Annotated in this window: 55 protein-coding genes and 1 pseudogene (1 of these 56 cut by a window edge); 29 read left to right on the top strand and 27 right to left on the bottom strand. The window is 71.0% G+C overall.

Annotation, left to right across the window (positions count from 1 at the left end):
• Positions 1-231 precede the first annotated feature (231 nt).
• Both OG782_RS21405 and OG782_RS21400 read left to right on the top strand, forming a co-directional pair.
• A complete protein-coding gene (locus OG782_RS21405) occupies positions 232-1185 on the top strand; it encodes a MarR family transcriptional regulator (protein ID WP_406453330.1) in 954 nt (317 codons plus the stop codon).
• Between the two features lie 82 nt (positions 1186-1267).
• The gene (locus OG782_RS21400) at positions 1268-2065 is read left to right on the top strand and encodes a DsbA family protein (protein WP_406453328.1); all 798 of its coding nucleotides are present in this window, start codon (positions 1268-1270) and stop codon (positions 2063-2065) included.
• 117 nt (positions 2066-2182) lie between these two features.
• Here the strand turns inward: OG782_RS21400 and OG782_RS21395 are convergent, their stop codons facing one another.
• Both OG782_RS21395 and OG782_RS21390 read right to left on the bottom strand, forming a co-directional pair.
• Entirely contained in the window at positions 2183-2686 is a 504-nt protein-coding gene (locus tag OG782_RS21395; RefSeq protein ID WP_406453326.1) for a GNAT family N-acetyltransferase, read from the bottom strand.
• Positions 2687-2737: 51 nt separating this feature from the next.
• Positions 2738-3280: a GNAT family N-acetyltransferase gene (locus OG782_RS21390; RefSeq protein ID WP_406453324.1), complete on the bottom strand. Its 543-nt coding sequence runs from the start codon at positions 3278-3280 to the stop codon at positions 2738-2740.
• A gap of 153 nt (positions 3281-3433) precedes the next feature.
• On the opposite strand from OG782_RS21390, the gene OG782_RS21385 reads away from it, so the two are divergent.
• Complete coding sequence (locus OG782_RS21385; RefSeq protein ID WP_406453322.1) at positions 3434-4714, top strand: ATP/GTP-binding protein; 1281 nt, start codon at positions 3434-3436, stop codon at positions 4712-4714.
• Positions 4698-5318: an RloB family protein gene (locus tag OG782_RS21380; RefSeq protein ID WP_406453320.1), complete on the top strand. Its 621-nt coding sequence runs from the start codon at positions 4698-4700 to the stop codon at positions 5316-5318. The genes OG782_RS21385 and OG782_RS21380 overlap by 17 nt, the downstream gene beginning before the upstream one ends.
• Positions 5319-5328: 10 nt before the next feature.
• Here the strand turns inward: OG782_RS21380 and OG782_RS21375 are convergent, their stop codons facing one another.
• The 10 genes from OG782_RS21375 to OG782_RS21330 form a co-directional block, all read right to left on the bottom strand.
• Positions 5329-5907, bottom strand: coding sequence for a TetR/AcrR family transcriptional regulator (locus OG782_RS21375; protein WP_406453318.1), 579 nt, complete (start codon positions 5905-5907; stop codon positions 5329-5331).
• Complete coding sequence (locus tag OG782_RS21370) at positions 5895-6629, bottom strand: enoyl-CoA hydratase family protein (protein WP_406453316.1); 735 nt, start codon at positions 6627-6629, stop codon at positions 5895-5897. The genes OG782_RS21375 and OG782_RS21370 overlap by 13 nt, the downstream gene beginning before the upstream one ends.
• The gene (locus tag OG782_RS21365; RefSeq protein ID WP_406453314.1) at positions 6626-8263 is read right to left on the bottom strand and encodes a 4-coumarate--CoA ligase family protein; all 1638 of its coding nucleotides are present in this window, start codon (positions 8261-8263) and stop codon (positions 6626-6628) included. The genes OG782_RS21370 and OG782_RS21365 overlap by 4 nt, the downstream gene beginning before the upstream one ends.
• Before the next feature lie 373 nt (positions 8264-8636).
• Complete coding sequence (locus tag OG782_RS21360; RefSeq protein ID WP_406453312.1) at positions 8637-9797, bottom strand: acyl-CoA dehydrogenase family protein; 1161 nt, start codon at positions 9795-9797, stop codon at positions 8637-8639.
• Complete coding sequence (locus OG782_RS21355) at positions 9794-11746, bottom strand: acetyl/propionyl/methylcrotonyl-CoA carboxylase subunit alpha (protein ID WP_406453310.1); 1953 nt, start codon at positions 11744-11746, stop codon at positions 9794-9796. The genes OG782_RS21360 and OG782_RS21355 overlap by 4 nt, the downstream gene beginning before the upstream one ends.
• An 11-nt stretch (positions 11747-11757) precedes the next feature.
• Positions 11758-13356: an acyl-CoA carboxylase subunit beta gene (locus tag OG782_RS21350; protein WP_406453308.1), complete on the bottom strand. Its 1599-nt coding sequence runs from the start codon at positions 13354-13356 to the stop codon at positions 11758-11760.
• Positions 13353-15065: an acyclic terpene utilization AtuA family protein gene (locus OG782_RS21345; protein WP_406453306.1), complete on the bottom strand. Its 1713-nt coding sequence runs from the start codon at positions 15063-15065 to the stop codon at positions 13353-13355. Before OG782_RS21345 ends, OG782_RS21350 begins: the two co-directional genes overlap by 4 nt.
• Positions 15062-15856 (bottom strand): TIGR03084 family metal-binding protein, encoded by a 795-nt coding sequence (locus OG782_RS21340; protein WP_406453304.1) that lies wholly within the window; start codon positions 15854-15856, stop codon positions 15062-15064. The genes OG782_RS21345 and OG782_RS21340 overlap by 4 nt, the downstream gene beginning before the upstream one ends.
• Positions 15857-15994: 138 nt before the next feature.
• A complete protein-coding gene (locus tag OG782_RS21335; RefSeq protein WP_406453302.1) occupies positions 15995-16585 on the bottom strand; it encodes a DinB family protein in 591 nt (196 codons plus the stop codon).
• 15 nt (positions 16586-16600) lie between these two features.
• Positions 16601-17563: an EamA family transporter gene (locus OG782_RS21330; RefSeq protein WP_406453300.1), complete on the bottom strand. Its 963-nt coding sequence runs from the start codon at positions 17561-17563 to the stop codon at positions 16601-16603.
• A gap of 215 nt (positions 17564-17778) precedes the next feature.
• Here OG782_RS21330 and OG782_RS21325 point away from each other — a divergent pair, with 215 nt between their 5' ends.
• Entirely contained in the window at positions 17779-18687 is a 909-nt protein-coding gene (locus OG782_RS21325; protein ID WP_406459184.1) for a LysR family transcriptional regulator, read from the top strand.
• A gap of 73 nt (positions 18688-18760) precedes the next feature.
• Positions 18761-19927: a serine hydrolase domain-containing protein gene (locus OG782_RS21320; RefSeq protein ID WP_406453298.1), complete on the top strand. Its 1167-nt coding sequence runs from the start codon at positions 18761-18763 to the stop codon at positions 19925-19927.
• 86 nt (positions 19928-20013) lie between these two features.
• On the opposite strand, the gene OG782_RS21315 is transcribed toward OG782_RS21320, so the two are convergent.
• Positions 20014-22944 (bottom strand): FAD-binding and (Fe-S)-binding domain-containing protein, encoded by a 2931-nt coding sequence (locus tag OG782_RS21315; RefSeq protein WP_406453296.1) that lies wholly within the window; start codon positions 22942-22944, stop codon positions 20014-20016.
• A gap of 267 nt (positions 22945-23211) precedes the next feature.
• Between OG782_RS21315 and OG782_RS21310 the strand changes: the two genes are divergently transcribed.
• From OG782_RS21310 to OG782_RS21270, 9 genes and pseudogenes are all read left to right on the top strand, one after another.
• Positions 23212-24723: a sensor histidine kinase gene (locus OG782_RS21310; protein ID WP_406453294.1), complete on the top strand. Its 1512-nt coding sequence runs from the start codon at positions 23212-23214 to the stop codon at positions 24721-24723.
• Entirely contained in the window at positions 24720-25166 is a 447-nt protein-coding gene (locus tag OG782_RS21305) for a roadblock/LC7 domain-containing protein (protein ID WP_406453292.1), read from the top strand. The genes OG782_RS21310 and OG782_RS21305 overlap by 4 nt, the downstream gene beginning before the upstream one ends.
• Complete coding sequence (locus OG782_RS21300) at positions 25163-25528, top strand: DUF742 domain-containing protein (protein ID WP_406453290.1); 366 nt, start codon at positions 25163-25165, stop codon at positions 25526-25528. Before OG782_RS21305 ends, OG782_RS21300 begins: the two co-directional genes overlap by 4 nt.
• Complete coding sequence (locus OG782_RS21295; protein ID WP_406453288.1) at positions 25509-26174, top strand: GTP-binding protein; 666 nt, start codon at positions 25509-25511, stop codon at positions 26172-26174. The genes OG782_RS21300 and OG782_RS21295 overlap by 20 nt, the downstream gene beginning before the upstream one ends.
• Positions 26171-27424: a cytochrome P450 gene (locus OG782_RS21290; protein WP_406453286.1), complete on the top strand. Its 1254-nt coding sequence runs from the start codon at positions 26171-26173 to the stop codon at positions 27422-27424. Before OG782_RS21295 ends, OG782_RS21290 begins: the two co-directional genes overlap by 4 nt.
• Positions 27421-28668 (top strand): cytochrome P450, encoded by a 1248-nt coding sequence (locus tag OG782_RS21285; protein WP_406453284.1) that lies wholly within the window; start codon positions 27421-27423, stop codon positions 28666-28668. The genes OG782_RS21290 and OG782_RS21285 overlap by 4 nt, the downstream gene beginning before the upstream one ends.
• A gap of 125 nt (positions 28669-28793) precedes the next feature.
• A complete protein-coding gene (gene serC, locus OG782_RS21280; protein ID WP_406453282.1) occupies positions 28794-29912 on the top strand; it encodes a phosphoserine transaminase in 1119 nt (372 codons plus the stop codon).
• 157 nt (positions 29913-30069) lie between these two features.
• The gene (locus tag OG782_RS21275; protein WP_406453280.1) at positions 30070-30684 is read left to right on the top strand and encodes a Uma2 family endonuclease; all 615 of its coding nucleotides are present in this window, start codon (positions 30070-30072) and stop codon (positions 30682-30684) included.
• A gap of 24 nt (positions 30685-30708) precedes the next feature.
• A pseudogene (locus OG782_RS21270) lies at positions 30709-30981 on the top strand (DUF664 domain-containing protein); the annotation flags it as partial.
• Positions 30982-30996: 15 nt separating this feature from the next.
• On the opposite strand, the gene OG782_RS21265 reads toward OG782_RS21270, so the two are convergent.
• A complete protein-coding gene (locus OG782_RS21265) occupies positions 30997-31518 on the bottom strand; it encodes a GNAT family N-acetyltransferase (protein ID WP_406453278.1) in 522 nt (173 codons plus the stop codon).
• A gap of 37 nt (positions 31519-31555) precedes the next feature.
• Positions 31556-32560, bottom strand: a complete 1005-nt coding sequence (locus OG782_RS21260) for a WD40 repeat domain-containing protein (RefSeq protein ID WP_406453276.1) — start codon at positions 32558-32560, stop codon at positions 31556-31558.
• A 58-nt stretch (positions 32561-32618) separates the two neighbouring features.
• Here OG782_RS21260 and OG782_RS21255 point away from each other — a divergent pair, with 58 nt between their 5' ends.
• Positions 32619-33389 (top strand): GDSL-type esterase/lipase family protein, encoded by a 771-nt coding sequence (locus OG782_RS21255; protein WP_406453274.1) that lies wholly within the window; start codon positions 32619-32621, stop codon positions 33387-33389.
• Here the strand turns inward: OG782_RS21255 and OG782_RS21250 are convergent.
• From OG782_RS21250 to OG782_RS21235, 4 genes are all read right to left on the bottom strand, one after another.
• Positions 33325-33918, bottom strand: a complete 594-nt coding sequence (locus OG782_RS21250) for a helix-turn-helix domain-containing protein (RefSeq protein WP_406453272.1) — start codon at positions 33916-33918, stop codon at positions 33325-33327. The genes OG782_RS21255 and OG782_RS21250 overlap by 65 nt on opposite strands.
• A gap of 80 nt (positions 33919-33998) precedes the next feature.
• Positions 33999-34658, bottom strand: a complete 660-nt coding sequence (locus OG782_RS21245) for a TetR/AcrR family transcriptional regulator (protein WP_406453270.1) — start codon at positions 34656-34658, stop codon at positions 33999-34001.
• Between the two features lie 96 nt (positions 34659-34754).
• On the bottom strand, positions 34755-35831 hold the full coding sequence (locus OG782_RS21240) for a hypothetical protein (protein WP_406453268.1): 1077 nt from the start codon (positions 35829-35831) through the stop codon (positions 34755-34757).
• 110 nt (positions 35832-35941) lie between these two features.
• A complete protein-coding gene (locus OG782_RS21235) occupies positions 35942-36367 on the bottom strand; it encodes a hypothetical protein (RefSeq protein ID WP_406453266.1) in 426 nt (141 codons plus the stop codon).
• 117 nt (positions 36368-36484) lie between these two features.
• Between OG782_RS21235 and OG782_RS21230 the strand changes: the two genes are divergently transcribed.
• From OG782_RS21230 to OG782_RS21210, 5 genes are read left to right on the top strand one after another with little or no spacing between them, the layout of a single operon-like run.
• Complete coding sequence (locus tag OG782_RS21230; RefSeq protein ID WP_406459182.1) at positions 36485-37261, top strand: helix-turn-helix domain-containing protein; 777 nt, start codon at positions 36485-36487, stop codon at positions 37259-37261.
• Complete coding sequence (locus tag OG782_RS21225) at positions 37258-37437, top strand: DUF397 domain-containing protein (RefSeq protein ID WP_406453264.1); 180 nt, start codon at positions 37258-37260, stop codon at positions 37435-37437. Before OG782_RS21230 ends, OG782_RS21225 begins: the two co-directional genes overlap by 4 nt.
• Positions 37438-37441: 4 nt before the next feature.
• On the top strand, positions 37442-38056 hold the full coding sequence (locus OG782_RS21220; protein WP_406453262.1) for a hypothetical protein: 615 nt from the start codon (positions 37442-37444) through the stop codon (positions 38054-38056).
• Positions 38057-38111: 55 nt separating this feature from the next.
• Entirely contained in the window at positions 38112-39356 is a 1245-nt protein-coding gene (locus OG782_RS21215; RefSeq protein WP_406453260.1) for a hypothetical protein, read from the top strand.
• Positions 39340-40110 carry a hypothetical protein gene (locus OG782_RS21210; RefSeq protein ID WP_406453258.1) on the top strand — a complete coding sequence of 257 codons (771 nt, stop codon included), beginning with the start codon at positions 39340-39342 and terminating at the stop codon, positions 40108-40110. Before OG782_RS21215 ends, OG782_RS21210 begins: the two co-directional genes overlap by 17 nt.
• A 72-nt stretch (positions 40111-40182) precedes the next feature.
• On the opposite strand, the gene OG782_RS21205 is transcribed toward OG782_RS21210, so the two are convergent.
• The 3 genes from OG782_RS21205 to OG782_RS21195 form a co-directional block, all read right to left on the bottom strand.
• Positions 40183-43629, bottom strand: coding sequence for a GDSL-type esterase/lipase family protein (locus OG782_RS21205; RefSeq protein ID WP_406453256.1), 3447 nt, complete (start codon positions 43627-43629; stop codon positions 40183-40185).
• Between the two features lie 255 nt (positions 43630-43884).
• Complete coding sequence (locus OG782_RS21200; protein WP_406453254.1) at positions 43885-44286, bottom strand: DUF6281 family protein; 402 nt, start codon at positions 44284-44286, stop codon at positions 43885-43887.
• A gap of 107 nt (positions 44287-44393) precedes the next feature.
• Entirely contained in the window at positions 44394-45452 is a 1059-nt protein-coding gene (locus tag OG782_RS21195) for an endonuclease/exonuclease/phosphatase family protein (protein WP_406453252.1), read from the bottom strand.
• Positions 45453-45651: 199 nt separating this feature from the next.
• On the opposite strand from OG782_RS21195, the gene OG782_RS21190 reads away from it, so the two are divergent.
• Positions 45652-46221: a GNAT family N-acetyltransferase gene (locus OG782_RS21190; RefSeq protein WP_406453250.1), complete on the top strand. Its 570-nt coding sequence runs from the start codon at positions 45652-45654 to the stop codon at positions 46219-46221.
• A 115-nt stretch (positions 46222-46336) separates the two neighbouring features.
• Here the strand turns inward: OG782_RS21190 and OG782_RS21185 are convergent, their stop codons facing one another.
• Positions 46337-46828 carry a hypothetical protein gene (locus tag OG782_RS21185; protein ID WP_406453248.1) on the bottom strand — a complete coding sequence of 164 codons (492 nt, stop codon included), beginning with the start codon at positions 46826-46828 and terminating at the stop codon, positions 46337-46339.
• A gap of 127 nt (positions 46829-46955) precedes the next feature.
• Here OG782_RS21185 and OG782_RS21180 point away from each other — a divergent pair, with 127 nt between their 5' ends.
• The 6 genes from OG782_RS21180 to OG782_RS21155 all read left to right on the top strand — a co-directional run bounded on the left by OG782_RS21180 (position 46956) and on the right by OG782_RS21155 (position 52262).
• A complete protein-coding gene (locus OG782_RS21180; RefSeq protein ID WP_406453246.1) occupies positions 46956-47612 on the top strand; it encodes a hypothetical protein in 657 nt (218 codons plus the stop codon).
• A gap of 11 nt (positions 47613-47623) precedes the next feature.
• The gene (gene pip, locus OG782_RS21175) at positions 47624-48601 is read left to right on the top strand and encodes a prolyl aminopeptidase (protein ID WP_406453244.1); all 978 of its coding nucleotides are present in this window, start codon (positions 47624-47626) and stop codon (positions 48599-48601) included.
• Positions 48602-48697: 96 nt separating this feature from the next.
• Entirely contained in the window at positions 48698-48871 is a 174-nt protein-coding gene (locus tag OG782_RS21170; protein WP_406453242.1) for a hypothetical protein, read from the top strand.
• A complete protein-coding gene (locus OG782_RS21165) occupies positions 48868-49026 on the top strand; it encodes a hypothetical protein (protein ID WP_406453240.1) in 159 nt (52 codons plus the stop codon). The genes OG782_RS21170 and OG782_RS21165 overlap by 4 nt, the downstream gene beginning before the upstream one ends.
• 412 nt (positions 49027-49438) lie before the next feature.
• Positions 49439-50416, top strand: a complete 978-nt coding sequence (locus OG782_RS21160; protein WP_406453238.1) for a peptidoglycan-binding protein — start codon at positions 49439-49441, stop codon at positions 50414-50416.
• A 133-nt stretch (positions 50417-50549) separates the two neighbouring features.
• On the top strand, positions 50550-52262 hold the full coding sequence (locus OG782_RS21155) for a serine/threonine-protein kinase (RefSeq protein WP_406453236.1): 1713 nt from the start codon (positions 50550-50552) through the stop codon (positions 52260-52262).
• 37 nt (positions 52263-52299) lie between these two features.
• Here the strand turns inward: OG782_RS21155 and OG782_RS21150 are convergent, their stop codons facing one another.
• Positions 52300-53298, bottom strand: a complete 999-nt coding sequence (locus tag OG782_RS21150) for an aldo/keto reductase (protein WP_406453234.1) — start codon at positions 53296-53298, stop codon at positions 52300-52302.
• A gap of 295 nt (positions 53299-53593) precedes the next feature.
• The gene (gene thpR / locus OG782_RS21145; RefSeq protein ID WP_406453232.1) at positions 53594-54154 is read right to left on the bottom strand and encodes an RNA 2',3'-cyclic phosphodiesterase; all 561 of its coding nucleotides are present in this window, start codon (positions 54152-54154) and stop codon (positions 53594-53596) included.
• Positions 54155-54178: 24 nt separating this feature from the next.
• Between thpR and OG782_RS21140 the strand changes: the two genes are divergently transcribed.
• On the top strand, positions 54179-54634 hold the full coding sequence (locus OG782_RS21140; protein ID WP_406453230.1) for a Uma2 family endonuclease: 456 nt from the start codon (positions 54179-54181) through the stop codon (positions 54632-54634).
• Here OG782_RS21140 and OG782_RS21135 read toward each other — a convergent pair.
• Both OG782_RS21135 and OG782_RS21130 read right to left on the bottom strand, forming a co-directional pair.
• Positions 54561-55895 carry an MFS transporter gene (locus OG782_RS21135; RefSeq protein WP_406453228.1) on the bottom strand — a complete coding sequence of 445 codons (1335 nt, stop codon included), beginning with the start codon at positions 55893-55895 and terminating at the stop codon, positions 54561-54563. The genes OG782_RS21140 and OG782_RS21135 overlap by 74 nt on opposite strands.
• Before the next feature lie 96 nt (positions 55896-55991).
• Positions 55992-56080 carry the 3' end of a MarR family winged helix-turn-helix transcriptional regulator gene (locus OG782_RS21130; RefSeq protein WP_406453226.1) on the bottom strand. It continues 352 nt past the right edge of the window, so only the last 89 of its 441 coding nucleotides appear in the window; its start codon lies off the right edge, out of view — the gene reads right to left on this strand; it ends in the stop codon at positions 55992-55994.

Genomic DNA, 56080 nt, shown 5'->3' with positions numbered 1-56080 from the left:
GCGAGCCCCGAGATCCGAGCGCCTTCTTTTAACCGGCCACTGAATACAGGGGGTTGGTACAACCTCCCCGCCCTCCCCGACCCGTAACGGCGAGCAAGTATGACTAATGGTGACGGCTTGCGACAGAGCGTCGCGAGTGTCTACGGTGCGAGAACGAAGCGACCCCGACCGGTGTAGAAAGCACCGAGCCGGGGTCTGACCCAAGATCGAACGAAACAGGAACCCGATCTCGTGGCTGTTCAGAACCTTAGTCCCGCCCTGCCCGCGTCCGCAGTGTCGGCCCCGTACCCGATGGCCCAGCCCGGATACGGCAAGCGTTCCGCACCGGACCAACTCCCCTCCCAACCCGATGACTTCGCTCTGCTGCCCTTGCGCGAGCGGTACATCGCCGGGTTCATCGACCACCTTCCCGAAGGCGCGTCAATGAGCGTGAAGTGCCTCGCGAAACAGATCCCGTTGTACGGCCAGCAGGCCATCGCCTCCGCGCTGACCGCCCTGTCCGTGGCCGGGCACCTGCGGCGCGTCCGCTGCGCGATCGGCGCCGGCGACGAGACGCGATGGGTGTTCCGCACCTTCTGGTCCCGTACCGCCCGCGACAACGAATGGTGGGCGAACCGCCTGACATCGGGAACGCCCGCTCCGGTACGGACAACCGTGCCCACCCCCGTAACGGAGCCCACACCGCCTGCTGCCGTGTCCCCGCAGCGCACCGCGGCGGCGCCCGCGCCGGAGGTTTCCTCGCCCGCGTACCTGGCCCTGGCCCGACTGGGCCGCCTCGACCCGCGGCTCACGCTCTCCGCCGACGACTGCACGGCCCTCGCAGAGCTCGCCGAGCGGTGGTTCGCACGCGGCGTGAACGCCGAGTACCTGACCGGCGCGCTCACCGCCGGACTTCCCGCCCGGGTCGACTCGCCCGTCGGCTTCGTCCGCCGCCGCCTCATGGACAAACTCCCGCCCGCCATGCCCACCGCGCCCACACCGCCCCCGGCCGGAGCCACCGTCACGCACGCGATGATGGAATGCACCGACTGCGGCGCCCCCGGCCCCGCCGAAGCCCTCCCCGACGGCCTCTGCCGCCCCTGCCGCCGGCCGAATCCCCGCACCGGGCCCGCGCCCGAGCCCCCGGCCGAACGGGACGTCACCGCACTCGTCGCCGGACTCCGCGACCTGCTCAAAGCGCCCTGAGGTTCCCTCGGACAATCCCCGATGCGAGTGCCCCACCAGAGGCGTAGAGTCCGCCTGTTCACAGGGGAGGGACAGGAATCCGATGAAGATCAACAGAACGGTGCGGGCAGCTGTCACGGCAGGTCTCGTAGGCGCCTTCGCTGGATGCGCACCGGGCGGGCCCGAGGCGACGGAAGCCCGTCCGGCAGCACGGACCGGGACGGCCCACTACGCGTCCGCCGAGCGACTGCCCGAACGGTCGGCCCCGGACGGTACGACGATCGTGGTCGGGAATCCCTCAGCCCGCTCGACGGTGCACGTGTACGAGGATCCACGGTGTCCCGTCGTCGAGGAGTACGAGCGGACGGGCGCCGAAGGCCTCCGGAAGCTGCTGCTCAAGGGGGAGATCAAGGCCGAGTACACCTTCGCTTCCTTCAAGGACGACCGGCTCGGCGGCGACGGCTCGAAGCGAGCCGTGAACGCGCTGCGCGCCGCACTGGAGAAGGGGAAGTTCGTTGAGTACCACGCCGTGCTCTTCGAGAGCCAGACTGCCGTCGAGGGCAGCGGCGGGTTCACCACCGAGCGTCTTCTGAAGCTGGCCGGGGACGTTCCGGGGCTTCGCGGCGAGGCCTTCGATCTGGCTGTCAGGACGATGAAGTACAGCTCTTTCGTCACCGCCTCCCAGCAGGTCTACCAGCAGACCGGCGAAGATCCGATCGGGCCTGGCACACCCACGATCGTCGTCAACGGCCACAGCATCGACGGCGGTCTGTACGGTGCCAACTTCGACGAGGAACTGTTCGGCATGCTGGTGACAGACCTCCACGAGCACCCCTATACGTGGGACACGGAGTACAAGCCTCTCAAGGAGACGTTGAAAGACGCTGCCATCGAGTCCTGAAACGGGCGGGAGAGGGCGGGAGCGGGCGGCGCCAGAACCTACGAGCGGTCTCGTGATCGGCCCCATCGACCGTGATGCCGTCCGCTCCAGATCGAGCTCAAGGCTGACCGGCCCACATCACGGCAACGAGCGCTTGAGCCAGACCACTTCGCCGCTCTCCTCCATGGAGACGTGGTCCCGCTCGAACCCGAGCTTCTCGAGGACGCGGAACGACGGTGTGTTACCCGCGTCGACGGTCGCCCCGAGCCGCTCCCGCCCGGTAGCCGCAGCGGCGTCGAGCACCGCGCGGGCCGCCTCGGTGGCGTAGCCGTGGCCGTGTACCCGCTGGAACAGCTCGTACGCGATCTCGGGCTCCTCCAGGGTGGAGCGGCCGATGATCAGTCCGCAGTAGCCGATGAAGTCACCCTCATCGCGGCGCTCGATGGGCAGCAGGGCGATCCCTGTCGTCTCCGTCGCGGTGAGCAGCTTCGCGATGAGCGACCGGGTGTACTCGAACGTGCTTGTCCCCTCGCCGCGTTCGGCGCGAAGGGCACGCAGCTCGGCAGTGTCCGACTCGGCCCACGGCCGCAGTATCAGCCGCTCGGTCTCCAGGTGGAACGACATCGTCCCGTACGTGGTCATGCCCCGCCCCTGCCCCCCACGGACTTTCCCGAATCATGCGCCCCGTTCGCGTCAGGGACGGTTGAGCCCCCATGTCTGCAGGACGTACGGCCGCCCCTTCTCCTCGCCCTCGATCAGCGGCACGTCGAGCAGGCTGAAACCGGTGGCGGTGGCCACCGCGACGCTGGCGGAGTTCTCGGCCTCCAGCTCCAGGATCACGCTCTCCACGTCCAGCTCCTCGAAGGCGTACGCCGCCATCACCCGCACCGCCCGCGCGGCCAGCGCCTGGCCGCGGTGGGCCGGGCCGACCGCGTAACCGAGCTCCGTGCCCTCGGGGGCGCGCCGCAGCATCACCTCGCCGAGCGGGGCGCCGCCGTCGGTGGTGATGGCGAGCATGATGGTCGTGCCCTGAGCCCGCAGCTGCCGGGCCTTGTCCAGCCGGGCGCGGGCGGCCGCTTCGTCGAAGGGGGAGACGAGCGGTGTCCAGTACGCGGTGTCCGGGTGGTCGAACAGATCCGGCATCGCGGCCACGTCCCCCTCGGTCCAGTCACGCAGGACGAGGCCCTCCCCCGTCAGCTCGATACGGTCGGGAAAGGGTGACGTGGTGCTGCTCATGGTGCGGGGCCTCCCTGGCCTGTGTTCTGGACGGGAAAAGCGTATCCGGGGCACGCGTGAACTGGATGAAATCAGTCGGGAGCGGTTGCCAGACCCCTCATCGCGCGATTCACTTGCTCACATAAGCCTGAAATCACCGAGGGGAGGTCGCACGTGCTGCTGAACTTTCGAGTGGCCAATCATCGTTCGATCCGCGAGGAACAAGAACTCCAGCTCCACCCCGCGTACGACGCGGACCGCCCTCCGGGTACGGACTGGGCCGCGGTCCCCGTGGTGGGCCTCTTCGGCGCCAACGCCGCCGGCAAGTCGAACCTTGTCGGCGCGCTGGAGTACATGGCCCGGATGGTTCTGAATTCGCATCGCGACGCGGAGCCCGGCGACGGCATCACCCGCAGCGTGTTCCGCCTGGATGCCGCAGCAGCCGACGAGCCCTCCTGGTATGTGGTGGACCTCCTGCTGGATGAGGTCCGCTACACGTACGGCTTCAGCGTCGATGACGAGCGCGTGGTCGACGAATGGCTGTACAGCTACCCGCTCGGTAAGAAGCGCAGGATCTTCGAGCGCCCTGACGGGGATGTCCATCCAGGCGATTCGCAGGCCAGGCGTGAACTCGAACTGGTCGAGAACATCACCGAGCCCAATGTGCTGTTCCTGACCATGGCCGCGCGTTCCAAGCAGGAGGACTTCCGCCCGGTCTACGACTGGTTCGCGACGGGTCTGAGGTTCGGCGGGGGCCGCGCACGGCCCCCGCTGGGAGCCCCCGCGGTCCAGGTGCCGGACGTTGCCGAACTCTTGGCGCTCCTGCGCTCGGCAGACCTGGGGATCGAGGAGTACGGCACCGAGCGTCAGGTCATGGACGAGGACGCCCTGCGCCGGCTGTACGGCGGACGGGTGCCCCAGCGCGAACTCGCCAGGCTGGAGGAGAGAGGGCCACGCGAGTTCGTGCGCCCGTGGTTCGGCCACCGCGGGCGGTCAGGCGTGGTCCGCATGGAACTCCACGAGGAGTCCGCAGGCACCAGAGCGCTACTGGAACAGGCCCCGCGATTCCTGTCCGTACTGCAGCGAGGGGGCACGTTCATCGTCGACGAGATCGACTCCAGTCTTCACCCGCTGCTCACCACCCGGCTCATCAGGCTCTTCCAGGACCCGGAGACGAATCCGCGCGCCGCGCAACTGATCTTCACCTCCCACGATGCCAGCCTGCTCGGCCGCGTGGACGGCGAGGACATTCTCAAGCGGGACCAGGTGTGGTTCGTGGAGAAGGAGCGACACGGGGAGACCCGCCTGATCGCCCTGTCGGAGTTCAAGCCCCGCACCGGCGAGAACCACGAGCGCCGCTATCTGGGCGGCAGCTACGGCGGGGTGCCGTTCATCGACGAGAGCTTCACCAAGGCACTGGCAGCCCGGGGGGACGAGCATGGCGAGACAGCCTAAGCCGGGCGGCCGCAAGCGCCCGTCCTTCGAGTCCCGGCTCGAAAGGAGAACGGGACTCCGTGCCGCCCGGCTGCGATTACTGGTCGTATGCGGCGCTGAAGTGACCGAGCACGCGTACGTGCAAGGACTCAAGAACGCTGCCCGGAATCCGGCCGTATCGGTCAAGATCGTCAAGCATCCCAAGGCTCCGTCCCAAGTCGTCGCGCATGCGGCGAAGCTGTTTGCAGCGGCCAAGGACGAGTACGACGAGGTGTGGTGCGTCCTGGACGTCGACGAGTTCACCGACCTCGATCAAGCCTTGCGCGAAGCCGAGCTCAACGGCATCGGCGTCGCACTGTCGAACCCGTGCTTCGAGGTGTGGCTGCTGCTGCACTTCACCGATCACCGCAGGCACGCGCGCTCGTACGACCAACTCGTGCCGATCCTGAACAAGCACACCCCGGGCGGCTACTCCAAGACGGGACTCGTCTTCCGCCACTACGAAGACGGCTGGCGCGAGGCGGTCCGCCGCGCGAAGAAGCTGGCTCCGGAGGGCAAGGAGCGGGAAGTGAACCCGTCCACAGGTATGTGGAGACTGGCACTCGCCATCGGTGGCCCGGCGTAAGCGCCGCCCCTCACCCCAGCGCCCCGTCGATCATCGCCGCCCACTGCGCCACGACCCTCCCCCGGCGCACCGTGTCGTCGGTGAGGACGTTGGCCAGGCCCAGGCCGCGGGCCATGTCGAGGAGGCCCTGGACCGTTTCCCGTACGCCGGGTACGGACTCGTCGGCGCGGAGCAGGGTGACGGCTATGCGGTGGGTCTCGCGGCCGACGCGGGCTTCGAGTTCGGTGACGCGGGGGCGGAGCTGTTCCTCGTTGGAGGCGGCGACCCAGAGTTGGAGCGCGGCGCGGAAGAGCGGGCCGGTGTAGAGGTCGACGAGGGCGGCGACGACTGCGGCGCGGTCCTGGTCGGGGACGGCGCGCAGGGCGGCGGAGCGTTCTTCGGAGACGTACTCGACGGCTGCGGTGAACAGGTCCTCGCGGGTCGGGAAGTGGTGCTGGGCGGCGCCGCGGGAGACGCCTGCGCGTTCGGCGACGACGGAGACCGTGGAGCCCGCCCAGCCGTGATCGGCCAGGCAGGCCACCGCGGCTTCCAGCAGCCGTTGGCGGGTGGCGCGGCTGCGGTCCTGCTTGGGTGGGGTCAGAGCCGCCATGCGGGGTCCCGTCGTTCGAGGAAGGCCGTCATCCCCTCCCGGGCCTCGGCGGAGGCGAAGAGTGCCGCGGAACGGGCGATGAGGTCTTCGGCGTACTGGTCGAAACTCTCCAGCACACTAGCCGTGACCAGCTCCTTCGACGCGGCCAGCCCCTGGGGGGAGGCCCTGCGCAGTCCGTCGAGTACCGGTACGAGCGCCTTGTCCACGTCGTCGGCGGCGATGCTCACGAAGCCGGTTCTGGCGGCTTCCGTGGCGTCGAAGCGTTCCCCGGTGAGGTAGTAGCGGGATGCCGCGCGGGGGTCCAGGCGGGGCAGCAGGGGCAGGGAGATGACGGCGGGGGCGAGGCCGAGGCGGGATTCGGTGAGGGCGAAGGAGGAGTCGGGGCCCGCCGCCGAGATGTCGCAGGCGGCGAGGAGGCCGAGGCCGCCGGCCCGGACGTGGCCGGTGACCCGGGCGACGACCGGTTTGGGGAGCGTGATGATCCGCCGCATGAGGGAGACGAAGGCGTGCGGGTCGGCCGGTGCCCTCAGGTCGGCGCCCGCGCAGAACGTGTTGCCGGTGTGGGTGAGGACCACCGCCCGTACGGTTTCGTCCGCCGCGCAGGCGTCGAGGGCCTCGGCCAGCCCGGCGACGAGCCCTGCGCTCAGGGCGTTCCGGTTGGCCGGGGAGTCGAGCGTGAGGGTGGTGATGCCCCGGTCGTGGGTGGGGGCGGCGAGCGTCATGCGGTCTTCTCCTCGGAATGCGGGCCATGCGGGCCATGCGGGCCGGACTTCTCGCGGTCGCGCAGTTCGCGGCGCAGGATCTTGCCGGAGGCGGCGCGCGGTACGGCGTCGATGAATTCGACGCGCCGGACCTTCTTGTACGGGGCGACGCGTTCGGCGACCCACGCCATGACGTCGTCGGCGGTCAGGTCCTCGGGGGCGACGGACGGGCCGCGGACCAGGCAGGCCTTGGGCACCTCGTTGCCGTCCGCGTCGTGCACGCCGATGACGGCGGCGTCGGCTATCGCCTCGTGGCCGAGCAGCAGCGCCTCCAGTTCGGCGGGGGCGACCTGGTAGCCCTTGTACTTGATGAGTTCCTTGGCCCGGTCGACGACGAACAGCCAGCCGTCCTCGTCGACGCGGCCGATGTCGCCGGTGTGCAGCCAGCCGTCGCCGTCGATCATCGCGGCGGTGGCGTCGGGGCGGCCCAGGTATCCCTTCATGACCTGGGGTCCGCGGATCAGGATCTCGCCGTCGGTGCCGGTCCCGGCGTCCTCGCCCGGGGCGTCGAGGGCGACGATGCGCATCTCGGTGCTGGGCAGCAGGGTGCCGACGGCTCCGGGCGGCGGGTTCTCGGCGGCGAGCGGGACGACATGGGTGCCGGGCGAGAGTTCCGTCATCCCGTAGGCCTGGCGCACCGGAGGCAGTCCGAGGCGGCGGGAGCAGGCGGCCGCGAGTTCCGCGTCGAGCGGGGCGGCGGAGCTGACGATGTACTCCAGCGAGGACAGGTCGTAGCGGTCGACGACCGGGTGCTTGGCGAGGGCCAGCACGATCGGCGGGGCCACGTACAGGCCGTTGATGCGGTGCGTCTCGATCGCGGCGAGGAACTGGGCGAGGTCGAAGCGCGGCAGGACGACGACGGTGGCGCCGGTGCGCAGGGGTGCGTTCATCAGGGCGGTGAGCCCGTAGATGTGGAAGAAGGGCAGGACGGCCAGGATGCGGTGGCCGGTACCCATGGGGATGAAGGGGCTGAGCTGCTCCAGGTTGGTGGCCATGGAGCGATGGGTGAGCATGACGCCCTTGGGGACGCCGGTGGTGCCGGAGGAGTACGGGAGGGCGGCGATGTCCTGCGCGGGGTCGAAGGTGACCACCGGTTCGGGGGCGGTCGTCGACACCATGTCGAGGATGGAAGTGTGTCCGTCCGCCTGGTCGCAGACGAAGATCTCCTGGATTCCGCCGACGAGTTCGGCCGCCCGGCGTGCCGTGGCCAGGAGCGGGGAGACGGTGACGATCCAGCGGGCGGCGCAGTCGCGGAGCTGCTTGGCGAACTCCTCGGCCGTGGCCAGCGGGTGCACCGTGGTGACGGTGGCGCCGGCCCGGGTGGCGGCGTAGAAGACGGCCGGGTAGGCGATGGTGTTGGGGCTGTGCAGGGCGAGGACGTCGCCCTTGGCCAGCCCGGCGGCGGCGAGCCCTGCGGCGATCCTGCGGTGGAAGGCGTCGAGCTGCCGGTAGGTGAGCCGGCTGGTGTCGTCCGTTCCGTCGATCAGGGCGACGTTGTCGCCGAACTCCGCGGTGGCACGGCCCAGGACCGCGTCGTGGATGGCCGTGTCGAGTGGCTGGACGTCGGGGTAGTCGCTCCGGAACACGTGCACCATGGCGGGAGGTCCCTTCGATGCGGACTGGCGAGGGCGAGGCGGCGGGTGGAGCCGGTCCCGTACGGCGCGTGGAGACGTGGCGGGTGAAGACCTGGCGTACGGAGACGTGGCGTGTGAGGACTTGGTGCGCCGAGACGTGGCGGGTGAGAACCCGTTGTGCCGAGACGTGGCGGGTGAGAACCCGTTGTGCCGAGACGTGGCGGGTGAGAACCCGTTGTGCCGAGACGTGGCGGGTGAGGACTTGTTGAGCCGAGACGTGGCGGGTGAGGACCCGTTGTGCCGAGACGTGGCGTGCGGTGCCGTGGCCGGGGCCGCCCCCCTGAATCGCGGAGGGGCGGGCCCTGCACGGTGTGGAGAGACAGAATGTCGTCTGTCAGTACGACTTGGGGAGACCCAGGGACTGATGGGATACGTAGTTCAGGATCATTTCCCGGCTGACCGGCGCGATCCTGGCCACCCGGGACGCGGTGATCAGGGAGCCGAGACCGTACTCGCGGGTGAGGCCGTTGCCGCCGAGGGTGTGCACGGCCTGGTCGACGGCCCGGACGCAGGCCTCTCCGGCGGCGTACTTCGCCATGTTCGCGGCCTCGCCCGCGCCGATGTCGTCGCCGTCGTCGTAGAGCCGGGCGGCCTTCTGCATCATCAGCCGGGCCAGTTCGAGCTCGATGTGGGCCTGGGCGAGGGGGTGGGCGATGGCCTGGTGGGCGCCGATGGGTTCCTTCCACACCTGGCGGGTCTTCGCGTACTCGACCGCGCGGCCGAGGGCGTAGCGGCCCATGCCGATGCCGAAGGCGGCGGTCATGATGCGTTCGGGGTTCAGTCCGGCGAAGAGCTGGAGGAGCCCGGCGTCCTCGTCGCCCACGAGCGCGTCGGCGGGCAGGTGTACGTCGTCCAGGACGAGTTCGAACTGCTTCTCCGGGGCCTGGAGTTCCATGTCGATCTGCGACCGCTGGAAGCCGGGGGCCTCGCGCGGGACGATGAACAGGCAGGGCTTCAGCTTGCCGGACCTGGCGTCCTCGGTGCGGCCGACGATGAGGGTGGCGTCGGCGATGTCGACGCCGGAGACGAAGACCTTGCGCCCGGTGAGGATCCATCCCTCGCCGTCGCGGCGCGCGGTGGTGGTGATCCGGTGGGAGTTGGAGCCTGCGTCGGGTTCGGTGATACCGAAGGCCATGGTGAGGCTGCCGTCGGCGAGGCCGGGCAGCCACTGCCGCTTCTGGGCCTCGGTGCCGAAGCGGGCTATGACGGTGCCGCAGATGGCGGGCGAGACGACCATCATCAGCAGCGGTGAACCTGCGGCCCCCAACTCCTCCAGCACGATGGAGAGTTCGGCCATTCCGCTGCCTCCGCCGCCGTACTCCTCGGGGAGGTTCACGCCGAGGTAGCCGAGCTTCGCGGCCTCGGCCCACAGCTCACGGGGGTGGGCGCCGTCACGGACGACGGAGGTCATGTAGTCGCGCCCGAATCGCTTTCCGAGGGCGGCGACGGCTGCGCGCAGGGCCTGGTGCTCTTCGGTTTCGAGGACGGTGCTCATGCGTTCGGTTCCTCCTGTGCGTCAGTGACGACGGCGAGCAGGGCGCCGACCTCCACCTGGAGGCCGGGTGCGGCGTGCAGGGCGGTGAGCGTGCCGGAGGCGGGGGCGAGGATGCGGTGTTCCATCTTCATCGCCTCCAGCCAGATCAGCGGCTGCCCGGCCTCGACGGCGGACCCGGGCGCGAGGCCGTCCGCGAGGCGTACGACGGTGCCGGGCATCGGGGCGAGCAGGGAGCCGGGTTCGGTGCGTTCGGTGGGATCGGTGAAGCGGGGCAGGGCGGTGAAGGTGTACGGACCGGCGGCGGTGTCCACGTAGAGCCGGCCGTCGTGGCCGAGGACGTCGAAGTGCCGTGTGACGCCGCCGGATTCGAGGGTGACGCGGCCGCGGTGCGCGGAGACGACACGTACGCCCTCGGTGTCGGCGGCCACGCCGTCGCGGGTGGTGCGGTAGGTGATCTCGTACTCGCGGCCGTCCGGTTCGCTGCGGTAGCGCCTGAGCCGGGGCTGCGAGGGCAGGTTGCGCCAGGCGCCGAAGCGGGCGACGCCCGCGGTGGGGGCGGTGGCGTTACGGGTCGCCTCGGCGAGGGCGGCGGCGGTGGCGGCCAGCCGTACGGCCGCCTCGCCGGGTGCGGCGGTCAGCTCCGCGAGGTGCCGGTCGTAGAAGCCGGTGTCGAGGCGGGCGGCCATGAAGTCGGGGTGGCGCAGGGAGCGTACGAGCAGCTCGCGGTTGGTGACCGGGCCGTGGATGCGGGCGCGTTCCAGGGCGCGGGCGAGGAGGCGTACGGCTTCGGTGCGGGTGGGGGCGTGGGCGATGACCTTGGCGAGCATCGGGTCGTAGTGCACGCCGATGGTGTCGCCGCCGGTGTATCCGGTGTCCACGCGCAGTCCGGGCTCGTCCGGCACATCGAGTGTGAGCAGTGCTCCGGTCTGTGGCTGCCAGTCACGGGCGGGGTCCTCGGCGTAGAGCCGGGCCTCGACGGCGTGCCCGGCGGGCTGCTGCGGTTCGGGGGACGGCAGGGGTTCGCCCTCCGCGATCCGCACCTGAAGCGCCACGAGGTCGACGCCGAACACCGCTTCGGTGACGGGGTGTTCGACCTGGAGGCGGGTGTTCATCTCCAGGAAGTACGGCCGGCCGTCGGCGGTGACCAGGAATTCGACGGTGCCGGCGCCCCGGTAGCCGACGGCCCGCGCGGCGGCGGTGGCGGCATCGCGCAGCCGGTCGCGGAGCGCGTCGTCGAGGCCGGGCGCGGGGGCCTCCTCGATGACCTTCTGGTGGCGGCGCTGGAGTGAGCAGTCACGGGTGCCGAGCGCCCAGACGCCGTCATGTTCGTCGGCCATGATCTGGACCTCGACGTGCCGGCCGCGCTCCACGTACGGCTCGGCGAACACCTCGCCGTCCCCGAAGGCGGACAGCGCCTCGGCCGCCGCGGCCGTCAACTCGCCCGGCAGCTCGCTCAGTTCCCTGACGATCCGCATCCCGCGGCCGCCGCCGCCCGCCGCCGCCTTGAGCAGCAGCGGCAGGTCGTCGGCGGTCGCGGCCGCCGGGTCCACGGGGGCGAGCAGCGGAACCCCGGCGGCGGCCATCAGTTCCTTGGCCCGGGTCTTGGACGCCATGAGCTCGATGGCCTTGACCGGCGGACCGACCCAGGTGAGCCCCGCGTCCTGCACGGCTGCGGCGAAGCCCGCGTTCTCGGAGAGGAAGCCGTACCCGGGGTGGACGGCGTCGGCGCCCGCCGCGAGGGCGGCCGCGACGACGAGGTCGCCGCGCAGATACGTGTCGGCGGGCGCGGCCCCCGGCAGCCGTACGGCGGTGTCTGCCTCCCGTACGTGCAGGGCGTCGGCGTCCGCGTCGGAGTACACGGCGACGGTGGCGATGCCGAGCGCGCGGCAGGTGCGGAAGATCCGGCAGGCGATCTCGCCCCGGTTGGCGACAAGGAGGGTGCTGATCATGTCGGTTCCTCTCACATCCGGAAGACGCCGAAGCCGCCGCGGGCGCCCTCGACCGGTGCGGTGTGGATGGCGGACAGGCACATCCCGAGGACGGTCCTGGTGTCGCGCGGGTCGATGACCCCGTCGTCGTACAGCCGCCCGGACAGGAACATCGGCAGGGACTCGGCCTCGATCTGCTGCTCGACCATGGCGCGCAGTCCGGCGTCCGCCTCGTCGTCGTACGGGCGTCCCTTCGCGGCCGCCGACGCGCGGGCGACGATGGAGAGCACCCCGGCCAGCTGCTGGGGCCCCATGACGGCGGACTTGCTGCTGGGCCAGGCGAACAGGAAGCGCGGGTCGTAGGCCCTGCCGCACATGCCGTAGTGCCCGGCGCCGTAGGAGGCGCCCATCAGGACGGACAGGTGCGGGACCTTGGAGTTCGAGACCGCGTTGATCATCATCGCGCCGTGCTTGATGATGCCGCCCTGCTCGTACTCCTTGCCGACCATGTAGCCCGTGGTGTTGTGGAGGAAGAGCAGCGGGATGTCGCGCTGGTTGGCGAGCTGGATGAACTGGGCGGCCTTCTGCGACTCCTCGCTGAACAGCACGCCCTGCGCGTTGGCGAGGATGCCGACCGGGTAGCCGTGCAGCCGCGCCCAGCCGGTGACCAGGCTCGTCCCGTACAGCGGTTTGAAAGCGTCGAAGTCCGAGCCGTCGACCAGCCGGGCGATGACCTCGCGCGGGTCGAAGGGCACCTTGAGGTCGCCGGGCACGATGCCGATGAGCTCGTCCTCGTCGTACTTCGGCGGCTCGGCCGGGCCCGGATCGGGGTGCGCCTTGCGCCAGTTGAGGCGGGCGACGATCCTGCGGGCCTGACGCAGCGCGTCCTGCTCGTCGACGGCGAAGTGGTCGGCGAGGCCGGAGCTGCGGGCGTGCATCTCGGCGCCGCCGAGCGATTCGTCGTCGCTCTCCTCGCCGGTGGCCATCTTCACCAGGGGAGGGCCGCCGAGGAAGACCTTGGACTGTTCCTTGATCATGACGGTGTGGTCGGACATGCCGGGGACGTACGCGCCGCCGGCGGTGGAGTTGCCGAAGACGACGGCCACGGTCGGGATGCCGGCGGCGGACAGCCGGGTGATGTCACGGAAGAGCGCCCCGCCCGGGATGAAGATCTCCTTCTGGGACGGCAGATCGGCCCCTCCCGACTCCACCAGGCTGATGCATGGCAGCCGGTTGGCGAAGGCGATCTCGTTGGCCCGCAGGGCCTTCTTCAGCGTCCAGGGGTTGGAGGCGCCGCCGCGTACGGTCGGGTCGTTGGCGGTGATCAGGCACTCGACGCCCTCCACCACCCCGATCCCGGTGACGAGCGAGGCGCCGACGGCGTAATCGCTGCCCCAGGCGGCGAGCGGTGACAGCTCCAGGAACGGGCTGTCCTCGTCGATCAGCAGCTCGATCCGCTCCCGGGCGAGCAGCTTGCCGCGCTTGCGGTGCCGTTCGACGTACTTCTCGCCGCCACCGCCCAGCGCGCCGGTGTGCGCGGCGTCCAGCTCGGCGAGCTTGTCGAGCATGGCGGCGCGGTGGGCGGCGTATTCGGGGCTCGCGGTGTCGAGCCCGGTGGGCAGGACGGTCATGCGTGCACCTCCGGTGCGTCGGCGCTGTCCAGCAGGACCACGGGTATCTCCAGCCGGCGGGAGCGCAGCCACTCCCCCACGGCCTTGGCCTGCGGGTCGAATCGGTGCTGGGCGGCGACCCCTTCGCCGAGCAGCCCGTGGACGGTGAAGTTCAGGGCGCGCAGGTGGGGCAGGACCTGGCGTACGACGGTGAGCGGGCCGGTCTCCGGGAGGAGTTCACGGAAGCGCTCGACGGTCAGCTCGTGGGCCAGCCACCGCCACGCCTCGTCGCTCCGCACCCACACCCCGACGTTGGCGTCCCCGCCCTTGTCGCCGCTGCGGGCACCGGCGACGAGCCCGAGGGGCGCGGTCCGGGTGGGTCCGGCAGGCAGCGGCTCGGGCAGCGCGGGCTGTCCGGTGTCCTCCAGGACCTGCGTCCGGGCCGGCGGCTCCTGCGCCTCGCGCCGCCCGTCGGGGAGCACGGCCACATGCGTCACGTCCCCGGCCGGTACGTACCGCGCCTCGAACACCCCGTAGGGCGCGCCCTTTCCGGGCGGGGCGGTGACGTGGAAACCCGGGTAGCTGCCCAGCGCCAGCTCGATCGCGGCGCCGGACAGGGCGCGCCCGACGGCTTCCGGCTCCTGGTCGCGGACGACGAGCCGCAGCAGGGCGCTCGCGGTCTCCTCGGTGGCGGCGTCGGCCCGGTCGGTACGGGCGAGCTCCCACCGCACCTCGTCCGGCTGCCGCCCGGCGCGCGCGAAGGCGTCCGCGAACTGGTCCCGCACGAGCCGCGCCTTGGCCTCGATGTCGAGCCCGGTGAGGACGAAGACGACTTCGTTGCGCCATCCGCCGAGCCGGGTGAGTCCGGCCTTGAGGGTGGGCGGCGGGGCCTCGCCGCGCACCCCGGAGATCCGGACCCGGTCAGGGCCGTCGGAGGACAGTCGTACGGTGTCGAGCCGGGCGGTGACGTCGGGGCCCGCGTACCGGGCGGAGCCGGTCTCGTACAGCAGCTGGGCGGTGACCGTGCCGATGTCGACGACGCCGCCGGTGCCGTCGTGCTTGGTGATGACGGACGTGCCGTCGGCATGGATCTCGGCGACGGGGAAACCGGGGCGGCGCAGGTCGTGGCCGCGGAAGAAGGAGTAGTTCCCGCCGGTGGCCTGCGTGCCGCACTCCAGGACGTGCCCGGCGACCACGGCTCCGGCGAGCGCGTCGTGGTCCTCGGGGCCCCAGCCGAAGCGGGCGGCGGCGGGTCCGGTGACGAGGGCGGCGTCGGTGACACGGCCGGTGACGACGACATCGGCGCCGGCCCGCAGGCAGGCGGCGATGCCCGCCCCGCCGAGGTAGGCGTTGGCCGTGAGGTATCCGTCGGGGACGGGGAGGCTGTCGCCCTCGACATGGGCGACGCGAACCGGCACGCCCGCCTTCCCGGCCAGCTCGCGTACGGCGTCGGCCAGTCCGGCCGGGTTGAGCCCGCCGGCGTTGGCGACGATCTTCACCCCGCGCTCGTGGGCGAGCCCGAGCCCCTCCTCCAGCTGGCGCAGGAAGGTGGTGGCGTAGCCGCGCGCGGGGTCCTTGAGCCGGCTGCGGCCGAGGATGAGCATGGTGAGCTCGGCGAGGTAGTCGCCGGTGAGGACGTCGAGCGGGCCGCCGGTGAGCATCTCGCGCATGGCGTCGAAGCGGTCGCCGTAGAACCCGGAGGCGTTGCCTATCCGCAGCGGCGGGGTCACCGGTCCGCCTTGCCGGGGCGTCCCGGTCCCGCGGGCCCGGCGAAGGCCTGTGCGATGGAGAGCCAGGTGTCGGCGTCGGCCCCCTCCGCCCGTACGGCGACGTCGTCGCGGTGGACGCGCTGGGTGACGAGCAGGCAGAAGTCGTGCAGCGGCCCGGTGACGCGCTGGGCGGCACCCTCGGGACCGAAGGCGATCAGCTCACCGCCCGGCCCGTCCAGTTCCACCCGGAACTCCTCCGCGGGCGCCTGGATGCCCCGGACGAGGAAGGCGTAGTCCCGCGCCCGGACCCCGATCCGTGCGACGTGCCGCAGACGGGCGGTGGGTGCGCGGGTGACCCCGAGGGCGTCGGCGACGTCCTGCCCGTGCGCCCAGGTCTCCATGAGCCGCCCGGTCGCCATGGAGGCCACGCTCATCGGCGGCCCGTACCAGGGGAACCGGGTCCCGGCGGGCGCCGCCCGCAGGGCTTCCTGGAGCCGCTCCCGGCCGGCGCGCCAGCGGACGAGCAGCGCGTCCGGTGCGTACGCCGCGACGACGTCCTCGGCGGCCCGGTCGACGAAGCCCTCGGGGTCCTCCATCGCCTTCGCGACCTCGTCGCCGAACCGCCCGGGGTCGGTGACGGAGAGCAGCGCGACCTCGTCGGTCCAGCTCAGATGGGCCACCTGATGGGCGACGCTCCACCCTTCGGCCGGAGTCGCCCCCGCCCACTGCTTCTCGCTCGACCCGGCGACGAGCAGGTCGAGTTCCTCGCTCTCGCTGCGCAGGTCGTCGAGCACGGCTGAGGCATCGGACACGGTGCGCTCCCCTCGGGGCGTGGCGGTGTGTCCCGGAGCCTGCCAGGGGGACAGAAAACAATCAAGCATGCTTGCATGATTTTTGACGCGCATTGTTCCCACCGGAAGTTCGCGGTGGGAACGGGGTGCGGGCGGGGGCTATGCGTCCCCGGTCGCCGCCTCCTTCATCCTGAGCGTCGTGCTGGAGCCGTCCAGCGCCTCGCGGATGATGTCGGCGTGGCCGCTGTGGTGGGCGATCTCGCGGAAGATGTGCCACAGGACGTGGCGTACGGTCCACACAACGGGCTCCGGGGGCGACCACGGGTACTCCGGCAGGGTGACCTCACGGTCGAGGTCGGCCTCCTCGCGCACCGTACGGTCGAACGCGGCGGCCGCGGTGTGGAAGGCCTCCAGCAGCTCGGGCAGCTTCTCCGCGTCGGTCATCCGCTGGCCGTCGGGGTCGAGGTCGGCCCAGTCGACCTTGGCCGGGGCGGTGCCCTCGATCACGTCCAGCCAGCCGCGCTGTACGAGCCCGAGGTGCTTCAGGAGACCGCCGAGCGTCAGCTCGCTGACGGTGGTGCGGGCGCGCGCCTGGGTGTCGTCGAGATCCGCGACGGTGTAGAGAAAGTTGGTGCGCTGATCGGTCACGAGCGCGAGCAGATCGTCACGTTCCGGCATGTGTTCCTCCAGGTCGGATATCGCGATCACCCTAGGTTCGAAGACCTGGCCCCGCAGCCGGAACGGGTTCATCCGCCGGGCCGCTCCTCACCGCTTCCGGGCGCCCCGCACCTGGCTGCGCACCGCGCCCATGCTGGCCCCGATGACCAGGGCGATGGCCAGGGCGTCCGTCGTGGACAGGGCCTGGTCGAGGATGAGGAAGCCCGCCGTGGCCGCGATCGCGGGTTCCAGGCTCATCAGGATCGCGAAGGTGTGCGCGGGCATCCGGCGCAGCGCCATGAGTTCGAGGGTGTACGGCAGGACGGAGCTCAGCAGCGCGACGGCCGCGCCCAGCCCGAGCGTCGCCGGGACCAGGAGCTTGGAGCCCGCCTCCATGACGCCGAGCGGCAGGGTGAGGAGGGCGGCCACGACCATCGCCAGGGCCAGCCCGTCGGCCTGCGGGAAGCGACGGCCGGTGCGGGCGCTGAAGACGATGTACGCGGCCCACATGACACCCGCGCCGAGCGCGTAGGCGGCGCCCACCGGATCGAGCCGGTCGAAGCCCCCGCCGCTGAGCAGCAGGACCCCGCCCAGCGCGAGGGCGGCCCAGACCACGTTGACCAGCCGGCGCGAGGCGAACACCGACAGGGCGAGCGGGCCCAGCACCTCCAGGGTGACGGCGGCCCCGAGCGGGATGCGGTCGGCGGCCTGGTAGAAGAGCGTGTTCATCCCGGCCATCGCGACACCGAAGGCCACCACCGTGCCCCAGTCCGCGCGCGAGTGGCCGCGCAGCTTCGGGCGGCAGACGGCGAGCAGGACGAGCGCGGCGACGGCGAGGCGCAGTGTGACGACACCGAGGGCGCCGGCCTTCGGCATCAGCAGCACCGCGACCGCCGAACCGAACTGGACGGAGAGCCCGCCCGCGACCACCAGGGCGATCGGGGCGAGCGCCGCCCGCCGCCCGCCGGCGCGAGTCCGGTCACCCGCCGCGCCCTGCTCACCGAGGGCGGTGACCGCCTCCGGTACGGCGACGGCTGCGGCCTGCTCTGCGGCGGTGCCCTGGTTGTTCACCTGTGGCCTGACTTCCTGAGGTTCGGGTCGACAGGCAGTGCAACGCAATGCACTACCCCATGGAACACACTGCACTCATCCAGCACAGTCCATCCCTTTACCGTAGAGACCCGCGCGCGGCACGTGAAATGCCGATTGGGCTCCCGTTATGCTTCCCGCGCATGAGCACAGGACAGGGCGCGGGCAGGGACTCGGGCAAGGACATGGGCCGGGGCATGGACCGGGGCATGGACCGGGCTCCGGGCCGGAACACCGGCCGCGGGGTCGAGGTCCGCCATCTGCGCGCCTTCCTCGCCGTCGCGGACGAGTCCAGCATCACCCGGGCCGCCTCCCGGCTCCGGATCACCCAGCCCGCCGTGTCCCGGACCCTGGCCGCCCTGGAGCAGCACCTCGGCGTCCTGCTCGTCGACCGCTCCACCCACCACCTCGCCCTCACCGCCGAGGGCGTCGCCTTCCGCGACAAGGCGGCCGCCGCGGTCGCCGCGTTCGACGAGGCGCTGGACTCCGGCGGGCTGCGCCGGTGGCCGCTGCGGCTCGGGCACGCCTGGTCCGCGTTCGGCCCGTACACCACACCGCTGCTCCGCACCTGGCAGGAGCGGTATCCGCAGACCCCGCTGGAACTCCTGCGGATCGACGACCGCACCGCCGGGCTGACCCGGGGCGAGGTCGATGCCGCGCTGCTGCGCGGCCCCGTCGACACACCCGGGCTCGTCACGGAGGTGCTGTACGAGGAGGAGCGGGTCGCGGCCGTGGCGGCGGACAGTCCGCTCGCCGCCCGCACCACGCTCCGGCTCGCCGACCTGGCGAGCGGCACCGTCGTCCTGAACACCGTCTCCGGCACCACCGCCCTCGACCTGTGGCCGCCGTCCACCCGGCCCGCCGCCACCCTGACCGTGGCCAACACCGACGACTGGCTGACCGCCATCGCGGCGGGCCGGGGCGCGGGGATCTCGGCCGCCTCGACCGCGGGCATGCACCCGCACACCGGTGTCGCCTACCGCCCGCTCACCGATGCCCCGCCCGTCCCGGTGCTCCTCGCCCGCCGCGACGCACCCGGCCATCCGGCACTGGCCGATCTCGCCGCGCTGGCCCGCGAGATCGTGGCGCAGGACCCTCCCGAATGAGGGAATTTCGCCGTACGGAGGCGCAGTTGAGGTCCTGTGAGAACGACTGAGAGGCACGCAACGAGGGGGACCCATGACGGACCACAGCTCCACGAACGTCACCGTGCACGGCACCGTCGCCGCGGGCTACGAGCCGGTGCGGGAGGAGTTCGCCGCCGTACTGGCCGAGGAGCCCAATGAACCGGGCTCGCAGCTCACCGTCCACCGGGACGGCCGGCAGGTCGTCGACCTCTGGGCCGGCGAGGGCATGGACGGCGACTCACTGCCCGCCGTCTACTCCTCCACCAAGGGCGCGGCCCACCTCGTCGTCGCCCTGCTCGTGCAGGACGGGACGCTCGGCCTGGACCGTACGGTCGCCTCGTACTGGCCGGAGTTCGCGGCCGAGGGCAAGGGTGGCGTGACACTGCGGGAACTGCTGGGCCACCGCTCCGGAGTGATCGGCGTCGAGGGCGGCTTCACCGAGGAGGAACTGGCCGACGACCGGGTGCTCGCGGCCCGGCTGGCGGGACAGGCCCCGTTCTGGGAGCCGGGCAAGGAGTACGGGTACCACGCGCTGGTCATCGGCGCGCTCACCGGTGAGGTGGTGCGGCGGGCCACCGGGCGTTCGATCCAGGAGCTCTTCGAGGAGCGTGTCCGCGCCCCGTACGGCCTGGACCTCTACCTGGGCCAGCCCGCCGGGCTGGAGCCGCGCTACGTCGCCATCCGGCCCATGAACCCGACGCCGGAGCAGGCGGCGGAGATCGCCGCACGCCCCTTCGACCCGAAGGGACTGTCCGCGGTGGCCTTCAACGCCCCTACGGACATGGTCGCGTGGATCAACAAGCCGTTCGTTCGGGCGCTCGGCCCGGCCTCGGCGGGCGGGGTCGGTTCGGCGCGCGCACTGGCCGGGATGTACGCCGCCACGCTCTCGGAGTTCGCGGGCCGGCCCGCACTGCTCAAGCCGGAGACCCGCGCCGAATTCGCCCGCCTCGGCCTCGCCGGCACCGACCGGGTGACCCTGGAGACGGACCACTTCGGCCTCGGCTTCGAACGGCCGCACACGGCCTACCCGTCGCTGGGCGAGGACGCGTACGGCCACTGCGGCGCGGCGGGCTCACAGGCGTTCGCGGACCCGGCGAGCGGGATCGCATACGGGTACACGCGGCGCCGCTTCGCCTACCCGGGCGGGGCGGCCCCGGAGAACGAGCGCCTGGTCGCGGCGGTGGTGAAGGCGGCGCAGTCGAGCCCCGCCGGCCCCTGACGAGTGGGGCGAGATCAAGCCCCTCAGGCGATTGAGGAGCGGGGCCGACGCCAAACCCCTCTGGCCGCAGCCGAGCAGGGGCCGAATCAAGCCCCTCCGGCGATTGAGGAGCGGGGGTCCGGGGGCAGCGCCCCCGGCTCCAGCCCCTGGGCCAGCACCTCCGCGAGGTGCCGCGCCCGCACCCCGCCCACCTGACCCAGCTGCGTCCGGCACGAGAACCCGTCCGCCAGGATCTCCGCGCCCGGAGGCGCGTCCCGTACCGCCGGCAGCAGCGCATCCTCCGCGCACGCCACCGACACCTCCCAGTGCCCGCGCTCGAAGCCGAAGTTGCCCGCCAGGCCGCAACAGCCGCCCGCCAACTCACCGTCCAGCCCAGCCCGTTCACGCAGCCGGCGCTCCGCCCCGTCGCCCAGGACCGCGTGCTGGTGGCAGTGCGTCTGGCCGGTGACGGGGCGGTCCAGGCGGGGCGGGGCCCAGTCGGGGGCGTACTCCTCCAGGTACTGCGCCAGCGTACGGACGGAGGCGGCCAGTTCGGCCGCACGCGGGTCGTCGGCCAGGAGCTCCGGGAGGTCCGTGCGGAGCGTCGCCGCGCAGCTCGGTTCGAGGACGACCAGGGGGTCGCCGAGGATGCCGCCCAGCCGGTCCAGGGTGCGGCGCATCACCTTGCGGGCGCGGTCCAGCTGGCCGGTCGAGACGTAGGTGAGGCCGCAGCACAGTCCGCGGCCGGCCGGGATCACCCGGCGGCCCGTCGCCTCCAGGACCCGCACCGCCGCCCGGCCCACTTCGGGCGAGAGGTGCTCGGTGAACGTGTCGGGCCAGACCAGGGCCACCTGATCGTTGGAGAGGATGAACGTCCCCTTGCCCCAACGCCGGTTCAGCCACCGGGTGAACGTCTCCCGCGCCAGGACCGGGATTCCGCGTTCCGGTGCGATGCCCGCCAGCCGCTTCGCCAGGGCGGCGAGCGGCCGCACCCGGGCCGACGCGTTCAGCGCGCCCGCGAAGGGGGATGCCAGGCGCAGCCACAGCGGCAGCCATCCCATCGCGTAGTGGGCGGCCGGGCGCAGCCGCCGCCGGTAGTGGTGGTGCAGGAACTCCGCCTTGTACGTGGCCATGTCGACGCCCGCCGGGCAGTCGCTGCGGCAGCCCTTGCAGGACAGGCACAGGTCGAGCGCGTCCCGCACCTCCGTCGAGCGCCAGCCGTCCGTGATCACCCCGCCCGCGGTTCCGGCCAGCATCTCGTGGAGCAGCCGGGCCCGGCCGCGCGTGGAATGGGCCTCCTCGCCCGTCGCGCGGAAGGACGGGCACATCACGGACGGGCCCGGCACCTCCGTCGTACGGCATTTGGCGACGCCGACGCATCTGCGTACCGCCGCCGAGAAGTCGCCGCCGTCGTGCGGGTATCCGAAGGCCACATCGACGGGTTTCCGCGGCAGGACGTCGAAGCGGAGGTTCTCGTCGAGGCGGGCCGGGCGGGCGAGGATGCCCGGGTTCATGCCGCCGTCGGGGTCCCACAGGTCCTTGAACCGGCCGAAGAGGGCGACGAGTTCGTCCCCGTACATCCGGGGCAGCAGTTCGGCGCGTGCCTGGCCGTCGCCGTGCTCGCCCGACAGCGAGCCGCCGTGGGCGACGACGAGCGAGGCCAGCTCCTCGGAGAAGCGGCGGAAGCGGGCCACGCCCGCGCCGCTGAGCAGGTCGAAGTCGATACGGACGTGGATGCAGCCGTCGCCGAAGTGCCCGTACGGCGTGCCGCGCAGGCCGTGTTCGGCGAGCAGGGCGCGGAAGTCGCGGAGGTAGGGGCCGAGCCGGGCGGGCGGTACGGCGCAGTCCTCCCAGCCGGGCCAGGCCTCGCTGCCGTCCGGCAGCCGGGTGGCGGTGCCGGCCGCGTCCTCCCGGATCCGCCACAGGGCCCGCTGCCCGGCCCGGTCGGTGACGACGGCGGCGTCCACGGCGTCCGGGGACGCGGCGCGCACGATCCGTTCGGCGTGGGCCCGCGCCTCGGCCGGGGTGGCGCCGCCCGTCTCGGCGAAGAGCCAGGCGGCGCCGCGCGGCAGCCCGGCCGGTTCGCGTACGAGGTCGGCGGCCATGCCCTCGACGGTCAGCGGGTGGTGCGGGAGGAGGCCGGGGGCGGCCTCGGCGGCGGCGGACTCGTCGGCGTAGCCGAGGACGGCGAGCGCGCGGGCGGCGGGCGCCTCGACGAGCCGCAGCGTCGCCTCCGTCACCACGCCGAGTGTGCCCTCGCTGCCGCAGAACGCGCGGGCGGGGTCGGGGCCGCGTTCGGGCAGCAGGGCGTCCATGGCGTAGCCGGAGATGCGGCGCGGGAGTCCGGGGAATCCGGTGCGCAGGAGGGCGAGGTGGGCGGCGACGAGTTCATGGAGTCCGGCGGGGCCCTCCGCGCCCCGGGCCAGGCGCAGGGTGTCGCCGCCGTAGCGGGCGACGGTCAGGGCGTGGACGTTGTCGGCGGTGGTGCCCCAGGCGACGGAGTGCGAGCCGCAGGAGTTGTTGCCGATCATGCCGCCGATCGTGCAGCGGCTGTGGGTGGAGGGGTCCGGGCCGAAGGTGAGCCCGTGCGGGGCGGCGGCGGCCCGCAGGTCGTCCAGGACGACGCCCGGCTGGACGACGGCCGTCCGGGAGCCGGGGTCCAGTTCGGTGATCGAGCGCAGATGGCGGGTGAGGTCGAGGACGATCCCGGTGCCGGTGGCCTGGCCGGCGATGGACGTACCGCCGCCGCGCGGCACCACGGGCACCCCGTGCGCACGGCAGACGGCGAGCGCGGCGGCGATGTCGTCGGCGTCGCGCGGGGCGACGACGCCGAGGGGAACCCGGCGGTAGTTGGAGGCGTCCATCGTCGTCAGCGCCCGTGCGGTGGCGTCGAACGCGACCTCACCGCGCACGGCGGACCGCAGTGCGCGCTCGAGCGCGGCGCGGACGGTGTCGTCCGGGGCGTTCTCGGCGTCCCCGGCGTCGCGGGGGGCGGTGCTCGGACTGCGGGGGGCGGTGCTCGGGTCACGGGAGGCCATCGGAACAGAATGCCGCCGGTCGCCCCGTACGGCCGTCCGGCGCCGCGCGATTCTGCCGAATGCGGCAATACGTCGGATTCGATCAGACCCTCGAATGCAAACGCACCAAAGACCACCACAAGTTATTCCCATACAGAACGTCAATTCTCATATAGTGACCAAGACTTGTCTGGGAATCATGTGCTCCACTTGTCGCAATTTGATCCCCGCAGTCCCTACTGGCCCGAACCGTCCCGTCCGTCACCGTCCGCCCACCAAGGACTCCGATTGCGCCCCTCAACCCGGCCGACCGCACTGGCCCTGCTGGTCACGGCGGCCCTCACCGGATCCCTGTGCGCGTGGGCGACCGCCGCCGCCCCCGACTCGGCCAGGACCGCAGTGGCGTGGGGGGCGAGCGCCGCCGCCGTGCTGTTCTGTGCCGCCGTCGCCACCGCCGTCCACGCCCGTGGAGCGGTACGCCGGCTGCGGGAGATGAACGCCGCCGAGAGCGGCCGCTTCACCGCGGAGACCTCACGCATGGTGTCGGCGTCCGCCGCCGAGGCTCAGCGGTTCACCGCCGAAACGGCCCGTATCAAGGCTGCCGCGGCCACCGAGACGGCCAGGATCACCGCGGAGGCCCTGGCCGATTCCGGGCGCCTGACCGCCGAGAACGCCCGGCTCAAGGCCCGGGTGTCCCGCAGCGAGACGGAGCGGTCGGCCGCCATCGCCTCCTGCGCCAACGCCGCCGGCCGGATGCAGGCCCTGGCCACGAGCATGCTCGCCGACCTGCGCGAGATGGAGCACCGGCACTCCGCCGAGGACGTCCTGGGCGATCTGCTGCACCTGGACCACCGCACCGCCCAGGCGGGCCGGCTGGCCGACTCCGTCGCCGTGCTGACCGGTGCGCGCTCCGGCCGGCGCTGGGCGAAGCCGATCGTCATGGAGTCCATCCTGCGCGGCGCGATGGGCCGGATCAGCGGCTACCAGCGCATCCGTCTGCACTCCACCAGTGATGTCGCCGTCGCCGGTCACGCCGCCGAGGGCGTCATGCACGCACTGGCCGAACTCCTGGACAACGCGGCCAACTTCTCACCGCCCACGGCCGAGGTCCATGTGTACGTGGAGGAGGTGCCGTCCGGGATCGTGCTGACCGTCGAGGACAGCGGTCTGGTCATGAGCGATGTGCAGCTGCGCCGCGCCGAACGCGCCGTCACCGCCGACGAGAAGGACCTGACCGGTCTCTCCGGCACCCGGCTCGGACTGGCCGTCGTCGGCCGGCTGGCCCGCAAGCACGGACTGACGGTCTCCTTCCGGCCGTCGGCACGCGGCGGCACCGGCGCGCTGATGATGCTCCCGCAGGAGATCATCACCCGCACCCCGGCACCGGTCCCGGACCCCGTCACGGAGCCCGCCGCCGAACCGGCCGCCGCCCCGCGCGAGCCGGAGCCGGTCCACACCTCCGGTACGGACGGAGCCGGCCGGGCCCGCACCCCGGACGGATCCCGCGACCAGGAGCCCCTGCGCTCCGACTCCGGGTCGGACACCACCGGCAACCTCCCCCGGTTCGGCGACAGCGGCCTGCCCAAGCGCTCCCGGGGCCGCACGCTGGCCGCCGCCGAGTCCCGCACCAGGCCGGCCACCGCCGCCGACACCGCCGCCCCGGACGACGGCACCGGCCCGGACGACGCACCGCCGCCCCGGCCGCGTACGACCGATCCCAAGGACCAGGCTGCCCGCTTCAGCAGCTTCCGCCAGGCCGTACGGCCCACCTCCCCGCACCCGGAAGGCAACACCCGATGACCGCGACCACCGACGAGAAGCTCAACTGGCTGCTGGAGGGGCTCCTCGAACGGACCCCCGGCGCCCGTCACGCCCTCGTGCTCTCCAGGGACGGCCTCAAGCTGTGCCGCACCCCCGAGCTCTCCGTCGACCAGGCGGACCAGCTGGCCGCGATCTCGGCCGGCATCCAGAGCCTCTCGCACGGTGCCTCCATCGAGTTCGGCAACGGCACCGGTGGCGTACGGTCCGCCATGGCCGAGTTCTACGGCGGAGTGCTGTTCATCGTGGAGGCGGGTGCCGGCGCCCATCTCGCGGTCATCGCCTCCGAGAGCGCCGATGTCGGCCTCGTCGGCCACAACATGAGCGAGCTCGTCGAGCAGCTCGGCGAGCACCTCGTCGCCCCGCCGCGGGAGACCGCCGGGGCGCCCGGGGTCTCGGGACCCGCCGAGACCGCGACCGTATGACCCCCCGCCCCCGCCCCGGCAGGGACGACGACCCGGACCGGCTGTACACCCTCACCGGTGGCCGCAGCCGGTCCGATTCGGCGGCCTTCGACCTGGTCACGCTGGTGGTCTCCGAGTGCGAGCCGTCACCCGGCATGCAGTCGGAGCACGTGGCGATCCTGCGGATGTGTGAGCGGCCCACCGCGGTCGTCGAGATCGCCGCGAGTCTGGACCTGCCCGTCAGCATCGTGCGCATCCTGCTGTGCGATCTGCTCGACACCGGCCGGATCAGCGCCCGTCACCCGCGTACCGCCCGCGTCGCGGACCGGCTCCCCGCCCCCGACATCCTGGAACAGGTGCTCGTTGGACTCCGCAACCTCTGACCGTGCCGCCCTGCAGGCCACGGCCGACAACGGACTGAAAATAGTCGTGGTCGGCGGCTTCGGGGTCGGCAAGACCACCATGGTCCGATCCGTGAGCGAGATCCGTCCGCTCAACACGGAGGAGACGATGACCCGTGCGGGCGAGGCCGTCGACCACCTCGACGGTGTGCAGTCGAAGACGTCCACCACCGTCGCCTTCGACTTCGGCCGGATCACGCTCGACGAACGCTCGGTGCTGTACCTGTTCGGCGCACCCGGCCAGGAACGCTTCTGGTTCCTGTGGGACCGGCTGTTCTCCGGGACCCTGGGTGCCGTCGTCCTCGTCGACACCCGGCGCCTCGCCGACTCCTGGTACGCCATCGACCGGCTGGAGCACCACGGCACGCCGTTCATCGTGGCGTGCAACGACTTCGGCGGCCCGCTCCACACCGAGCAGCAGATCCGGGAGGCGCTCGACATCTCCCCGGACGTACCGCTCGTGGAGTGCGACGCACGGGACCGGTCCTCCAGCAAGTACGTGCTGATCACGCTCGTCGAGCATCTGCACAAGATGTCCGCCGCCCGCGCCGAGGAGACCAGCGCGTCCGCCGTCCCCGCGGACGACGACCCGGCCCTCGCCGCCCTGACCCGGGAGCCCACTTCGTGAACAAGTGCCCCCACGCGGACGCGGCCGGTGCCGGCTCCGACCCCATCCATCTGTACAGCGAGCGGTTCCAGGGCGAACCCGGCCGGCTGTACCGGGAGATCAGGCGCGACCACGGTCCGGTCGCCCCGATCGTCCTGCCCGGCGACATCCCCGCCTGGCTCGTCCTCGGCTACCGCGAGCTGCACCAGCTCACCGGGGACCCGGTGCTCTTCAGCCGCGATTCGCAGCTGTGGAACCAGTGGCCCGCCATCCCGGACGACTGGCCCCTGATGCCGATGATCAGCCGGGACCAGCCGTCCATCCTCTACACGGTCGGCGAACGCCACAGCCGTCGCTCCGCGATGATCTCCGACGCACTGGAGACGGGGAACCCGTTCGAACTGAAGAAGAGCACCGAGGAGTTCGCCGACGAACTCATCGACGCCTTCTGCTCGGCGGGCACCACCGACCTCATCGCCGAGTACGCGATGCTGCTGCCCGTACGGGTGCTGGCCAAGCTCTACGGCTTCGCCGACGAGCAGGGCCCCGCCCTCGTCACCGCGATGAACGACATGATCAACGGCGGGCCGACCGCGCTGGCCGGCCAGCGGCACATCGCCGAGTCCGTGTACCGGCTGCTGGCCGAACGGGGCGCCGAGCCCGGCGACGACGTAGCCACCCGGATGCTCGCCAACACCGCCGGTTTCACGGACGACGAGGTCGCCCGGGACATGATGGTGATGATGGCCGCCGGGCACCAGCCGACCTCCGACTGGATCGGCAACTCGCTGCGGCTGATGCTCACCGACGACCGGTTCGCCGCCTCGCTCTCCGGCGGCCGGCACAGCGTCGGCGAAGCCATGAACGAGGTCCTGTGGGAGGACACCCCCAGCCAGAACATCGCGGGCCGCTGGGCCAGCCGCGACACCCACCTCGGCGGCCGCCACATCAAGGCCGGCGACCTGCTCGTCCTCAGCCTGGCCGGGGCCAACTCCGACCCGCAGGTCCGCACCGACGGGTCCACGCTCACCGGCGGCAACAACGCCTTCTTCGCCTTCAGCCACGGCGACCACCGCTGCCCGTTCCCGGCGCAGGAGACCGCCGAGGTCATCGCCCGTACGGCCATCGAGGTCATCCTCGACCGCCTCCCCGACGTCGACCTCGCCGTCCCCGCCGACCGGCTGACCCGGCGCCCCTCCCCGTGGCTGCGCGGGCTGACGGACCTGCCGGTGCGCTTCACGCCCACCCCCGCCCTTGGAGGCCAGAGATGACCGCGACCACGACCGAACCGAACGGGACCGACGGCCAGGACCGCATCGTCCTGGACCCGTTCGTCACCGACCTCGCGGGCGAGAGCGCACGGCTGCACGCGGCGGGCCCGCTCGTACGGGTGGAACTGCCCGGCGGCGTACCCGTCTACACCGTCACCCACCACGCCGAGGCGAAGGCGCTGCTCACCGACAGCCGCCTGGTCAAGGACATCAACGTCTGGGGTGCCTGGCAGCGCGGCGAGATCCCGATGGACTGGCCGCTGATCGGCCTGGTCAACCCGGGCCGCACCATGCTCACCGTGGACGGCCCCGAGCACCGGCGGCTGCGCGGCCTGGTCGCCCAGGCGCTCACCGTGCGGCGGGTGGAGCGGCTGCGCACCGGCATCGAGGCGCGCACGAAGCTGCTGCTGGACCGGCTGGCGGAGCGCCCGGCGGGCGAAACGGTCGATCTGAAGGCCGAGTTCGCCTACCCGCTGCCGATGAACGTGATCAGCGAACTCATGGGCATCGACTCCACCGACCTGCCCCGGATGAAGGAACTCTTCGACAAGTTCTTCTCCAACCTGACGCCGCCCGCCGAGGTGCCGCAGATGATGGCGGACATCCACACCCTGTTCTCGCGGATCCTCGACGAGAAGAAGGAGTCCCCGGCCGACGACCTGACCGGGGCCCTGATCACCGCGTCCGAGGACGGCGACCACCTCACCGACGACGAGATCCTCAACACCCTGAAGCTGATCATCGCGGCCGGGCACGAGACGACGATCAGCCTGATCGTGAACGCCGTCGTGGCGCTCCAGAGCCACCCCGAGCAGCTGCGCGCTGTGCTGGCCGGCGAGGTGAGCTGGGACGGTGTGATCGAGGAGACGCTGCGCTGGGCGCCGCCGACCTCGCACATCCTGATCCGGTTCGCCACGGAGGACATCGAGATCGGCGACCGGGTACTGCCCAAGGGCGAGGGCGTCATGACCTCGTTCGCAGCCCTCAGCCGGGACGAGCAGCAGTGGGGGCCGACGGCGACGGAGTTCGACGCCACCCGCTCCCCCAACCGCCACATCTCCTTCGGCCACGGCCCGCACGTCTGCCCCGGCGCCGCGCTGTCCCGGCTGGAGGCGGCCGTCGCCCTGCCCGCGCTGTACGAGCGCTTCCCGGACCTGGCCCTGGCCGTTCCGGCGGGCGAGCTGCGCAACAAGCCGATCGTGACCCAGAACGACCTGTTCGAACTCCCCGTCACCCTGCGCTGACCGGGCGGGCGGCGGGGCACCACGGTGCCCCGCCGCCACCGCCGCCCGGTCCACGGACCGGATCGCGCGTCTCACCCGACGGACGGTGTCGGTGGCCGCCGCACCGAGGGGCTACGCTCCGACTCGTGGCCGACATCCAGATTCCCGCTGACATCAAGCCCGCCGACGGACGCTTCGGCGCCGGTCCTTCCAAGGTGCGGACGGAGGCGCTCGACGCGCTGGCCGCCACCGGAACCTCTCTGCTCGGTACGTCCCACCGCCAGGCCCCGGTGAAGAACCTGGTCGGCGCGGTACGTGACGGAGTGCGCGACCTCTTCTCCCTCCCCGAGGGCTACGAGGTGATCCTGGGCAACGGCGGCTCCACCGCCTTCTGGGACATCGCGACGCACGGTCTGATCGAGTCGAAGTCCCAGCACCTCAACTTCGGTGAGTTCTCCTCGAAGTTCGCGAAGGCCGCCAAGCTCGCCCCGTGGCTGGCCGACCCGACCGTCATCGCCTCCGCCCCGGGCACCCACCCGGATCCGCAGGCCGAGGCGGGCGTCGACGTCTACGCCTTCACGCACAACGAGACCTCGACCGGTGTCGCGGCTCCCGTCAAGCGCGTCGCGGGCGCCGACGAGGGCTCCCTGGTCCTGGTGGACGCCACCTCCGGCGCGGGCGGCCTGCCCGTCGACATCACCGAGACGGACGTCTACTACTTCGCCCCGCAGAAGTCCTTCGCCTCCGACGGCGGCCTGTGGATCGGCGTCTTCTCCCCGGCGGCCCTGGAGCGCGCGGCCCGTGTCCACGCCTCCGGCCGTCACATCCCGGAGTTCTTCTCGCTGCCGACGGCGATCGACAACTCCCTCAAGAACCAGACGTACAACACCCCGGCCCTGTCCACGCTCTTCCTCCTGAACGAGCAGCTGACCTGGATGAACAGCCAGGGCGGCCTGGACTTCACCACCGGCCGCACGGCAGCCTCCTCCGGCCACCTGTACGGCTGGGCCGAGGAGTCCAAGTACGCGACCCCGTTCGTCACCGACGCGGCGAAGCGCTCGCAGGTCATCGGCACGATCGACTTCGCGGACGAGATCGACGCCGCCGCGATCGCCAAGGCGCTCCGCGCCAACGGCATCGTCGACACGGAGCCGTACCGCAAGCTGGGCCGCAACCAGCTGCGCGTCGCGATGTTCCCGGCGATCGACCCGTCGGACGTCCAGGCGCTGACGGCGTGCATCGACTACGTGATCGAGAAGCTGTAACGCCTCCGCACCTGAGAAACGGCCCTGCGCACACGCCCGTGTGTACGCAGGGCCGTTCTGCTTCACTCGGCGGAGTGAGGGCGGCGCCTGCCCGCCGCATACGGGCACACCGTCCTACGATGATGCTCTCGACACCAGCCATTCCAGGAGGCCCGCAATGTCTGCAGCAGCAGCCGAGCACCCCTGTGAAGACGAGCCGGAACTGTCGTTGCTCGAAGAAGCCAACGAGCTCGCGGAGCAGCTTCCCGGTCGTCGAGTCGAGATCATCGGAGGCGTCATCACCGTGGCCCCACCCCCGGACGGCCCGCACGCCCGCGCCCTGACCAAGCTCATGCGGCCGTTCATCGCGGCCGGACTCGACGACGGGGACTCGGCAGTCCTCCAGGGCATCGGCCTCTGGCTGCCGGGCGGCCCCGAGGACTACGCCATCCCCGACCTCGCGATCGTCGACGCCGATCTCGACGAGCACAGGCTCGAGAACAACTGCTACGACCCGGCCGTCTTCCGCCTCGTCCTGGAGGTCACCTCCAGCAACTACAAGAGCGACCTACGGCACAAGGTCGCCACGTACGCCGAGGCCAAGATCCCCGTCTACGTGATCCTCGACCGCAAGCACGGCCGGGTCCACGTCCTGACCGAGCCCGTAGGCGGCGCGTACGACCGCCACGAGGTCTACGCCCCCGGCCAGGAAGCCCCGCTCCCCGACTCGATCGGCGCCGAGGTGGTCCTGGACGTCGCCGAGCTGATCAAGGCCGGCCGCGCCCGGCACTGACGTACGCGGCCCCGGCTGTCAGCGCCGGTTGCTTTCGACCCGGCCACCGAGGACATGACGATCGCCCCGGACGAGACGACCGCGGACATCCTGGCGTTCTACGACCGCGCCCGCACCGCCGCCGACCGGGCCGTCGAGGCGACGGACCTGGACACGACGGGCACGTCGTGGAACGGGCGGACGGTGTCGATGCGCTGGGTCCTCATCCACATGCTGGAGGACGTCGTACGGCACGCCGGGCACATGGACATCGTCCGTGAACTGATCGACGGGGCGACGGGCGACCACCTGCGGTGACCGCGCCGGGCGGCATCAGCCGGTGGACAGCCGCCACCGCTCCTCGCCGTCCTCCCACTCACCGGTCCGCACCAGCCCCGCCGCCGCGGCCACCGCGGCGGACGCGGCGTGGTCGGGGTGGATGTGGGCGATGACGGTACGCACCGCGCCCCCGTCCCGCAGATGCGCGACGAGGCCCGTCGCCGCCTCCTTGGCGTACCCGCGGCCCTGCCACTCGGCCCCGATCACCCAGGCGATCTCCGCCTGCGCACCGGCCGTGTCCACCGACGCCTGTACGTACCCGGCGAGGCGGTCCTCGCCCCGGACCCCGAGCACCCAGTTCCACCAGAGTTCGCCCGGGTCCGGTGAACCGGCGGTCTGCCGTACGTAGCGGGCCCGCAGCTCATCGGCGGTCTCCGGGGCGCCGCCGGTGTAGGTGTGCAGGGCCGGGTCGGCGAGTACGGCCGACATCTCGTCCGCGTACGCCACCCGCAGGGGCAGGGCGTCGAGGCGGGGGGTGGCGAAGGGGACGGGGCTGGGCGTCGTTCGAGTATCCATGTCCGCACGACCCTACACATGACCCGTTCACGCTCGGTCAGTCCTTCCGGCGCCGCCTGCCCAGGAACAGCAGCAGCCCGATCCCGGCGAGCACGGCGACGCCCGTCAGCGTGGTGCCCTTCACCGGTGAACCGTCACCGTCAGCCGCGCCGCCCGCGCCGGCGGACGACGGCGACTTCCCGCCCGGACGGTCCGACCCGCCGCCCCCGCCGTTCTTCAGGTCCACCCGCTCCACACTGCTCCGCTCCCCCTCGGAGCCGTACATCAGCGCCGAGCCGTCCGCCGTGTACGTCACCGACTCGGACTGCGGGAGCAGCGGCGACTCCACCGGGTAGTCCTTGCCGAGCCTGCCGTTCGCGAAGGCGTAGCCGCGCGCGCTGAAGTACGAGCGCAGCACCAGCTCTTTGCCGTCGGGCGAGAACGCGCCGTCCGTCACCCACGGCACCTCCCCCACCCGCCGGAACACGTTGTCCGCACCGGCGGTGAGCTTCGCGGGGCCCTCGTACAGCCCGCCGCCGCCTTCCTTCTTCGAGGCGATGTACACACGGCCGGTCTTCGGGTGGACCATCAGCGCCTCGGCGTTGCGCGGGCCGTCGGCGTACTTCACATCGAACTGGGTGGCCCGCACCGTCGCGTCCCGCAGCTCCTTCGGCTCGGGGAAGCGGTAGATCCAGACGTGGTTCCAGCTGCCGTCCAGGTTGTCGCCGATGTCACCGACGTACAGATTGCCGTCGGGCCCCAGCGAGATCGCCTCCACGTCGCGCGGCTCCCCCACGCCCTTCATGGTGATCGTCGCGACGGTCTTCCCGGTCCGGGAGTCGACGGCGAAGACGTACGGCCCGTCGTCGCTGTCGTTGTGCGTCCAGTAGATGCCCGGGTGGGCGCGGCTGGCGGCCAGACCGCTGGACTCGGTGATCCGCGGGTCCTCGATCGTGAAGCTCCGGTCGGCGTCTCCGCCGTCGGCCACGGCAGGCGCGGCCGACGCGAAGGACGCGAAGGACAGGAGTGCGACGGCGGGAACGGTCAGTCGGTACGAACGCATGGCACAAGTGTCCATCGTCACGTCGCAGGCCGGAGCCATGATCCGCCATGATGGCGCCATGCGTTTCATGTTCGTCGGCGATTCCATGACCATCGGACGCGCCGGCGACTTCACGTGGCGCTACCGCATGTGGCAGCACCTGGAGGCGTCCCCCGACGCGTCCCTCGACGGTCCGTACGAGATCGTCGGCCCGCGCACCGAGCTGTACGACTCCGGTACGGGCACGCCCGTCTCGTCCGCGTACGCCGCCCCTGACTTCCCCGCCGACGCCCGCCGCCACCTGGCCGGCTGGGGCGAGGGCTGGCTGCACATGGCCCCGGTGATCGCGGACACGGTCGCCGAACACCGGGCGGACGTCCTGCTCGTCTCGCTGGGCCTGATAGACCTCGGCTTCTACACGGACAGCGAGCAGACCGCGGCGAACGCCCGCGCGTTCCTCGCCGCGGCCCGCACCGCGAACCCGCACATCAGATGCGTGCTGCTCCCCGTCATACCGAACGTCCGGGCGGAGTCCGACGCCCCCTTCGCCGCCGAGTGCGACCGCTTCAACGAACTCCTCGCGAAGGCCGTCGCCGACCTCGACACCGCGACGTCCCCGATCCTGCTGGCGTCCCGCCCGCAGGGTTACGACATCCACACGGACACCTACGACGGCACCCACCCCGGCCCGTCCGGCGAGCACCGCCTCGCGGCCGCGTACGCCGACGCGATGCACCAGGCGTGGGGGCTGGGCGGTCCGTACGCGTGGGCGGCGGACCGCCCCCTCATCCCTTCGCCGTCGGCTTCGCCCGTACGTGCATCCGCTCCCCCTGCGGTCCGAACAGGCTGAGGAACTCCACCGGCTCCGGCCCGGCGGCTCCCCACCAGTGCGGGGTGTGCGTGTCGAACTCGGCCACCTCCCCCGCCGTCAGCACCAGATCGTGCTCCCCCAGCACGAGGCGCAGCCGCCCCGAGAGCACGTACAGCCACTCGTACCCCTCGTGCACCCGCTGCTCGACCGGCCCCTCCGTGCCCGTCGCACCCGGCATGACCTGCTTGTACGCGTTCACCCCGCTGAGGTGCCGGGTCAGCGGCACGAAGGTCATGCCGTGCCGCTTGAAGGGCCGGAAGGTGACGCGCGGGTCCCCGGTGTCCGGGGCGCCGACCAGCTCGTCCAGCTGCACCCCGTACGCCTTCGCCAGCGGGAGCAGCAGCTCCAGGGTGGGCTTGCGGCCGCCGGACTCCAGCCGGGAGAGCGTGCTGAGCGAGATCCCGGTCGTCTCGCTCAGCTGCGCCAGCGTCGTGCCGCGCTCGGTGCGCAGGGCGCGCAGTCGCGGCCCGACGCCGGTGAGGACGGAGGTGAGCTCGTCGTCCCCCATCGCACTCGTGTCTGCCCCGGACCCGGTTCTGCCGTCATCTACTGCCATGACTCCATTTGCCGACCCGGCAAGCGGTGTTGTCAACCGGAGACGTCCACAGGTCCTCCCGCCGGTCCGATCATGGCCATGGACAGCCGGGTGAACTCGCTGGTCAGCCATGCGGGCGGCACCTGCCGCGGGCGGCGGCCGTGGTGCGCGAGGAGCTCGTCGACGGACCGCGTCAGCACCTTCACCACCACGGCGAGGTTGCCGTCGACCCCGTGCCCGCGCCCCCTGGCCCGCTCGGCCTCCTGGGTCAGGAACTCCACCCACACCGAACGCCACATCGTCAGGTGCTCGTCCATCTCCCTGCTCACCCCGAGCACCTCGACGAACGCCACCCTCGCATCCCGTGGATCCCGCGTGACGGCCTGCACATAGGCGTCGAAGAGTCTGTGGACCCGCTCCTCGGTCGGGCAGGTCTCCATGCCCTCGGTGGACAGCTCCACCTCGGACGCCCGCATGCCCCGCGTCGCCACCTCGTCGTACAGATCGACGAGCAGCGCCTCACGCGACTCGAACTCGCGGTGGAACTCCCACACTTCCACCTGCGCGGCCGCGCACAGATCACGTACTCCTGTGTGGGCGTAGCCGTACATGGCGAACAAGGTCCGCCCGGCTTCCATGAGTTGCGCACGCGCCCACGCAGGGTCCCGCGCCGCCCGTACTCCGCTCCACGGCTCCATCACGGCATCCGCCATCGCTCCTCCTCGGTCCGCCGTCCAGGCCCCCGAACCCACTCTCCTCGCTCCAGGGCGCCGATGGCGGAACCGCCACACTGCGAACGGTCGTACGCCTCACTCGGCGGCGGTCGCGTCTGCCGCCTGAAGTGCGGCAACCCGCTCCCGCCACGGCACCGCCACGGGCGCCTCATAGTCGTCACCCAAAGGAGGCGGCTCATACTTGACCGTGTGCGCCTCCCATGCGGCCTCCTGCCTGCACGGCCGGCACACCCTCTCGTCCTCCCTGGGCCGGAAGACGTGCTCGGCACCCTCCTCCTGCGCCTCGCACGCGATGAACTCCCTGACCGGAGGCGGGGCGGGAGCGGGCGGCTCCACTCGCAGGGGCTCCGGCATCAGGGCTTCCAGCCGCTTGGCCAGGAACCCGAGCGGAAACCGCACCCCGCCCTCGGGCAGCCCCCTGCTGAGTGCGAGCCGCAACCCGGCCGCATCGACCCCGCGCCGCAGCCATTCGGCAGCCGCCCCGGCCAGACCCCGGGCCTCACGAGCGCCGAGACGCAGCTGGGGGTCGGCATGTCGCAGAGAGAGCAACACGCGCTCGGCCTGGATGACTTGCGGGTCCGTGGGCTGGGGATCCGGATCGGGCTCGGGCCTGGACTCGGGCTGGGACTCGAACTCGGGCTCGGGCTCGGGCTCGGGCTCGGGCTCCGCGGTTTCGTCCGCAAGCTTCGGCTCTTCGGTGGGTGGGTGGGCGGAGTTCTTCTCCCGTTCTTCACCCTTGGGTAGGTAACCACCGACCGACCGAGTACTCGGATGACCGACCGTCGGATAGTGCTCACTCGGTCCCACCTGCGGCGATTCCACTCTTTTGTCATGAATGCGCCGGGCCTCGCGGTCCGTGAGCGGAACATTGGACATGAGCTGATCGGTCACCCAGAGCCCGCCGCCGTCCTGGCGCCGCCACTCGTGAACGAACCCGTGCTCCTTGAGCTGCCCCTTGGCCTTCTGGTAAGCGCGCCCTTTCAGGCCGAGCCTCTTCGCGTGCTCACCGAGGGGCTTACCGGCCCACTTCTCGGGGAGGCCCTGCACGTAGGCGATCAGGATCTTCGCGTCGCTGTTGAGCTTCGGATGACGGATGACATCGTGCGACGCCTTCACGTAGCCGTAGGACGGCGAGATAGCATGGCAGAGCATTCTCGGTGGACCTCTGATCCATCGCGGGGTGAAGGCCCTCGGCATACGGTGTTGGTAGCACCGCCGGGGGCCGCCCCATGCGCTGAAGCGCACGGAGCGTAATAACGCGATCACCGTACAGCAGGTTTCTCTTCGTTCACCACCTCCAGCAGCAGCTCGAACAGCAGTTCCGCGTCCACGAACGGGACTTGAGCGGTGGGCAGCGAACGCCAGTCCAGCGGATACGTCAGCCCGTGCAACGCGGGCACCCCGACGAAAGCGGCCCTCTCCCTCGTCAACGCCTCGGCCCCGGCGGGCCATCGGTGACCGGAGGCACCTCCCGGCGGCAGCAGGAAGTACATGCTCCGCTCGCCGATCCGTGAGCGGATGACGGGACCGGCCTGGAAATCGGTGAACTGCATGATCTCGTACGCGACTTGCTCGCCCAGAATGCCGATGATCCGTACGGCGTCGAAGTGAATCCCGGCGTGACGCAGGGCGTGCCCGGTCGCGGGAATCCAGGAGGGCATCAGGTCCGGTGAACTTTTCTGTTCCATACGGACAGCGTCGACGCTCACACGTACCGTGACCAGGGACACAAGGCGTCTGTGCACTGTTGTGCACTTGGGGGTCAGGCTGTGCATTCCAGTAATAACGGGGGCGGCAACGCCGAGATGTTCGGGGCGCTGTTGCGGCACTATCGCGAACGGGCCGGACTCTCTCAGGAGGGGTTGGGGCTGAAGATCGGTTTCTCCAAGTCGCAGGTGGCGATGGTGGAGCGGGGGCAACGGCCGCCCAAGGGGAACTTCACCGAACGCGCTGATGCAGTACTCGGCACGCATGGGGCACTGACTGTTGCAGCCGGAAAGTTGACCTTCAGCCATCTTGCCTCCTGGTTCGAACCGTTCGCCGATGAGGAGCGCACTGCCAGAGCGCGGCATGAGTACGAGACCCATGTCGTGCCAGGCCTCTTGCAGACCGAGGCACACGCCCGCGTCGTGTTCAGCGGCGCCTGTCCATCCCTCGACGACGACCAGATCGAAGGCAGAATCGCCTCCCGCCTCGCGCGGCAGAGCATGTTGACCCGTAAGCCTGTACCGGACATCAGCTTCGTCCTGGAACTCGGCACGCTCACTCGCCCCATCGGGGGGCGGAAAGTTCACCGTGAACAGCTTGAGCACATTCTCGATATCGGCGCACTGCGCCACGTGCACATGCAGGTGATGCCGCCACAGCGGGAGACACACGGCGGCCTGAGCGGGCCGTTCGTACTGCTGGAGACCGAGGACCGACGGCGGCTGGCATACCTAGAGGTCCAGACGAGTAGCTTCCTCGTCCGCGAACAGCCGCATCTGGGAACGCTGTTCGACAGGTATGGCATTCTGCGGGCACAGGCTCTCAGCCCCGAAGAGTCTCGACAGTTGATCGAACAGATGGCCAAGGAACTATGAGCGACAGACTGACGTGGTCCAAGAGCAGCTACAGCAGCGAAGACAGTGGCAACTGCGTAGAGGTGGCCACCTGCCCCCACGCCATCCACGTACGCGACTCCAAGGACCTCGCCGTCCCCGCCCTCACACTCTCCCCCGCCGCCTGGGCGGCCTTCCTCAAGCACACGGTGGTATAGCTCGATGACGACCTGGTTCGACGAACTGCCCGAGGTCCTGACCAGGGCCGACTTCGGAGCCCTGGTGGGGCGCCCGCCGCGCAGCATCGAGCTGATGGGGTACAGGGGCCTGGTCGCCGATCCCGCGTACCGCAATCGCAACAAGCTCGTGTGGGACGAGGAGACCGCGATCGGCTGGTTCCGCTCCCTGCACAACCACGCGGTCATCGTGCCGGCCAACGAGCAGGCCATGCTCGACCTCGCCGCGCACCGTGCGTACATCTGCCCGCTCGACAGCAAACACGTGGCCCTCGCCCGCCCCCGGATACTCGTGATGTACCAACGGGGCGGCGCAGGAACGGTCTTCGGGGTCGACGCGGTGGAGACCATCAACCAGGAGATCGACGGAACCCGCAGCGCGAGCCCGCAGACGCGGCAGATCCTGCGTGACGGGGAGCCCCTGGACAGGTACGCACACCGATGGACCGTGTTCCACCTCAGTGAGGCCGGCGCGATCGGCACGATCACTCCGGCCATCCAGCAGGGCCGCTACCTGCGCGTGGACGACGTCCTGGACGCACTGACGTCCGGCCATCTCTCGGTCCCCACGCTCGACGAGGCGTTCCCTTCCCGGAAATGACCCGGCACCGGGAGTATTGAGCTCGCCAGGATCCGCGAATGACAGGTGCCGCTTGATGTCCACGCCGCTGTCCACACCAGAGCTGACAGAAGCCCGCATCGAGGAGGCGGGCAGCATCCTGGTCGCGCCTTCGGTGCTGCACGACGATGACGCGATCAGGGACTTCTTCGGGTCCGTGATCACGCCGGAGGACCTTGCTTCCGGTCCGCCCGACCTCGCGCGGAGGACCGTCTATCTGTGCGGCGACATATCCGAGATCGACGCCCACCAACTACAGGCGGCTGCAAGGGTGTTCGTCATCCGCGAGCTGTCGCACGGCTACCACGAGGACATCGACGGGTCCTGGACCGTCGTCGGCGTCGGCCGGGTTCCCCTCCGAGTGCACGGTGTCGGTGTGTACTACCGCCGCTTCTTCGGACTCGACGGCGATCACTTCGGACGGATCCGTGCGGAGCACGCGTTCCAGTCCCTGACGGAGTCCACCAAGCCGGGAACGGCCCATCGCAGCGGAATCTATCTGACGCCCGTCACGCAGAACGGTGACGCACTGCATTTCCGGCTGCTCCGGTGCTCCACCAACCTCTCGGGGCCGACCGAGGGCTTCCGCCCGGCCGACACGCATATCGTCGAGGCTCTGAACGACGAGGCCGCCGCCGTCTTCCGGGACCAGGCACCGCTCAATCACGTGCTCGCTCAGATCTACCACAACACCCCTGCCACGGACGGGCGCAAGCAGTCCAAGGCCAAGATCTCGGCGCATGCCGACAAGACCAAGGACATGCCCGCCAACGGCATCATGGCGTTCTGCACCTTCTACGACCGGCTCGACCGTCTGCGGCCCATGGCCGATGACGCCTTCGACTACGGCGTGAAGGGGGCCAGCGGGCTGACCAGGCTCCACTTCCGCCTCAAGGAGCCGAACGCCGAAGGGTGCGACGGGGTCTCGCTCCCCGCGCGGTTCACCCTGACCCTCCACCCCGGCTCGGTGTTCTTCATGCCGCTGTCCACCAACCGCCTGTACACGCACGAGGTCCGGCCCTCGGCGCTGGACGCCGGCCTGCTCCCGACCCGCTTGGGATACGTGGTGCGCTGTTCGAGCGCCGAAGCCGTTCACAAGGACAGCCACACGTTCCTCGAAGTGGCCGGCGAGTTGGTGAAGCTGGGGCCGCCCACACCGGCCGGCCTGGACGAACTGCGCAGGCTGTACGCCGAGGAGAACAAGTCCTCGTCCTTCATCGACTACGGCGACGAACTCCTCTTCAGCATGAACACGGGAGACTACGTTGCCCCACGGATCTAGCATTTCGGACGAGATCATCTCGTGCGCCGTGCCGGCCGAGGTGAATCTCTTCGCGGAGCTGTCGGCATCGGCCAGTCTGGAAGACCTGGGAAAGGGCCGCCGAGGCGCCGCGCTGACCTGGACCGATGAGGCGGATGGTGTGCCCCTCGTACGCACCACCAGCCGGTACAGCAGTCCACCGAAGCGGTTCCGGGCGGCGCACGAGCGGCTGGCGCGGCAGATTCAAGAACGTGCGGCGCTTCCGGTCGGGTTCAACAACGCCCTCATCGAGAGTTACACGAACGCGTACACGAAAATGGGCAGCCACTCCGACCAGGCCCTCGACCTGGCCGACGGTTCGTTCATCGCGGTCTTCTCCTGCTACCGGTATCCCGACGCCGCCCCGCCGAGGAAACTGGTCCTCGAATCAAAGGGGGGCGGTGGCGAGCACTTCGAGATCCCGCTCACCCACCACGGCGTCGTCGCGTTCTCTGTCGAATCGAATCGGCGGTTCAGGCACAAGATCGTGTTGGACACACCTGTCCGGGCAACGGGCAACCAATGGCTGGGCGTCACCTTTCGGACGTCAAAGACGTTCCTCCGGTTTCGCGACGGACACGCCTATCTCCCTCAGGGTGCGCGCCTCATGCCGGCCGATGATGAGCAGAGCCGCGAGTTCTACCGACTGCGGCGCCGCGAGAACCAGGAAACGGACTTCGTCTACCCCCCGCTGACGTACACCCTCAGCGAGAGTGACCTGATGCCGCCCATCTGACGTTGAGAGCCCGACCGGGCGCCCCGGCGCAGTGTGCGCCAGGACGCCCGGTCGGCGGTTCGGTCGCTCGGGTCAGATACGGACGCGGGATCCGGGTGCTCCGGTCCCCGTGGCGATGGTGCCCTGGTCGGTCCATTTGATGGTGCCGGTGTCGGGCTGGGTCGTGTTGAGGAAGCCTTGAATGCTGCCGGTGTCGCCGAGGACCAGGTAGTCGGCATAGGCGTCGCCACCCACGTTGGCGAAGCGGACCTGCTCCCCGGTCCAGCCGGCCGAACCCGTGGCGATGTACCCCTTCTCGATCCAGCCACCCCGGCCGTCGCCGCCCTGGTTGATGAACGCCCTCACCGCACCATTGGGATCAACGACCAGATAGTCCGCACGCGCGTCACCGCCGACATTCGCGAACCGGACCTGGCCGCTCGTCCAGGAAGCCGACCCGCTCGCGATGACACCCTGGTCGGTCCATTTGATGGTGCCGGTGTCGGGCTGGGTCGTGTTGAGGAGGGCTCGAACGCTGCCGTTGTCATTGACGACCAGGTAGTCCGCGTAGGCGTCACCACCGACATCGGCGAAGCGCACCTGCTCCCCGGTCCAGCCGGCCGAACCCGTGGCGATGTACCCCTTCTCGATCCAGCCACCCCGGCCGTCGCCGCCCTGGTTGATGAACGCCCTCACCGCACCATTGGGATCAACGACCAGATAGTCCGCACGCGCGTCACCGCCGACGTTCGCGAACCGGACCTGACTGCCCGTCCAGGAAGCCGACCCGCTCGCGATGATCCCCTGGTCGGTCCATTTGCCGGCTCCGGCGTTGAGCCAGGCATGGGTGGCGCCGTTGTCCTCCACGACGAGGTAGTCGGCCAGACCGTCGCCGTTGATGTCGACGTCGGCGTCCCCCAGGTTCGATGTGCGCTTCGGCGGGGCCGGTTTGACCTCGACGAACTCCTTGATCCAGCCGTTCCGGGCGAGGGTGGCGATGCCGCCCTGGAAGGCATCGGCCATCTTCTCGTAACCGGCGTTGTTGGGGTGCAGGTTGTCGTTGAGGTCGGCGGTGGTCAGCGCGCCCATGCTGACCTGCGTGATCCGGTAGCCCTTGCTGGTGCGGGCCGCGATCACGCCGGGAATCGCCGCGTTGTAGGCGTTGACGCGGGCCTGTACCGCGGGATCGGTGGCCGGGACCAGGGAGGCGAGAACGATCGCGGTGTCGGGCGAGGCCGCGTGGATCTGGTCCAGCAGGCCGCCGAGACGCTGGGGAGCGGTGCTGACCTGGTTGTCGCGGTTCATGTCGTTGGTGCCGATGTGCAGCAGGACGACGTTGGGTTTCGCGTCGGCCAGCCAGGTCTCGATATTGGCCTGGAGCTGTTCGATGAGCCAGCCGGAGTGGCCTTCGTGGTGGGTGCCGTCGGGGTCGGTCTGCGAGCCGACGAACTGCACGGTGTCGGCGCTGCCGGTCAGGCGGCGGGCGAGTCCCGGGCGGTATCCGGTACGTGTGGAACTGCCGACGCCCAGCGTGATCGAGTCCCCCAGCGGCATCACGGCCAGCCGGGGCAGGCCGGCCGGTGGTTTCCGGGACGGAAGATTCATGCTCCCGTCCGACACAGGGGGAAGATCCACCGGGTCGGAGAGGTCATCGGCCACCGGGACCAGTCTGAACACCTGGTCGGCATCGCCGCTGTCGCAGGGCAATAGCGAGGGGACGCCGAGGAGTCCGCCTGCCGAGTCCCCGAACGCTGCCAGGTCCAGGCACTGTCCCTGGTGCTGGATGTAGACCCACTCGTCGCCCCAGCCGTCCCCCACGCTGACGATCCGCAGTCCGACGTCGGCGGATTCCCCGAAGAACTGCTGGGGACTGGCGAGGTTCTGGAAGAGCCAGCCTCCGTCGGTCGCCTGCTGCAACTCCCAGTCGGCTCTGTCGTCGCCGGGGAAGTCGGCGTCCAGAGCACCGCGCGCCGCGTCGTAGGTGAGCGCGGAGCCGTTGGCCGCCACCAGTTCGTCATGCTCCTGCACTTCGGGCGTGGGCACCGGGGCGGGGGTGGGTGCCTGTCCCTGGAAGCTCACCGATCGCCGCACCGACGTGTCGGCGGAGTCGGTCACGGTGATCGTGGAATCGCCCAGGTAGTTGAGCGCGTCATCGATTCCGACGATGGTGATGGCCTTGAAGCAATAGGTCTGGATCCCGGTGGGACATATGAATGGCTTTCCCGCGCTGGCGGACACGATGCCCATCGCGGTCACCATCGGCCCTGCCGTGCTGGCGCCTTGGGAGGACAGGACGACAGGGCCCCCGCTGTCACCTCTCCGCCCCGCGATCGGGCTGGGACTCGCGGACGTCACCCTCTTCTTGGCGTCCCAGCCCCACTTGTAGTGCCGTGTCACCTCCTTGCCATCGCCATCGGGTCCCTTGGCGAAGTAGTCCTCGCTCCGGTCCGTGATCTGGATATTGCAGATCTCGCCGGAACGGGAACCCTCGTTGCAGATCCAGTTCCCCTTCTGCGGTACCTGTGCGCCGGTGACGAAGTTCTTGGTCTGTTCGATGCTCGGCTTGTCGGCTGCCGCACCGGTCCAGACCCGGGGCTGGAACGCGGTTCCGTTCAGGGGCGACATCGCCGCCACGTCGACGATCGCCTCCGCTGAGGTGTCCCTGGGCGAGGCCCGCTTGCCGAACGGACTGCCCTGCCCGGAACTCGTCCATCGTTCGTCGGGATAGCCGGGGGCGAAGCAGTGGTCGGCCGTCAGCATCGTGTCCATGCCCCGGTACCGGGCCGTGAACGCCGTGCTGCAGACCGGTTCGACCATCTGGGCGCCGCCCGCGGTCGGATCGAAGTGCCGTCCGGCGTTGTCGGCCAGACTGACCTGCACCTCACCGCCGGAAGTGACCTTCACGGGCACACCCACGGAAGCCACGGCGTTCCTCAGCCGCACCGCTTCCGCCTCGCCGCCCACCACGGACGCCTGAAGCCCGCTGCCGTCCTGCGGCCGGATCACCTTCACCAGTTCGACGCCGGCGGATTCCGCCCGCCGCACCACTCGTGCTGATGCCTTCCCCAGTTCCGTCGCCCCGTACTTCGCCGACTTGACGACGACAGGTATGGAACTGTGCGCAATGGCTGTCTTGGCGGCCGGGGTGAGCGCGCCGTGCCAGTACACGGTGAGGTGCTGCTCCTCCGGCGCGGCAATCACGCCGGCGAGCCCCTGCTGCTCGCTCTGGCCCTTCGTGTACTCCAGCGTGCTGGCCGTCTCGTTCATCTGGCCCTGTACGCGCATCAGTTGGGGCCAGGAAGTGAAGGGGTCGGGAACGCCGCGCGCGTCCGCCTCCGCAGAGCGGGCGGCGGAAGCCTGGCGCCCCGGCTCCTGCGCGGCACTGCGGGCCGGCAGCGGCTTGGACGCGTCGGAGGCCCCGACCGCCTTCTGCGACACGCGTTGCCGCTGTGCCCCTTCGAAGACCGAAGCGGAGGCGTCCGGGGAGCTTGCCGCAGACGAGAGACCGGGAGCGGCCAGACCGGCCACGACCGCGGCCACGGTGGCGATGCTCCTCAGTCTTCGGCGTCGGGCACCCGGACGAGCCGTGTACTCAAGTTGTCGCAACAGAAATCCTGGTTCACTCATCCCCTCACTCTCCGCCACGCCGCTAACACGTCAGTAACGCTTCACTGCCGCCTCCCGACCGCCCTGACCTGCGATTTCGGGCACGGCCGCCGTCACTGGGCCCGAGCGCCGGCACCAACGGCGGCACCGCCCGAGCCCCGGCCCGGCCCGGCCACCATCGCCCGGGTGTCACCGGTCGATGAACTCCTTCACTTCGGGCGGGAGTCCGGAGCCCGAGCGGACCGAGAAGAACTCCGTCTCCTCGGCGGTCTCCCCGATGGCGATGGCCACCTCGGAGGAGATGCCGTCCACCACGTAGGCGTTCTCTGTCGCGTACGACCCTTCGGCCTCACCGGAGTCGCCGGAGTCCTTGCAGGGCTTCTGGGAAGCGGTGCCGACCTTCTCCCCGACGGTGAACCGCACGTTCGGCGACACGTCCGAGTACGAACGCCCCTGGTACGTAAACAGGTTGGCGCAGGAAGCCGACCCCTCCCCGCCGCCGTCCGCGTCGGCCGCCGTGCATGCGGCCGCTGACGTCACCAGGGCTGCCGCCGCCAGTAGCGCGCCCGTGAATCTTCCGGTCCGTCCCATGCTCGTCCCCCCAGTGGATACGCCGATTGCGATGCCCCGTAGACGTGGGCCGCCCGGATCGGGTTCCGCCCCGATCGGGTTCCACCGGTCAGGTCCCCCGCCTCTCCTCAGCCCAGGGCGACCCTCACGGCTACCGGGAGGTGGTCGCTGCCGGTGGCGGGCAGGGTACGCATGCGGCCGACCGTGGCCGAGCGGGCCATGACCTGGTCGATCCGGGCCAGCGGGAGCGACGCGGGGAAGCTGAGGGCGAAGCCGCGCTCCGACACGTTCAGCTGCGAGGTCAGCGGGGACAGGCCCCGGTCGTCGACCGTGCCGTTGAGGTCGCCCACCACGATCACCTTGGCGACCGTCTCGGCGGCGACGGCCCTGCCCAGCAGATGGGCGCTCTCGTCCCGCCGGGCGGAGGCCAGACCGCTCACCCCGACGCGGATCGAGGGCAGGTGCACGACATAGGCCGCGACTTCTCCGTACGGGGTGTGGACCACGGTACGCAGCCCGCGGCTCCAGCCCTCCGCGATCCCCGCGGGCCTGATGTCCACCACCCGCGTCCCGGAGAGCGGCTGCTTCGACCAGATCCCGACGGTCCCCCGGACCTCGTGGAACCGGAACTCCGGTGCGAGGGCCTTCTCGTACACCGGCAGGGCCGCCGGAACCAGCTCCTCCAGCGCGATGAGATCGGCCCCGGCACCGGCCAGGGCGCGAGCCGTACCCGCAGGGTCGGTGTTGACGTCGCTGACGTTGTGCTGCACGACGACCAGATCGCGCGGTCCGGGCTCCGGCGCGGGAAGCAGCAGCCCCCCGAACGCGTACGCCCAGGCAGCCGCCGGCAGGAGCAGGGCCAGCAGTGCGGTGGCCGAACGCCGCAGCAGAGCCAGGACGAGCAGTGGGACGACCGCCAGACCGAGCCAGGGCAGGAACGCCTCCAGCAGACTCCCCGGATGGCCGGGCCGGTTGGGCACCGCCCGGGGGAACGCGAGCAGGAACGCCGTCAGCGCCGCGAACCCGGCGAGCACCCGTCCCCGGGTCCAGACCGACCCACCCCGCACGAACCACCGCGACCGGCGCTTCGGTGCCCCCTGCTCCGGCGCATCCGCCACGCCCACCGCGTGCGCCGCATCCGCCCCGTCCGCCGTCGTCGCCGTACCGCTGTCCACCCGCTCCACCATGCCGCCCCGTCCCCTTGGCCCTGTCCCGTTGGCCCTGTCCCTCATGACGATCGGCCGGGTGAATCAGTTTCCGTACGCCGCTCCTTGCTTCTCGCGGCGGCGGAGCCAAGCCGCGGGAACCGCGGGATCCGCCGCATGCCGCAGGCCCGAGACCTCCGAGCCTTGATCGTTTCTGCGCCCGCTGGCTAGGTTGGCCGGTATGACCGACCGCAGAGCTGACCCCAGAGCCCTCGCCTGGCCCCCTGCCCCGATCAGGACCGAGCGGCTCGTACTCCGTAAGTCCGAAGCCCGGGACCGCGCGTTGACCATCGAGCTGAACGCCTCACCTGAGGTGGGCACTTACCTCGGCGGTGGTCAACCACGTGCCGAACTCGAACGCACGGTGCCCGAGGTGCCCGGACAGCGCCCCGGCTTCTTCGTGGTCGAACTCGACGGGACGGCGATCGGCACGATCCTGCTCGACCCGCAGGACCCCGCGCGTCCCGCCAACCGCCTGGAGGCCGGCACGACCGAGCTCGGCTACTTGTTCCTGCCGGAGGCGTGGGGACGCGGGTACGCCACCGAGGCGTGCGCAGCGGCACTCGACTGGTTCACGGGCGCGCTTCCCGGTGAGCCGGTGGTGCTCTACACCCAGACCGCCAACCTCGGCTCGATGCGCCTCGCGGCGAAGCTGGGGTTCACCGAGGTGGAGCGGTTCGAGGCGTACGGCGCCGAGCAGTGGTTCGGCGTGTGGAGCTCAGTGCGCGACCGGACATGCCGAGCATCCTGACATGAGCCGCGCCGCCTGCACGTGCTCCTCACCGCGCGACGCAGGACCGTACGGCGTGATCAGCGACGCAGCACCGTCAGCGCGACGCGGGACCGCACCCCGTGACGCAGCACCGTCAGCGGCCCGGGAACCGCTCCCCGCACTCGCCGCAGTACTTCGGAGCGGACTCCTGGGACATCCGGCCGCACTCGGGGCAGACGCGGTCCAGGGAGCAGGCCGCCTCGCCGCCCTCGGACGCGAAGACGGCCGGTTTGATCGCCAGCCCCGGCCGGCGGCGGTGCACCGTGAGGTAGGCGAGGCCGTCCGGGCCCGCGCTCAGGGCGCGGCGGGATGTGCGGGGAAGCCAGGTGACGGTGGTGGGGGTCAGGGTGAGCGGGGCGCCGCCGTCGCCCGGCGTGAGGCGGCCGCCGCCCGCGAGGACCACGAGGAGGACGTCCAGGACGTCCTCCTGGTGCTCCCCCACCTCGGCGCCCGGCGGCAGACGGACCAGGTTGGCATCCAACTCCCGCCCCTGCTGTGACAGTTGCCAGAGGGCTCCGCGATCGTCGGGAGCTGCGGCGGCGAGCAGGTCGTCGAGTACGGCCAGTACCTCGGGAGTAGCGTTCACGGTTGCCAGGCTACGCGGCGGGCGACGGGCCACCCCGGTACCCGCAGGCGCCCGTCGGCGCCCCTCTGCGCCCCTCTGCGCCCGGAAATCCGGCAGCCGGGGAGCATGATCGCTGTACTCTCCGGCCATGACGCCCACGACGCCCCTGCCGCCCGAACCGGCGGCGACGCCGGGCACTTCCGGCACTTCCGGCCCACACATAACCTCACCCTCCGAAGCGCCGGAACCCTCCGCGACGGACGCCGAATGTCTCGCGCTCACCCGTAACCTGCGCCGCCGCGGCACCCTCGTCCTGTCGGTCTTCGCCGTGGTCTGGGCCTTCGCCGGGGCGTCCGGGCTGGCGTCGTCGGCTGCCGCCCTGACCGTCGAGATCATCGCGGTGCCGCTCACCGCGGTGGCCGTCCTCCTCGCCTACCGCAAGGGTGCCGCCCCGTCGCCCCGCCTGGTGGACCTGCCGCGGAACTGGGCGCGCACGGTCGGGATCGTGAACGGCGTCGAGGTCGTGGCGATCTTCGCGGTGATCGCGGCGTCCAACGCCTCCGGCCACCCGGAGCTCATTCCGGCGGCCATCGCCCTCGTGGTGGGCCTGCACTTCTTCCCCCTCTCCCGCTCGTACGACCAGTGGCAGTACAAGGGGACGGCCGTACTGCTGAGCGCCGTCGGCATCGCCGGCTTCGCACTCGTCGCGGCGGGGGTGTCGGACGAGGGCGTACGGGCGGTGGTGGGCCTGGCCTCCGCCGCGGTGCTGTGGGCCTCCGCGTACCACGTAGCGGTCAAGGGTTAGGGAGAGCCGTCATGGAACGACGTCCCGACGACAAGTACCCGCCGGTCGAACCGTACGAGCACGGCATGCTCGACGTGGGCGACGGCAACCTCGTGTACTGGGAGGCCTGTGGCAACCCGGCCGGAAAGCCCGCTCTGGTGGTGCACGGCGGTCCGGGCTCGGGGTGCACCGAGCGGCCCCGCCAGTACTTCGACCCGGAGCGCTACCGCGTGGTCCTCTTCGACCAGCGCAACTGCGGCCGCTCCACCCCGCACGCGAGCGACCCGGCCGCCGACATGCGACACAACACGACGGACCGGCTGATCGCCGACATGGAGCGCCTGCGCGTCCACCTGGGCATCGGCAAATGGCTGCTGTACGGGGGTTCCTGGGGTTCCACGCTGATCCTCGCGTACGCCGAGCAGTACCCGGAGCGCGTCAGCGAGATCGTGATCCCGGCCGTCACCACGACCCGCCGCTCCGAGATCGACTGGCTGTACCGGGGCGCCGGCCACTTCTTCCCCGAGGCATGGGACCGCTTCCGCGCCGGGGTGCCGGAGGCGGCGAGCGACGCGACCCCTGACGTGCTCGCCGCCTACGCCCGGCGGACGGAGAGCCCCGACCCGGACGTACGGGCGCGGGCCACGGCCGACTGGTGCGCCTGGGAGGACGCGGTGCTCTCCATGGAGGCGTACACCGGACCGCCCCCGTACAGCGGCCGCCCCGGCCGGGCGCAGCTGGCGCTGGTGCGGATCTGCGCGCACTACTTCTCCCAGGGTGCGTGGCTGGAGGAGGGCCGGCTGATCCGGGACGCGGGCCGGCTGGCGGGAATCCCGGGCGTACTGGTGCACGGCCGGCTCGACATGGGCGGCCCGCTGACCACCGCGTGGGAGCTGACGAAGGCGTGGCCGGACGCGGAACTGACGGTGATCGAGGACGCGGGCCACCTGGGCGGAGCGGCGACGAGCCGGGCGGTGATGGCGGCTCTGGACCGGTTCGCGGGGGCGTAGGGCGGGGGCGGGGCGGGGCTTCTTGGCCACCTCGCCCGGCGTCGGAGAACCGCGGTCTACTTGTCGGCCTCGTCCAGGCGCCACCCCACCATTCCCGTGGCTCCTGGCATTCCGTCACCGTCGATCCTGATGCTGGACGCCGACGCCGTGAAGCGCTGCCAGAACGCCACACCGTCGCAGTCCAAGCTCTGGCGCACCGGACTCTTCACCGCCACGGAGAGGCTGATCCTCCCTTTCCCCGCGCAGGCGACCGACAGCTTGTACGCATGACCTCGCCTCAGCTCCGGCATCGTATGGAAGCCGTCGCCGACCCGTTCGAGGCCGGCCTCCACGAACAACGGCTCGGCGTCGCCGATCTCGGCGGTATCGAGGACCTCCTCGACGTGCCTGCCCAGCTCCTCGTCGGCCTGGCCGGACGCAGTTGAGGGGCTCGGGCGTTGCCGGTCCGGGCTGCTCTTCGGGGCGCCCGGCCCATCGGATCGGCTTGAACAACCTGCGGCCAGGGCAATGGAAAGCACGGCCGCGCAGAGTATGAAGTGACGGCCCACGGACCGCGGTTCCTTTGTCATGATTCGATCCCCCAGTAGCGCCACGGGCCTCTTCCGCCTCTTCGGTGGGCAGCTTCGCGGTGCGTGGGGCGACCTCCACTTTAGGGACCCGCGCCCGCGCCGACCGCGATTCCGGGCCCCTGGACCTATGGCCGGATCGGCATCCCTTCCTTAGGGTCTATGCGAGTAGACACGATGGATTGACGTGCTCACCTCAATCTCGCACCCGCTTCACGAGGTGCCCACGTCGACAACCCGTGCCCGGTTCAGCAGACCCGATGGAGCGAACATGTGCGATTCCTGCGCAACGGCGGTCGAGGCGATGACGGAAGAGGCGGGGCGGCGCGGCGGGCTGTCCCGTCGCGGGCTGATCGCCGGGACGGGGCTCGGACTCGGCCTTGCCGCGGCGGGCCTGTGGACCGGAGCCACGACGGCCGCCGCGGCCACGGCGAAGAACGGCAAGTGGGCCAATCCCGCCCTCGGCCACTTCCCCGCCGGCGGCTACTACGGCGCCTCCCGGGGCGGTGCCGCGCACGCCGGCCAGGACGTCTCGAACTCGACGGGTACCGGGGTCTACGCGGCAGCGGCCGGCACGGTCGTCCGCCGGGCGTGGGGCGGCGGCCTCACCGGCCGGACCGGCAACGCCCTGGTCGTCTCGCACGGCAGCGGCCAGTACACCTATTACGGCCACCTCAGCGCCTACCGGGTCGCGCTCAACGCCACGGTCGCCGCCGGCCAGCGCATCGCCGACATGGGGGCCACCGGCAATGTGACGGGGCCCCACCTGCACTTCGAGACACATTCGGGCGGGCTCGGCGTCACGGCCAACCCGGTCACCTTCATGGCTGCCCGGGGCGTGGACCTCGGCGGCGGCTGGCCCAGGATCGACCCCGGCGCGAGCGGGAAGACGGTCGTCGTCATCCAGTACCTGATGACGCAGCGCGGCTACACCCTGGTCACCGACGGGCAGTACGGCTCGGTCTCCTCCGACGCCGTCAAGAGCTTCCAGAAGGCCAAGGGCCTGGTGGCCGACGGCCAGGTGGGACCGGCGACCTGGCCGCATCTCGTCTACACCCTGAAGCAGGGCAGCAGCGGCAACCACGTACGGGCCCTGCAGAACGCGCTGAACAAGCGCAGCGCCGGCCTGACCGTCGACGGCACGTTCGGCGCGGTCACCACCTCCGCCGTGCGCACCTACCAGGCAGTCAACCGGCTGGTCTCCGACGGCGAGGCGGGCCCGGTGACCTGGCAGGCGCTGATCGGCTGACGGTACGTCAACGAATTGTGCCGCGGTCGCCCCCCGCAGGAAACATCCGGCACCGGGATGCACTGGGCCGCGCGTAGTCTGCCGAGTCATCATGTACTGGGCAGACAAAGCGAGTTGAGCAGGGGGGCGACCGATGCGTGGTGAAATTCTCGACGGACGGTACCGGCTGGCGGAACGGGTGGGTTCCGGCGGCATGGGCCGGGTCTGGCTGGCCGAGGACGAACGCATCGGCCGCAAGGTCGCGGTCAAGGTCCTCCCCCGCATCGACGAGGACACCTCGGCAGCCCGGTTCGCGCGCGAGGCCCGGGTCGTCGGCGGGCTGTCCAGTCCGCACATCGTGACCCTGCACGACTTCGGCGAGGCGGAGGTGGCGGGGGAACGCATGCTCTACCTCGTCATGGAGCACCTCACGGGGCGCGACCTGGGCGCCGTACTGGAGAGCCGAAGCCCTCGACTCCCCTCGCCCGCCGAGGTGATGGGCTGGGCGGTCGACATCTGCGCGGGACTGGAGACGGCGCACCGCGCCGGCATCGTGCACCGCGACATCAAGCCGGCCAACATCCTGCTCACCGATGCCGGCACGATCAAGATCCTGGACTTCGGGATCGCCAGGATGCTGTCGACGGCCGCCTCGCTGACCCGGACCGACCTGACCGCCGTCGGCTTCGTCATCGGCACCCCGCTGTACATGTCGCCGGAGCAGATCCGGACGCCCGACGCACTGGACAGCCGGAGCGACCTGTACTCCCTCGGCTGTCTCCTCCAGACGCTGCTCACGGGCGGCCCCCCGTTCAACGGAACCGGTACGGCCGTGCTGGCCCAGCACCTCGGCGACATACCCGAGCCCCCGAGCGCACGCCGCCCGGACCTCGCGGGCTTCGCCGGACTCGACGCGCTGATCCTGCGGTTGCTGGCCAAGGAACCTGACGACCGCCCGAAGGACGCGGCAGAGGTCGCCGCACTGTTACGCGCCGCGGCCGCCGGCGGAGCCACCGGCCCGGCCGGGGCCGGTCCCGTGACGTCCGCGAACGCCCCCACCGTCCTGGGATCGGTTCCGCACTCCGGGACCCCCGCGGCCCCGGCCGCCCCCGCCCCGCAGGCCCCCCGGCCGACGGCACCGCCCACCGCGCCCGCCCCGCAGCACGCCTACCCGCCGGTCGCGCCCACCGCCCAGTTCCCGCCGTCGATGCCGGCCTACCCGTACCCGCTCCCGGCCGGCCCGCAGCCCGCGCCCCAGCGGCTGAGCATCTCCGGGCGCGCGGCGCGCGGCGGGGCCCCCTCCACCCGCACCGTGGCCGCCACCTGGCTGGCCGGGGCGGGTACGACCCTGGTGACAGGGCTGCTGATACTGCTCTGCACACCGGCCGAGGGAGCAGGGGCGCTCACCGGCGGCGTCCTCGCCGGCCTGGTGGGCATGGGCGCCGCCCAGGGGTTCACCAATGTCTTCGACCCGCAGGAGAAGCCGCTCTTCAACCGCTTCCTCTCCGCGCTCCTGATCGCCATCCCTCTCGGCTCGGGCGCCGCGGCCCTCAACAGCACGGCCACGGACGAGTTCTCCGCGCGCTTCATCGTTATCGCGTTCGCGGCCTGCGTCGCCGCGCTGACGCTGGGGGTGCTGATCGCGGACCAGCTCATCGCCCGGCTGCGCCTCTCGCCGCGCGCGGCACTGATCCTCTCCATGAGCGGCTGGATCAACAGCCTCATCGCCTGGGGGGTGCTCGCCTACCGCTCCCCGCTCGAATCCATCGGCGCGATACCGGTCGCCTGCGGCGTCTGGCTCCTCACCGCCGCGGCGCTGGGCCAGATCCTGGCACCCTCCACGGGCCGGAGCGGCCGGACGGCCTGAGTGCGCACGGCACCCGGAACCGCCCGGCCGGCCGGGTCTACCAGGCGAAGGCCTCCGGCGACGGGCCCGGGCCCGGGAAGATCTCGTCGAGGCCGCCCAGCACCTCGTCCGAGAGCTCCAGGTCGACCGCGCGCACCGCCGACTCCAGCTGCTCCAGCGTGCGCGGCCCGCTGATCGGACCCGTGACACCGGGACGGGTCAGCAGCCAGGCCAGACCCACCTCGCCCGGCTCCAGACCGTGCTTGCCGAGCAGGTCCTCGTACGCCTGGATCCGCGCCCGCGCCACGGGGTCGGCGAGGGTTTCGGCGGACCTGCCGGTGGTCGAACGGGCGGAACCCCCACCCGTGCCCTCCTTGCGGATCGCGCCGCCGAGGAGCCCGCCGTGCAGCGGCGACCACGGGATGACGCCCAGGCCGTACTCCTGCGCGGCCGGGATGACCTCCATCTCCGCGCGGCGCTCCGCGAGGTTGTAGAGGCACTGCTCACTGACGAGACCGTACGAACCCCGGCGCCGCGCCGTCTCGTTGGTCTGAGCGATCTTCCAGCCGGCGAAGTTGGACGAGCCCGCGTAGAGGATCTTGCCCTGCTGGATCAGGACGTCGACGGCCTGCCAGATCTCGTCGACGGGGGTGTCCCGGTCGATGTGGTGGAACTGGTACAGATCGATGTGGTCCGTCTGCAGCCGCTTGAGGCTGGCGTCGACGGCACGCCGGATGTTCAGCGCGGAGAGCTTGTGGTGGTTGGGCCACGCGTCGCCGTCGGCGGCCATGTTCCCGTACACCTTGGTGGCCAGGACCACCTTGTCCCGGCGCTCGCCGCCCTTCGCGAACCAGGTGCCGAGGATCTCCTCGGTGCGGCCCTTGTTCTCGCCCCAGCCATAGACATTGGCCGTATCGAAGAAATTGACCCCCGCGTCGAGCGCGGCATCCATGATGGTGTGGCTGTCGGCCTCATTGGTCTGCGGACCGAAGTTCATCGTGCCCAGTACGAGGCGGCTGACTTCGAGTCCCGTGCGTCCCAGATGTGTGTACTTCATGGGGACCAAGCCAACGCCTTCGAGTCCGCTCGAAGCAAGCACCTGTCCATGGAAGCCGCGAAGGTCAGTCCTCGATCAGCCCTCGGCCCAGTCCTTGGCCGGCCCTCGAATCCGGCCGGCGTCTCCGCCGGCCGTCATCAGCCGACCGCGGCCGCCACGGCGACGACGGCGAACATCAGCACGAGAACGGCGGCCATGATGCGGTTTCTGGTCTTCGGGTCCACCCGTCGAGCGTAACCGCCCCGCCGAGTGACCCAGCCGCTAGGGCCCGGGCTTCATGACGCGGCGGCCCGGCTCAGCCCAAACCCCAGGCCCGCACCACCTCGTACCGCGGCTGCTCCCCCGGCACCCCGTCCACGGGCAGATCGCTGCGTACGAGACTGAGCTCCCCCACCTCCCAGGCCACCCCCTCGAAGCCGTCCAGGGCCTCGGTGAACGGTGTCAGGTCCACCTTGACGCGGCTGCGGGCGAGGGTGAGGTGCGGGGCGTAGCGGCGGTGCTCCTCCATCGGGATGCCGGTGCGCCGGGCGGCGGCGTCCGCCCGCTCGGCCAGCAGCCGCATGGCGTCGAGGCCGCCCGCCGCCCCCGACCACAGCGCCCGGCCGTCGAACCTGCCGCCGCCATGGATCCGCAGCCCGAACCGCTCGGTGCGGTGCGCCGCCCGGCCCATCCGCTCGGACAGCTCGGGCAGCAGTTCCTCGTCCACCTCGCCGAGGAAGGCCAGCGTGTAGTGCCAGCCGGCGGTCGCGGTCCACCGCAGTGCGTCGGCGCCGGGCAGGGAACGGAGAGGGGCGACCGCTCGGCGGAGCTCCTCGACGGCGGGGCCCGGCGGCAGGACGGCGGCGAACAGTCTCATGCGGCGAGTCTGGCAGGCCCCGGCGTGTCCTGGTCTCCGGACATCGAGTCGGTGGCCGAGGTGATCTCCAAGGAGACCAAGTCGGTGGCCGAGGTGATCTCCAAGGAGACCGCTGCCAACGACTACGGCTCAAAGCCGGCCACGTACGCCACCGCAGGCGTCCCGGTGTACGCCATCGTCGACCCGTACACCGGCAAGTGGCACCTCCACACGCTCCCGAAGGACGACGAGTACCGAGGCCTGCCGAGCTTCGACTTCGGCACACCGACCGACCTCACAGCGACCGTCGTCGGGCTGACACTGGAGACCGGCGGCTTCCCGCGCGGCTGGTCCCCCCGGAGCGCGAGACGGCCCCGTACCGGATACCCGGTCGGGGCCGTATCCCGTTCCTGCCGGCGGGCGGCTCTCAGGCCGCCGTCGCCAGTTGCTCGCGCGGGACGAACCGCACGTGCGGGCGGCCGGGGCGCAGGTCGACCTTGAGACGCAGGCCGCCGACGCGGGCCAGCATGAAGCCGACTCCGAGTGCTGCCACCAGCGAGAACGCACCGCCGACCGCCATGCCGGTCCGGACGCCGTACGCGTCGCTGATCCAGCCGACGATCGGGGCGCCCACCGGCGTACCGCCGGCGAAGACCATCATGTACAGGCTCATCACCCGGCCGCGCATGGCCGGGTCGGCCGCCATCTGGACGCTGGTGTTCGCGCTGATGTTGGTCGTCAGGCCGATCATGCCGATCGGGACCAGCAGGATCGAGAACAGCCAGACGGACGGCGACAGCGAGGCGATGATCTCCAGCAGACCGAACGCCGTACCGGCGGCCACCAGCATCCGCAGCCGCGAGGAGCGGCGGCGGGCGGCGAGCAGGGCGCCGGCCAGGGAGCCGGCCGCCATGAGGATGTTGAAGAACGAGTACATCCCGGCGCCGCCGTGGAAGATCTCGTCCGCGAAGGCCGTGAGCCAGATCGGGAAGTTGAAGCCGAACGTGCCGACGAAGCCGACGAGGACGATCGGCCAGATCAGCTCGGGGCGGCCCTTGACGTAGCGCAGCCCCTCACGGAGCTGCCCCTTGGCACGCGGTACGACGACGGCCTTGTGCAGCTCGCTCGTACGCATCATCAGCAGGCCGACGAGGGGTGCGAAGAACGACAGGCCGTTGAACATGAAGGCCCAGCCGCTGCCGACCGTGGTGATCAGCACACCCGCGACGGCGGGACCGATGAGCCGGGCGGACTGGAAGTTCGCCGAGTTCAGGCTGACCGCGTTCCGCAGCTGGGCGGGGCCGACCATCTCGGAGACGAACGACTGGCGGGCCGGGTTGTCCACGACCGTGACCATGCCGAGCAGGAAGGCGATCAGGTAGACGTGCCACACCTGGACCACGCCGGAGAGCGTGAGGACGGCGAGCGCGATTCCGCACAGGCCCAGTGCCGCCTGGCTGAAGAGGAGGAGCTTGCGCTTCGGGAGACGGTCGGCGATGACGCCGCCGTACAGGCCGAAGAGCAGCATGGGGAGGAACTGGAGTGCCGTGGTGATACCGACGGCGGCGGCGGACCCGGTGAGGCTCAGAACGAGCCAGTCCTGCGTGATGCGGGACATCCAGGTACCGGTGTTGGAGATCACGGCGCCGGTTGCGAACAGGCGGTAGTTGCGGATCTTCAGCGACGAGAAGGTCCCGCCGGGCTTGCTCTCGTGGGTGGAAGTCGGTGCGGGGGCGGAGTCTGCTCCGGATCCCGTACTCAAAAGGGTTCGCCTCCTCGGGCGTGGACATTGCGCTGACTGACGGGGATGCGGCGGTGGGGGCGGTGCGCCGGTCTGTGTCCGGCGCGGCCGGCTCCGCTACAGGTGGGCGAGCTTCTCCAGCACGGGCGCCGCGTTGCGCAGCGTCTCCCACTCGTCCTCGTCCAGGCCTTCGGCGAGGGTGGTCA

The organism is Streptomyces sp. NBC_00876 (genome assembly GCF_045207435.1).
GTDB lineage: Bacteria > Actinomycetota > Actinomycetes > Streptomycetales > Streptomycetaceae > Streptomyces.
This window is presented reverse-complemented; position numbering and strand designations above follow the sequence as displayed.

Bases quoted from the DNA above. Each gene is read 5' to 3' on its own strand.
- thpR (WP_406453232.1), bottom strand. From the start codon at position 54,154: ATGAGACTGTTCGCCGCCGTCCTGCCGCCGGGCCCCGCCGTCGAGGAG.
- OG782_RS21255 (WP_406453274.1), top strand. From the start codon at position 32,619: ATGCGTTTCATGTTCGTCGGCGATTCCATGACCATCGGACGCGCCGGC.
- OG782_RS21250 (WP_406453272.1), bottom strand. From the start codon at position 33,918: ATGGGGGACGACGAGCTCACCTCCGTCCTCACCGGCGTCGGGCCGCGA.
- OG782_RS21335 (WP_406453302.1), bottom strand. From the start codon at position 16,585: ATGAACCCGTTCCGGCTGCGGGGCCAGGTCTTCGAACCTAGGGTGATC.
- pip (WP_406453244.1), top strand. From the start codon at position 47,624: ATGGAACGACGTCCCGACGACAAGTACCCGCCGGTCGAACCGTACGAG.
- OG782_RS21315 (WP_406453296.1), bottom strand. From the start codon at position 22,944: ATGGCCTCCCGTGACCCGAGCACCGCCCCCCGCAGTCCGAGCACCGCC.
- OG782_RS21200 (WP_406453254.1), bottom strand. From the start codon at position 44,286: ATGGGACGGACCGGAAGATTCACGGGCGCGCTACTGGCGGCGGCAGCC.
- OG782_RS21240 (WP_406453268.1), bottom strand. From the start codon at position 35,831: ATGCTCTGCCATGCTATCTCGCCGTCCTACGGCTACGTGAAGGCGTCG.
- OG782_RS21325 (WP_406459184.1), top strand. From the start codon at position 17,779: ATGGACCGGGGCATGGACCGGGCTCCGGGCCGGAACACCGGCCGCGGG.
- OG782_RS21265 (WP_406453278.1), bottom strand. From the start codon at position 31,518: ATGGATACTCGAACGACGCCCAGCCCCGTCCCCTTCGCCACCCCCCGC.
- OG782_RS21380 (WP_406453320.1), top strand. From the start codon at position 4,698: ATGGCGAGACAGCCTAAGCCGGGCGGCCGCAAGCGCCCGTCCTTCGAG.
- OG782_RS21225 (WP_406453264.1), top strand. From the start codon at position 37,258: ATGAGCGACAGACTGACGTGGTCCAAGAGCAGCTACAGCAGCGAAGAC.
- OG782_RS21260 (WP_406453276.1), bottom strand. From the start codon at position 32,560: ATGCGTTCGTACCGACTGACCGTTCCCGCCGTCGCACTCCTGTCCTTC.
- OG782_RS21195 (WP_406453252.1), bottom strand. From the start codon at position 45,452: ATGGTGGAGCGGGTGGACAGCGGTACGGCGACGACGGCGGACGGGGCG.
- OG782_RS21365 (WP_406453314.1), bottom strand. From the start codon at position 8,263: ATGGTGCACGTGTTCCGGAGCGACTACCCCGACGTCCAGCCACTCGAC.
- OG782_RS21155 (WP_406453236.1), top strand. From the start codon at position 50,550: ATGCGTGGTGAAATTCTCGACGGACGGTACCGGCTGGCGGAACGGGTG.
- OG782_RS21165 (WP_406453240.1), top strand. From the start codon at position 48,868: ATGACCTCGCCTCAGCTCCGGCATCGTATGGAAGCCGTCGCCGACCCG.
- OG782_RS21400 (WP_406453328.1), top strand. From the start codon at position 1,268: ATGAAGATCAACAGAACGGTGCGGGCAGCTGTCACGGCAGGTCTCGTA.
- OG782_RS21370 (WP_406453316.1), bottom strand. From the start codon at position 6,629: ATGACGCTCGCCGCCCCCACCCACGACCGGGGCATCACCACCCTCACG.
- OG782_RS21360 (WP_406453312.1), bottom strand. From the start codon at position 9,797: ATGAGCACCGTCCTCGAAACCGAAGAGCACCAGGCCCTGCGCGCAGCC.
- OG782_RS21220 (WP_406453262.1), top strand. From the start codon at position 37,442: ATGACGACCTGGTTCGACGAACTGCCCGAGGTCCTGACCAGGGCCGAC.
- OG782_RS21190 (WP_406453250.1), top strand. From the start codon at position 45,652: ATGACCGACCGCAGAGCTGACCCCAGAGCCCTCGCCTGGCCCCCTGCC.
- OG782_RS21275 (WP_406453280.1), top strand. From the start codon at position 30,070: ATGTCTGCAGCAGCAGCCGAGCACCCCTGTGAAGACGAGCCGGAACTG.
- OG782_RS21180 (WP_406453246.1), top strand. From the start codon at position 46,956: ATGACGCCCACGACGCCCCTGCCGCCCGAACCGGCGGCGACGCCGGGC.
- OG782_RS21285 (WP_406453284.1), top strand. From the start codon at position 27,421: ATGACCGCGACCACGACCGAACCGAACGGGACCGACGGCCAGGACCGC.
- OG782_RS21320 (WP_406453298.1), top strand. From the start codon at position 18,761: ATGACGGACCACAGCTCCACGAACGTCACCGTGCACGGCACCGTCGCC.
- OG782_RS21245 (WP_406453270.1), bottom strand. From the start codon at position 34,658: ATGGCGGATGCCGTGATGGAGCCGTGGAGCGGAGTACGGGCGGCGCGG.
- OG782_RS21350 (WP_406453308.1), bottom strand. From the start codon at position 13,356: ATGACCGTCCTGCCCACCGGGCTCGACACCGCGAGCCCCGAATACGCC.
- OG782_RS21215 (WP_406453260.1), top strand. From the start codon at position 38,112: ATGTCCACGCCGCTGTCCACACCAGAGCTGACAGAAGCCCGCATCGAG.
- OG782_RS21375 (WP_406453318.1), bottom strand. From the start codon at position 5,907: ATGGCGGCTCTGACCCCACCCAAGCAGGACCGCAGCCGCGCCACCCGC.
- OG782_RS21355 (WP_406453310.1), bottom strand. From the start codon at position 11,746: ATGATCAGCACCCTCCTTGTCGCCAACCGGGGCGAGATCGCCTGCCGG.
- OG782_RS21160 (WP_406453238.1), top strand. From the start codon at position 49,439: ATGTGCGATTCCTGCGCAACGGCGGTCGAGGCGATGACGGAAGAGGCG.
- OG782_RS21150 (WP_406453234.1), bottom strand. From the start codon at position 53,298: ATGAAGTACACACATCTGGGACGCACGGGACTCGAAGTCAGCCGCCTC.
- OG782_RS21235 (WP_406453266.1), bottom strand. From the start codon at position 36,367: ATGGAACAGAAAAGTTCACCGGACCTGATGCCCTCCTGGATTCCCGCG.
- OG782_RS21305 (WP_406453292.1), top strand. From the start codon at position 24,720: ATGACCGCGACCACCGACGAGAAGCTCAACTGGCTGCTGGAGGGGCTC.
- OG782_RS21300 (WP_406453290.1), top strand. From the start codon at position 25,163: ATGACCCCCCGCCCCCGCCCCGGCAGGGACGACGACCCGGACCGGCTG.
- OG782_RS21395 (WP_406453326.1), bottom strand. From the start codon at position 2,686: ATGACCACGTACGGGACGATGTCGTTCCACCTGGAGACCGAGCGGCTG.
- OG782_RS21230 (WP_406459182.1), top strand. From the start codon at position 36,485: ATGTTCGGGGCGCTGTTGCGGCACTATCGCGAACGGGCCGGACTCTCT.
- OG782_RS21390 (WP_406453324.1), bottom strand. From the start codon at position 3,280: ATGAGCAGCACCACGTCACCCTTTCCCGACCGTATCGAGCTGACGGGG.